Origin of the sequence: Halomonas lysinitropha (assembly GCF_902500215.1) — a bacterium.
Lineage (GTDB): Bacteria > Pseudomonadota > Gammaproteobacteria > Pseudomonadales > Halomonadaceae > Halomonas > Halomonas lysinitropha.
The window spans coordinates 230,687-288,092 of record NZ_CABVOU010000033.1 but is presented as its reverse complement, the minus strand read 5'-3'; the positions used below and the strand labels follow the sequence as shown (position 1 = coordinate 288,092).

At 65.5% G+C, this 57,406-nt stretch carries 50 protein-coding genes (1 of these 50 only partly in view); 26 read left to right on the top strand and 24 right to left on the bottom strand.

The window, feature by feature from the left end:
* Positions 1-871: the 5' portion of a PA4780 family RIO1-like protein kinase gene (locus HALO32_RS10335; RefSeq protein ID WP_151443780.1), read on the bottom strand. The gene continues 32 nt to the left of window position 1, outside the view; only the first 871 of its 903 coding nucleotides appear in the window; it begins with the start codon at positions 869-871; its stop codon lies off the left edge, out of view.
* 65 nt (positions 872-936) lie between these two features.
* Complete coding sequence (gene dbpA, locus HALO32_RS10330) at positions 937-2,331, bottom strand: ATP-dependent RNA helicase DbpA (RefSeq protein ID WP_151443779.1); 1,395 nt, start codon at positions 2,329-2,331, stop codon at positions 937-939.
* A 264-nt stretch (positions 2,332-2,595) separates the two neighbouring features.
* Here dbpA and HALO32_RS10325 point away from each other — a divergent pair, with 264 nt between their 5' ends.
* Genes HALO32_RS10325 through HALO32_RS10280 form a run of 10 tightly spaced genes read left to right on the top strand, consistent with a single transcriptional unit; the run spans position 2,596 to position 13,230 of the window.
* Complete coding sequence (locus HALO32_RS10325) at positions 2,596-2,883, top strand: HypC/HybG/HupF family hydrogenase formation chaperone (protein WP_225809912.1); 288 nt, start codon at positions 2,596-2,598, stop codon at positions 2,881-2,883.
* Positions 2,876-3,241, top strand: a complete 366-nt coding sequence (locus HALO32_RS10320; protein ID WP_151443778.1) for a hydrogenase maturation nickel metallochaperone HypA/HybF — start codon at positions 2,876-2,878, stop codon at positions 3,239-3,241. The genes HALO32_RS10325 and HALO32_RS10320 overlap by 8 nt, the downstream gene beginning before the upstream one ends.
* Before the next feature lie 13 nt (positions 3,242-3,254).
* Positions 3,255-4,043: a hydrogenase nickel incorporation protein HypB gene (gene hypB, locus HALO32_RS10315; protein WP_151443777.1), complete on the top strand. Its 789-nt coding sequence runs from the start codon at positions 3,255-3,257 to the stop codon at positions 4,041-4,043.
* Positions 4,044-4,046: 3 nt separating this feature from the next.
* On the top strand, positions 4,047-7,532 hold the full coding sequence (gene hypF, locus HALO32_RS10310; protein ID WP_225809910.1) for a carbamoyltransferase HypF: 3,486 nt from the start codon (positions 4,047-4,049) through the stop codon (positions 7,530-7,532).
* On the top strand, positions 7,533-8,561 hold the full coding sequence (hypE, locus tag HALO32_RS10305) for a hydrogenase expression/formation protein HypE (protein WP_225809908.1): 1,029 nt from the start codon (positions 7,533-7,535) through the stop codon (positions 8,559-8,561). It abuts the gene before it with no gap.
* A 48-nt stretch (positions 8,562-8,609) separates the two neighbouring features.
* Positions 8,610-9,752 carry a 4Fe-4S dicluster domain-containing protein gene (locus HALO32_RS10300; protein ID WP_151443776.1) on the top strand — a complete coding sequence of 381 codons (1,143 nt, stop codon included), beginning with the start codon at positions 8,610-8,612 and terminating at the stop codon, positions 9,750-9,752.
* Positions 9,749-10,582, top strand: a complete 834-nt coding sequence (locus HALO32_RS10295) for an FAD/NAD(P)-binding protein (protein ID WP_151443775.1) — start codon at positions 9,749-9,751, stop codon at positions 10,580-10,582. The genes HALO32_RS10300 and HALO32_RS10295 overlap by 4 nt, the downstream gene beginning before the upstream one ends.
* A 2-nt stretch (positions 10,583-10,584) precedes the next feature.
* A complete protein-coding gene (locus tag HALO32_RS10290) occupies positions 10,585-11,406 on the top strand; it encodes an NADH-quinone oxidoreductase subunit B family protein (protein WP_151443774.1) in 822 nt (273 codons plus the stop codon).
* Complete coding sequence (locus HALO32_RS10285) at positions 11,403-12,704, top strand: Ni/Fe hydrogenase subunit alpha (RefSeq protein WP_151443773.1); 1,302 nt, start codon at positions 11,403-11,405, stop codon at positions 12,702-12,704. The genes HALO32_RS10290 and HALO32_RS10285 overlap by 4 nt, the downstream gene beginning before the upstream one ends.
* Positions 12,688-13,230: a hydrogenase maturation protease gene (locus HALO32_RS10280; RefSeq protein WP_151443772.1), complete on the top strand. Its 543-nt coding sequence runs from the start codon at positions 12,688-12,690 to the stop codon at positions 13,228-13,230. Before HALO32_RS10285 ends, HALO32_RS10280 begins: the two co-directional genes overlap by 17 nt.
* 46 nt (positions 13,231-13,276) lie before the next feature.
* Here HALO32_RS10280 and HALO32_RS10275 read toward each other — a convergent pair whose 3' ends face one another.
* Positions 13,277-13,768 (bottom strand): Lrp/AsnC family transcriptional regulator, encoded by a 492-nt coding sequence (locus HALO32_RS10275; protein ID WP_151443771.1) that lies wholly within the window; start codon positions 13,766-13,768, stop codon positions 13,277-13,279.
* 143 nt (positions 13,769-13,911) lie between these two features.
* Here HALO32_RS10275 and HALO32_RS10270 point away from each other — a divergent pair, with 143 nt between their 5' ends.
* From HALO32_RS10270 to HALO32_RS10250, 5 genes are all read left to right on the top strand, one after another.
* Positions 13,912-14,529 carry a LysE family translocator gene (locus tag HALO32_RS10270; protein WP_151443770.1) on the top strand — a complete coding sequence of 206 codons (618 nt, stop codon included), beginning with the start codon at positions 13,912-13,914 and terminating at the stop codon, positions 14,527-14,529.
* A gap of 107 nt (positions 14,530-14,636) precedes the next feature.
* A complete protein-coding gene (locus tag HALO32_RS10265; RefSeq protein WP_151443769.1) occupies positions 14,637-16,103 on the top strand; it encodes a dihydrolipoyl dehydrogenase in 1,467 nt (488 codons plus the stop codon).
* A 2-nt stretch (positions 16,104-16,105) separates the two neighbouring features.
* Complete coding sequence (locus HALO32_RS10260; protein ID WP_151443768.1) at positions 16,106-17,047, top strand: patatin-like phospholipase family protein; 942 nt, start codon at positions 16,106-16,108, stop codon at positions 17,045-17,047.
* A 60-nt stretch (positions 17,048-17,107) separates the two neighbouring features.
* The gene (locus tag HALO32_RS10255; RefSeq protein WP_151443767.1) at positions 17,108-18,043 is read left to right on the top strand and encodes an aldo/keto reductase; all 936 of its coding nucleotides are present in this window, start codon (positions 17,108-17,110) and stop codon (positions 18,041-18,043) included.
* 3 nt (positions 18,044-18,046) lie between these two features.
* Positions 18,047-18,715: a DUF6064 family protein gene (locus HALO32_RS10250; RefSeq protein WP_151443766.1), complete on the top strand. Its 669-nt coding sequence runs from the start codon at positions 18,047-18,049 to the stop codon at positions 18,713-18,715.
* Positions 18,716-18,768: 53 nt separating this feature from the next.
* On the opposite strand, the gene HALO32_RS10245 is transcribed toward HALO32_RS10250, so the two are convergent.
* A complete protein-coding gene (locus HALO32_RS10245) occupies positions 18,769-20,118 on the bottom strand; it encodes a GGDEF domain-containing protein (RefSeq protein ID WP_225809905.1) in 1,350 nt (449 codons plus the stop codon).
* Positions 20,119-20,313: 195 nt separating this feature from the next.
* Between HALO32_RS10245 and mltF the strand changes: the two genes are divergently transcribed.
* Positions 20,314-21,711 (top strand): membrane-bound lytic murein transglycosylase MltF, encoded by a 1,398-nt coding sequence (mltF, locus tag HALO32_RS10240; RefSeq protein WP_151443765.1) that lies wholly within the window; start codon positions 20,314-20,316, stop codon positions 21,709-21,711.
* 46 nt (positions 21,712-21,757) lie between these two features.
* On the opposite strand, the gene HALO32_RS10235 is transcribed toward mltF, so the two are convergent.
* From HALO32_RS10235 to HALO32_RS10220, 4 genes are all read right to left on the bottom strand, one after another.
* Positions 21,758-24,124 carry a putative bifunctional diguanylate cyclase/phosphodiesterase gene (locus HALO32_RS10235; protein WP_225809903.1) on the bottom strand — a complete coding sequence of 789 codons (2,367 nt, stop codon included), beginning with the start codon at positions 24,122-24,124 and terminating at the stop codon, positions 21,758-21,760.
* Positions 24,117-24,551: a type 2 periplasmic-binding domain-containing protein gene (locus tag HALO32_RS10230; RefSeq protein ID WP_225809901.1), complete on the bottom strand. Its 435-nt coding sequence runs from the start codon at positions 24,549-24,551 to the stop codon at positions 24,117-24,119. Before HALO32_RS10230 ends, HALO32_RS10235 begins: the two co-directional genes overlap by 8 nt.
* 10 nt (positions 24,552-24,561) lie before the next feature.
* On the bottom strand, positions 24,562-25,770 hold the full coding sequence (locus tag HALO32_RS10225) for a porin (RefSeq protein ID WP_151443764.1): 1,209 nt from the start codon (positions 25,768-25,770) through the stop codon (positions 24,562-24,564).
* Positions 25,771-26,023: 253 nt separating this feature from the next.
* Complete coding sequence (locus HALO32_RS10220) at positions 26,024-26,638, bottom strand: LysE/ArgO family amino acid transporter (protein WP_151443763.1); 615 nt, start codon at positions 26,636-26,638, stop codon at positions 26,024-26,026.
* Positions 26,639-26,779: 141 nt separating this feature from the next.
* Here HALO32_RS10220 and HALO32_RS10215 point away from each other — a divergent pair, with 141 nt between their 5' ends.
* Entirely contained in the window at positions 26,780-27,649 is an 870-nt protein-coding gene (locus HALO32_RS10215; protein WP_151443762.1) for a LysR family transcriptional regulator ArgP, read from the top strand.
* A gap of 372 nt (positions 27,650-28,021) precedes the next feature.
* On the top strand, positions 28,022-28,333 hold the full coding sequence (locus tag HALO32_RS10210; protein ID WP_151443761.1) for a hypothetical protein: 312 nt from the start codon (positions 28,022-28,024) through the stop codon (positions 28,331-28,333).
* An 80-nt stretch (positions 28,334-28,413) separates the two neighbouring features.
* Here the strand turns inward: HALO32_RS10210 and HALO32_RS10205 are convergent, their stop codons facing one another.
* The 3 genes from HALO32_RS10205 to HALO32_RS10195 form a co-directional block, all read right to left on the bottom strand.
* A complete protein-coding gene (locus tag HALO32_RS10205) occupies positions 28,414-30,381 on the bottom strand; it encodes a hypothetical protein (RefSeq protein ID WP_151443760.1) in 1,968 nt (655 codons plus the stop codon).
* 233 nt (positions 30,382-30,614) lie between these two features.
* Entirely contained in the window at positions 30,615-31,472 is an 858-nt protein-coding gene (locus HALO32_RS10200) for an alpha/beta hydrolase (RefSeq protein ID WP_225809900.1), read from the bottom strand.
* An 85-nt stretch (positions 31,473-31,557) separates the two neighbouring features.
* Positions 31,558-32,112, bottom strand: coding sequence for a cytochrome b (locus HALO32_RS10195; RefSeq protein WP_151443758.1), 555 nt, complete (start codon positions 32,110-32,112; stop codon positions 31,558-31,560).
* 205 nt (positions 32,113-32,317) lie between these two features.
* On the opposite strand from HALO32_RS10195, the gene HALO32_RS10190 reads away from it, so the two are divergent.
* Positions 32,318-33,316, top strand: coding sequence for an NADP-dependent oxidoreductase (locus tag HALO32_RS10190; RefSeq protein WP_151443757.1), 999 nt, complete (start codon positions 32,318-32,320; stop codon positions 33,314-33,316).
* A 33-nt stretch (positions 33,317-33,349) separates the two neighbouring features.
* Here the strand turns inward: HALO32_RS10190 and HALO32_RS10185 are convergent, their stop codons facing one another.
* Positions 33,350-33,955 (bottom strand): hypothetical protein, encoded by a 606-nt coding sequence (locus HALO32_RS10185; RefSeq protein WP_225809898.1) that lies wholly within the window; start codon positions 33,953-33,955, stop codon positions 33,350-33,352.
* Positions 33,956-34,368: 413 nt separating this feature from the next.
* Here HALO32_RS10185 and HALO32_RS10180 point away from each other — a divergent pair, with 413 nt between their 5' ends.
* The gene (locus HALO32_RS10180; protein ID WP_151443756.1) at positions 34,369-34,704 is read left to right on the top strand and encodes a c-type cytochrome; all 336 of its coding nucleotides are present in this window, start codon (positions 34,369-34,371) and stop codon (positions 34,702-34,704) included.
* A 440-nt stretch (positions 34,705-35,144) separates the two neighbouring features.
* Here HALO32_RS10180 and HALO32_RS10175 read toward each other — a convergent pair whose 3' ends face one another.
* The 4 genes from HALO32_RS10175 to HALO32_RS10160 form a co-directional block, all read right to left on the bottom strand.
* Positions 35,145-35,741 (bottom strand): DUF6647 family protein, encoded by a 597-nt coding sequence (locus HALO32_RS10175; protein WP_151443755.1) that lies wholly within the window; start codon positions 35,739-35,741, stop codon positions 35,145-35,147.
* A complete protein-coding gene (locus HALO32_RS10170) occupies positions 35,738-36,055 on the bottom strand; it encodes a transposase (protein ID WP_151443754.1) in 318 nt (105 codons plus the stop codon). Before HALO32_RS10170 ends, HALO32_RS10175 begins: the two co-directional genes overlap by 4 nt.
* An 80-nt stretch (positions 36,056-36,135) precedes the next feature.
* Entirely contained in the window at positions 36,136-37,716 is a 1,581-nt protein-coding gene (locus HALO32_RS10165; RefSeq protein WP_151443753.1) for a glutamate synthase-related protein, read from the bottom strand.
* Between the two features lie 576 nt (positions 37,717-38,292).
* Positions 38,293-38,730, bottom strand: coding sequence for a hypothetical protein (locus tag HALO32_RS10160; RefSeq protein ID WP_151443752.1), 438 nt, complete (start codon positions 38,728-38,730; stop codon positions 38,293-38,295).
* Between the two features lie 180 nt (positions 38,731-38,910).
* Here HALO32_RS10160 and HALO32_RS10155 point away from each other — a divergent pair, with 180 nt between their 5' ends.
* The gene (locus HALO32_RS10155) at positions 38,911-40,578 is read left to right on the top strand and encodes a winged helix-turn-helix domain-containing tetratricopeptide repeat protein (protein ID WP_151443751.1); all 1,668 of its coding nucleotides are present in this window, start codon (positions 38,911-38,913) and stop codon (positions 40,576-40,578) included.
* A gap of 326 nt (positions 40,579-40,904) precedes the next feature.
* A complete protein-coding gene (locus HALO32_RS10150; RefSeq protein WP_151443750.1) occupies positions 40,905-42,521 on the top strand; it encodes a sensor domain-containing diguanylate cyclase in 1,617 nt (538 codons plus the stop codon).
* A gap of 42 nt (positions 42,522-42,563) precedes the next feature.
* Here HALO32_RS10150 and yghU read toward each other — a convergent pair whose 3' ends face one another.
* A complete protein-coding gene (gene yghU, locus HALO32_RS10145; protein WP_151443749.1) occupies positions 42,564-43,448 on the bottom strand; it encodes a glutathione-dependent disulfide-bond oxidoreductase in 885 nt (294 codons plus the stop codon).
* Positions 43,449-43,602: 154 nt separating this feature from the next.
* On the bottom strand, positions 43,603-44,064 hold the full coding sequence (locus tag HALO32_RS10140) for a YchJ family protein (RefSeq protein WP_151443748.1): 462 nt from the start codon (positions 44,062-44,064) through the stop codon (positions 43,603-43,605).
* 374 nt (positions 44,065-44,438) lie between these two features.
* Between HALO32_RS10140 and HALO32_RS10135 the strand changes: the two genes are divergently transcribed.
* Both HALO32_RS10135 and HALO32_RS10130 read left to right on the top strand, forming a co-directional pair.
* Complete coding sequence (locus tag HALO32_RS10135) at positions 44,439-44,708, top strand: helix-turn-helix transcriptional regulator (protein ID WP_151443747.1); 270 nt, start codon at positions 44,439-44,441, stop codon at positions 44,706-44,708.
* On the top strand, positions 44,698-45,963 hold the full coding sequence (locus tag HALO32_RS10130; RefSeq protein ID WP_151443746.1) for a type II toxin-antitoxin system HipA family toxin: 1,266 nt from the start codon (positions 44,698-44,700) through the stop codon (positions 45,961-45,963). Before HALO32_RS10135 ends, HALO32_RS10130 begins: the two co-directional genes overlap by 11 nt.
* A 23-nt stretch (positions 45,964-45,986) precedes the next feature.
* On the opposite strand, the gene guaA is transcribed toward HALO32_RS10130, so the two are convergent.
* Positions 45,987-47,564 carry a glutamine-hydrolyzing GMP synthase gene (gene guaA, locus HALO32_RS10125; protein WP_151443745.1) on the bottom strand — a complete coding sequence of 526 codons (1,578 nt, stop codon included), beginning with the start codon at positions 47,562-47,564 and terminating at the stop codon, positions 45,987-45,989.
* 95 nt (positions 47,565-47,659) lie between these two features.
* Complete coding sequence (guaB, locus tag HALO32_RS10120; protein WP_151443744.1) at positions 47,660-49,129, bottom strand: IMP dehydrogenase; 1,470 nt, start codon at positions 49,127-49,129, stop codon at positions 47,660-47,662.
* Between the two features lie 223 nt (positions 49,130-49,352).
* On the opposite strand from guaB, the gene xseA reads away from it, so the two are divergent.
* Both xseA and HALO32_RS10110 read left to right on the top strand, forming a co-directional pair.
* On the top strand, positions 49,353-50,696 hold the full coding sequence (gene xseA, locus HALO32_RS10115) for an exodeoxyribonuclease VII large subunit (RefSeq protein WP_151443743.1): 1,344 nt from the start codon (positions 49,353-49,355) through the stop codon (positions 50,694-50,696).
* Between the two features lie 225 nt (positions 50,697-50,921).
* Positions 50,922-51,575, top strand: coding sequence for a peroxiredoxin (locus tag HALO32_RS10110; protein WP_151443742.1), 654 nt, complete (start codon positions 50,922-50,924; stop codon positions 51,573-51,575).
* Positions 51,576-51,652: 77 nt separating this feature from the next.
* Here HALO32_RS10110 and glrR read toward each other — a convergent pair whose 3' ends face one another.
* The 4 genes from glrR to argA all read right to left on the bottom strand — a co-directional run bounded on the left by glrR (position 51,653) and on the right by argA (position 57,243).
* A complete protein-coding gene (gene glrR, locus HALO32_RS10105; protein WP_151443741.1) occupies positions 51,653-53,047 on the bottom strand; it encodes a two-component system response regulator GlrR in 1,395 nt (464 codons plus the stop codon).
* Positions 53,048-53,062: 15 nt separating this feature from the next.
* Positions 53,063-53,635 carry a hypothetical protein gene (locus HALO32_RS10100; RefSeq protein ID WP_151443740.1) on the bottom strand — a complete coding sequence of 191 codons (573 nt, stop codon included), beginning with the start codon at positions 53,633-53,635 and terminating at the stop codon, positions 53,063-53,065.
* Positions 53,632-55,149: an ATP-binding protein gene (locus HALO32_RS10095; RefSeq protein WP_151443739.1), complete on the bottom strand. Its 1,518-nt coding sequence runs from the start codon at positions 55,147-55,149 to the stop codon at positions 53,632-53,634. The genes HALO32_RS10100 and HALO32_RS10095 overlap by 4 nt, the downstream gene beginning before the upstream one ends.
* Positions 55,150-55,929: 780 nt before the next feature.
* On the bottom strand, positions 55,930-57,243 hold the full coding sequence (gene argA, locus HALO32_RS10090; RefSeq protein ID WP_151443738.1) for an amino-acid N-acetyltransferase: 1,314 nt from the start codon (positions 57,241-57,243) through the stop codon (positions 55,930-55,932).
* Positions 57,244-57,406 lie beyond the last annotated feature (163 nt).

The window sequence follows — 57,406 nt, the reverse complement described above, 5'->3', positions numbered from 1 at the left end:
CCGCGGCGTCCTCGACGCCCGGCTCATCGTCCCGAGACAGAGCGGCACGCCGCTCGGCTTCCTCCTCGCGCACGTCGTCGATCACCGTCATCAGTTCGTCCACATCCACGGTACTCAGATCGTGCTCGAAGCAGCCGGTCAGCTGGCTGTCCGGGTGCAGATCGCCGGCTTCAAAGAGCGCCCAGATCTCCTTGCCATAATCGGTGGCCAGCAGTTCCGGAGCGAAACGGCCGAAGTAGCGACGCATGTTGTCGACGTCACGCTCGAACATCATCTCGGCGCTGTTATTACCGGCGGCATCCACCGCCTGGGGAAGATCGATGATGACCGGGCCATCGGCGGCGAGCAGCACGTTGAACTCGGACAAGTCGCCATGGATCAAGCCGACACACAGCATGCGCACCACGTCACCGATCACCTTGGCGTAATGGGACCGAGCCTCGTCGGCCGTCAGTGTCACGTCGTCCAGACGCGGGGCGGTCAGGCCCTCGGCATCAATGATCATCTCCATCAGCAGCACACCATCAACGAAGCTATGCGGTTGGGGTACCCGCACATCCGCTGCCGCCAATCGATAGAGGGCATCGACTTCGGCATTGAGCCAGGCCTGCTCCTGCTCCTTCTGGCCGTAGCGCGTCTTCTTGGCCATCGCCCGCGAGCGGCGACTGTTGCGCTCCTTGCGTCCCTCCTGATACTGCACGGCCTGCTTGAAGCTGCGCTGCTTGGCCTCCTTGAAGACCTTGGCACAGCATCGTTCGCCGTGGGAACGCACCACGTAAACCTGGGCTTCCTTGCCGCTCATCAGCTGGCTCTCGACCGCCTCGATCAGACCGTCGTCGACCAGCGGTTGCAATCTCTTGGGTATCTTCATGTCACCACGTTGGCATAGAACCCGTCGGCTGGGTATACCGCGGGCGTATCACATTTTCCTTCCGGTCAGCGGCTGATGCGGCGGGCACGAAACGTGCGCCCCTTGAGCTTGCCGTTGCCCAGCTGGTCGAGGGCCGCGTCGGCGACGTCGCGCCGCACGGCCACATAGGCACTGTTAGCTAGCACCTTGATCTTGCCTACCTGCTCCCCGGCAATCCCGCCTTCACCCGTCAGGGCACCGAGGATGTCGCCGGGACGCAGCTTCTGCTTCTTGCCGCCGCCGAGCTGCAGCGTCGCCATGGCCGGGCGAAGAGGCTGGCGCTCCAGCACCGCGCGGGGAGGCAGCGGCTCGGTCTCCAGCGCTTCGCCCAGCAGATCGGCGAGCTTCGCCAGCCGATAGTCCTCCTGCTCGCTAAGCAGGGTACAGGCGATGCCGGAACCGCCCGCCCGACCGGTACGCCCGACACGGTGGACATGCACCTCGAGGTCCCGGGCGATGCGGTAGTTGAACACCGCGTCCAGAGCATCGATGTCCAGCCCGCGCGCGGCCACGTCGGTGGCCACCAGGATCGAGGCACTGCCGTTGGCGAACAGCACCAGCAGGCGATCGCGGTCGCGCTGCTCGAGATCACCATGCAGCGCCAGGGCGCTGAAGCCCGCGTCGTTCAGGGCCTCGGCGACCTCGTCGGTCTCGCGCTTGGTGTTGCAGAACACCACGCTGGACGCGGGCCGCAAGTGCAGCAGCAGGCGGCGCAGCGCCTCGAAGCGGGCCGACTCGTCCGCCACCCGGTAGAAGTGCTGGCGGATCGTGGTCGCATCATGGGACTCGGCCACCTCCACGCTGACCGGCTCGCGCATCAGCCGTTCGGCGATGGGCCGGATGCCCTCGGCATAGGTGGCACTGAACAGCAGCATCTGGCGACTCGCCGGGGTCTCGGCGATGATCGCCTCCAGGGCCGCCTGGAATCCCATGTCGAGCATGCGATCGGCCTCGTCCAGCACCAGGGTCTCAAGCGCGTTCAGGACCAGCGAGCCCTTGCGCAGGTGCTCCTCTACCCGCCCCGGCGTGCCGACGACGATATGTGCGCCATGCTCCAGCGAGGACAGTTGCGGCCCCAGTGGTGCCCCGCCGCACAGCGTCAGCACCTTGATGTTGGACAGGCTGCGCGCCAGGCGGCGAATCTCGCCGGCCACCTGGTCCGCCAGCTCGCGGGTCGGACAGAGTACCAGCCCCTGCACCCGGAAGTCCGCCACCGACAGCCGCGACAGCAGCGCCAGGCCGAAGGCCGCGGTCTTGCCCGAGCCGGTCTTCGCCCGGGCAATCACGTCACGGCCCGCCAGCATGGGCGGCAGGCTCTCGGCCTGAATCGGCGTCATGGCGTGATAACCCAGCGAGTCGAGGTTATCGAGCAGTTCCGGCGCCAGCGGCAGCGAGGCGAAATCGGGAGAGGAATCAGACACGTGGATAGACCTGCAAGGGAAAGCGAGCACCGGGACAGGGTGCGAGGAAGGCGGGCGCCGTCGGACCGGAGCCGTGGGATAGATAGTGGGGGCGCATATCATAGCAGATAGCCGACGGAAACGCTGCAGGTAACGAGCACTCGGCCTGGTGACGCCGCCATGACATTCGCTGCCCGCCTCGCCACGGACGGCGGCCCCGTTGGCTGGCGGGGCATGTCCGAAAGGCCCCCATCGCCTATAGTCAGTGTCAGGGGGGGGCGTTCCATGCTACCCCACGACCATCCTGCCACCTGCCGAGGAGGCCCGACGCGCATCATGTGCCTGGCGATTCCCATGCAGATCACCCGCATTGACGGCGACACGGCGCGCGCGGCCTCCCGTGGCATCGAGCGCGACATCGACCTCATGCTGGTCCAGGACCAAGACATCGCCTTGGGCGACTTCGTCATCGTGCATGTCGGCTATGCCCTCCAGCGACTGGATCCCGAGGAGGCCCTCGCAACCTGGCAACTGCTCGACGAGATGGACGAGGGAGCCCTCGGCCATGCATGAGTTGAGCCTGTGCCGCTCGCTGGTCCGCCAGGCCGGTCGGGTCGCCGCCGAGCACGGTGCGCTGCGCATCCGCCGCGTCTGCCTGCGCATCGGGCCGCTCTCCGGGGTCGAGGCCACACTGATGCGCGAGGCCTTTCCGCTGGCCAGCCGCCATACCGTCGCCGAGGGGGCACAACTGGAGATGGCCAGCTCTCCGGTCCGGGTGCACTGCCCCCGCTGCCGGCAAGAGGCCGAGGCCAGCGTCAACGATCTGAGCTGCCCGCGCTGCGGGCACTGGCAGACCCGGCTGACCGGCGGCGACGAGCTCCTGCTGGTCAGCGTCGACCTCGCCGACACCCCTCTTCCCCCGACCGGATAACAGGAGCCTCATCGTGTGCCAGACCTGTGGCTGCGCCCTTCCCGATCACCTGCAGCACGCCTCGAACGAGCACGACGTCCATACCGTGGAGGTCCTCGAGGGCCTGAAGGCCCACAATGACGAGGTCGCGCGTCATAATCGCGAGCACTTCGACCGCGCCGGGGTGCTGGTCGTCAACCTGATGTCCTCGCCCGGCGCCGGCAAGACCCGTCTGCTGGAGGCCACCATCGAGGCGCTGGGCGACGGCTACCGCCTGGCGGTGATCGAGGGCGATCTGGAAACCGAGAACGACGCCCGGCGCATCCGGGCCAGGGGTGTGCCCGCGGTCCAGATCACCACCGGCAGCGCCTGCCACCTGGATGCCGCCATGGTGCACCGCGCGGCCCGCGCGCTGCCGCTGGACGCCCTGGACCTCCTGTTCATCGAGAACGTCGGCAACCTGGTCTGCCCCGCGAGCTTCGACCTCGGCCAGCATGCCAACGTCACCCTGCTCTCGACTCCGGAGGGCGACGACAAGCCGCTCAAGTATCCGGTCATGTTCCGCGCCAGCGACCTGGTGCTGATCACCAAGACCGACCTGCTGCCGGTCCTCGACGACTTCGACGTCGACGCCGTGGCGGCGCACATGCACCGGCTCGCCTCTGCCGCCCCGGTGATGGCGCTGAGCAGCCGCTCGGGACCGCTCGACGCCTGGCTCGAATGGCTCGAGACGGGGCTGGCCGAGCGGCGCCGCCCGGCCTTCCACCCGGCGCCTCCCGCCGAGGGGGCGTGCCTGCTGTCGCGCCCCCGAGGCCTCGCCTGAGCCATGGCGCTCCCCACCCCCGGCGAGTGGCTGGAGCGGATACGCGCCCTGCCCCGACCGGCATCGGGTCGCTTGCGGATCCTGAACGTCTGCGGCGGCCACGAGCGCACCATCACCCATGCCGGCCTGCGCAAGGTGCTGCCCGACTACCTGGAGCTGATTCCCGGGCCGGGCTGCCCCGTCTGCGTCTGCCCCGAGGAGGACATCCATGCCGCGGTGGCCCTGAGCCTCGCGGACGACGTCATCGTCGCCACCTTCGGCGACATGGTGCGCGTGCCCTGCAATGCCCCCCGGCGGGAGCCGCGCTCCCTGCAGGCCGCCCGCGCCCTCGGCGGCCGGGTGGTCCCGGTCGCCTCACCCGGCGAGGTGCTGACGCTGGCCCGCCAGCATCCCGGAAAACGAGTGGTCTTCTTCGCCGCCGGCTTCGAGACGACCACGGCGCCGATCGCCGCCCTCTTCTCCCGCACGGACCTGCCGGACAACCTGCTGCTACTGCTCAGCGCCCGCCAGACCTGGCCGGCCATCGCCCACCTGCTCGCGGACGGCGCGCCGGGCTTCGATGCGCTGATCGCCCCGGGGCATGTAGCGACCATCATGGGCGCCGAGCAGTGGCGTTTCGTGGCCGAGGCGCATGGCCTGCCCACCGCCGTGGCCGGCTTCACCCCCGGCCTGATCCTGGCGGGCCTGCATGCGGTACTCCGGCAGGCGCTCGACCGGGCCCCGCGGCTCGACAACGCCTACCCGCAGTGCGTCACCGCCGCCGGCAACCGACGGGCCCAGGCGCTGATGGGCGCGCTGTTCGAGATCACCGACGCCGAGTGGCGCGGCATCGGCCCCCTGCCCGACTCCGGCTACGGCTGCGCGGCGACCCTGACCGAGCGCGATGCCCGTCGACACTTCCCCGGGGTGTTCGAGGCCGCCTACGCGCGACGCGGCGAGATGCCGCCCGGCTGCGACTGCGCCGAGGTCGTGCTGGGGCGCATCCGCCCCCCGCAGTGCCGGCTCTACGGCAGTGCCTGCCGGCCTGAGAGCCCGGTGGGGCCCTGCATGGTCTCCGAGGAGGGCGCCTGCCGGATCTGGTGGAGCCACGGTGTCCCGCCGACCCATGAAGCGTCCAGCGGTCGGATCGCCGCCACCCCGGTCGACGCTGCCCCTGGTGAGACAGCCCCGATCGAGAGAGCCCCCGACCAGGAAGCGCAACGCTGGGTGCTGGCCGGGGTGGTCCAGGGCGTGGGCTTCCGGCCCTTCGTCCAGCGGCTGGCCAGCCGGCTGGAACTCGCGGGCCAGGTTCGCAACAGCGGCGGCAAGGTGGTGATCGAGGCCCAGGGAAGCGCCGACCGCCTGGACGCCTTCGAGCGGGCCCTGCTCGCCGAGGCGCCGCGGCTGGCACGCCCGCGCCTCGCTCGCCGCGAGACGATCCCGGCGACGCTGGGCCCGCCAGACGCGGCTCGACCGAACGCGGCCCGACCGTTCGTGATCCAGCCCAGCGACGGCGACCCGGGCGGTGCGATCCAGCTGCCACTGGACAGCCCGGTGTGCCCGGCCTGCCTGGCGGAGATACACGATCCGCAGGACCGCCACCATGGCTACCCCTTCACCCACTGCGACCAGTGCGGCCCGCGCTACAGCGTGATCGAACGGCTGCCCTACGATCGGGCGCGCACCAGCCTCAAGGCCTTTCCGCTCTGCCCCGAGTGCCGGCGGGAATACGACGACCCGCACAGCCGACGCTTCCATGCCCAGTCGATCGGCTGTCCGCAGTGCGGACCACGGCTGGAATTCGTGCAAGGCAAGAGAACGCTGTCGGACCCGCGGGAGGCCCTCGAGGCCGCCATCGCCGCACTGGCCGATGGCCGGATCGTGGCCGTGAAGGGAGTCGGTGGCTACCACCTGATGGCCGATGCCGGCAACCCGGCAGCGCTGGCGACCCTGCGCGAGCGCAAGCATCGGCCACACAAGCCCTTCGCCGTGATGGTCCCGTGGCAGGGCGAGGACGGCCTGGGGGCCGTGCGCCGGCATGCCCGGCTGGACCCGGCGGCCGCCGAGGCCCTGCTCGCCGACGAGCGGCCGGTGGTGCTGCTCCCGCTGCGCGCCAACCACGGCCTCGAGGCGGGCCTCGCCCCCGGGCTCGACGAGGTCGGCATGCTGCTGCCCTATGCGCCCCTGCACCACCTGCTGCTGGAGGCCCTGGCGCGCCCGCTGGTCGCCACCTCGGCCAACCTCGGGGGCGAGCCGATCATCGCCGACCGGGCCATGGCGGCGCAGCGCCTGGGCCGGGTAGCCGATGCCTTCCTGCACCATGACCGCCCCATCCTGCGCCCCGTGGATGACGGCATCCGCCGGCCCATCGCCGGCAGGGCCCGCCCGCTGCGACTGGGGCGGGGCGCCGCTCCCCTGGAACTCGAGTTGCCCTGGCGCCTGCCCCGGACCCTGCTCGCCGTGGGCGCCCAGCAGAAGAGCACGGTCTGCCTCGCCTGGGAGGCGCGGCTGGTGCTGTCGCCGCACATCGGCGAGCTGTCGGCATTACGCACCCAGCAGGCCTTCGCGCGGCAGATCGAGACCCTGCCCGGGCTGTATGGCGTGCGCCCCGAGCTCGTCCTGCATGATGCCCACCCCGGCTACCACAGCACTCGCTGGGCCCGCGACAGCGGCCTGGCGTGCCGGGAGGTCGCCCACCACCACGCCCATGCCGCCGCCCTATGCGGGGAGCATGGCCGCTTCCGGGAGCCGACCCTGGTGTTCACCTGGGATGGCACCGGGCTGGGCCCCGACGGCAGCCTGTGGGGCGGCGAGGCGCTGCTCGGCCGACCCGGGCGCTGGCGGCGCCATGCCTCGTTCGCGCCCTTTGCCCTGCCCGGCGGGGAGGCGGCCATCCGGGAGCCCTGGCGCCTGGCCGCCACCCAGGGCTGGCAGAGCGGCCTCGAGGGGCCGGTCGCCGAAGGCACCGACGAGGCGCTGGCCCTGCTGCGAGCGGCCTGGGAGCGACGCCTCAACGCCCCCGCCTGTTCCGCCGTGGGCCGGCTGTTCGATGCCGCCGCGGCCCTGCTGGTCCCGATGCCCCGGGTCAGCCACGAGGCCCAGGCCGCCATGCGGCTCGAGGCCCTGGCCAAGGGCGACGGCCAGGGCCTCGAGCTTCCCCACCAACGCGACCCGGACGGGGTGCTACGCTGTGACTGGCGCCCGCTGATCCGTCACCTCCATGACGCGCGTCTCGGCCCGGAACGGCGCGCCGCGGACTTCCATGCCACCCTGGTCCGGGTGCTATGCCGGCAGGCGGGGGCGGCTCGGGATGCGACTGGGGTGGAGACCCTCGGCCTGACCGGCGGCGTGTTCCAGAACCGCCGGCTGACCGAGGCGGCCGTGGCAGCCCTGGAGGAGGATGGCTTCAGGGTGCTTCTGCACGAGCGGCTGCCCTGCAACGACGCCGCCATCAGCGTCGGCCAGGTCATGGAGTGCCTGGCCCGACTGTCACGGCACGAGGAGGAGTGAGTGACCCAACCCGGTCCCGATTCGTCCACCGTCACCCTGGCCCACGGCAACGGCGGGCGCCTCATGCGCCAGCTGATCGATGCGGTGTTTGTCCGCCAGCTGGGCAACCCCTGGCTGGCACCGCTGGCCGATGCCGCCATCCTGCCCCCCTTCCCGGACGGCGACCACGAGCTGGTCTTCACCAGCGACGGGGTCACCGTGCAGCCGCTGTTCTTCGCCGGGGGCGACATCGGCAGCCTGGCGGTGCACGGCACCGTCAATGACCTCGCCGTCTGCGGCGCGACCCCGCGCTACCTGAGCCTCAACGCCTTCCTCGAGGAGGGGCTGCCGCTCGACGAGCTCGAGCGAATCGTCGTCAGCCTGGCCAAGGCCGCTCGGGCCTGCGATGTCCAGGTGGTGGCCGGCGACACCAAGGTCCTGCCGCGCGGACTGTGTGGCGGGCTCTACTTCGGCGTGTCGGGGATCGGTACGCGGCCCCTCGGGCTGGCCCTCGGCACCCGCGACATTCGTGCGGGGGATGCGGTGCTGGTCAGCGGGCCGCTGGGCGACCACGGCATTGCCGTGATGCTGGCCCGCGAGGAGTTCGGCCTGAGCGGCAGCCTGGCCTCCGACAGCGCCAGCGTGCTGCCCCTGACCCAGGCCCTGTTGACGATGCCCGGCCTGCGCTTCATGCGCGATCCGACCCGCGGCGGCCTGGCGACGGTGCTGCACGAGGTGATCCAGGCCACGGGGCTCGGCGTGACGCTCGAGGAGCCACGTCTGCCGATCCGCGGCAGCGTGCGCAGCGTCTGCGACATGCTGGGCTATGACCCCCTCTATCTCGCCTGCGAGGGGCGGGTGGTCGCCATCGTGGCCGAGGAGCAGGCCGACGAGGCCCTGCGCCGCTGGCAGGCGCTCCCGCAGGGCGGAGGGGCACAGCGGGTCGGCACGCTCGACCCGCACCACGACCGGTTGCTGCTGGTCAACGAGTGGGGCGGCGAGCGCCTCCTGCAGGAGCTCGAGGACGACCCGCTGCCGCGCATCTGCTGAGCCCCGGCGGCACCGGCCACCTGACGATCGTTCAAGGGGAACGCCACCATGAAGGTACGCCACTTTCTCGCCCGCGAGCGCCTCCAGTCACTCATCGACCGGCTGGTGGAGGCGGGCTATGAGGTCATCGGGCCCCGGGTGCGCGACCATGCCATCCTCTTCGAGCCCCTCGCGACGGTGGAGCAGCTGCCTGTCGGGATCATCGATGACCAGGCCCCCGGCCACTACCGACTCGAGCGCACCGACTCCGGCCGCGTCTTCGACTGGGCCATGGGCCCCCAGGCAATCAAGCCGCTGACCTTTGCCCCTCGCGAGACCCTGTGGCGAAGCGAGCGCCAGCCCGATGGCCGCCTGGTGTTCCGCGAGCAGCCCCCCGAGGCCCAGCCGACAGCGGTCATCGGCGTACGCGCCTGCGACCTCGCGGCGCTGGCGGTCCATGACCGCCACTTCCTGCATGACCCCCATCCGGACCCGCACTACCGCGAGCGACGCCAGAACCTCTTCCTGGTCGCCGTCAACTGCATGCGCTCTGCCGCCACCTGCTTCTGCACCGCCACCGGGGATGGTCCGCGGGCACAGCACGGCTTCGACCTGGCGCTCTCGGAACTCGACGACGGCTTCGTGGTGGAGGCTCACACCCAGGAGGGCCAGGCCATCCTCGACACCCTGGAGACGACCCTGGCCAGCCATGACCAGCTCGAGCAGGTGGAGGCCGGGGTCGAGCGTGCCACCCGCCAGCAGACGCGCGGCCTGCCCGACGCCTCGCTGCCGGAGATGCTGCAGGCGGCAGTGGCCCACCCCCACTGGCAGAGCCTCAACGACCGCTGCCTGACCTGCGGCAACTGCACCGCGGTCTGCCCCACCTGCTTCTGCCAGACCCACGTCGACGAACTCTCCCTGGACGGCCAGACGGCTAGCCACGGCCGGCAGTGGGGCAGCTGCTTCGACCCCGACCACAGCTACATCCACGGCACCGTCATCCGGGCCGAGCGGCCCCAGCGCTATCGCCAGTGGCTGACCCACAAGTTCGGCACCTGGGTGGAGCAGTACGGCCGCAGCGGCTGCGTGGGCTGCGGCCGCTGCATCGCCTGGTGCCCGGTGGGCATCGACGTGACCGAGGAGCTGGCCGCGCTTTCCATAGCGCCCGAGGACGTGGCTCCCAAGGCACCCGACGGGGAGGACCCGGCATGATGAGCCCACTGGTACCTTCCGAGGCCGAAGTGGTCGGCCGCAGGGACGAGTCCCCGGACATGTTCAGCCTGCAGCTTCGCTTCACCGACCCCGAGGTGCAGGCCGCCTACCGCTTCGCGATGGGCCAGTTCAACATGCTCTGCCTGCCGGGCATGGGCGAGGTCCCGATCTCCATCGTCTCCGACCCCGACGAGCGGGAGATGATCGACCACACCATCCGCAAGGTCGGCTCTGTCACCCGCAACCTGGGGCGGCTCGAGGTCGGCGACCGGCTCGGCCTGCGCGGCCCCTACGGTCGCGGCTGGCCCACGGAGGAGGCCGAGGGTACCGACCTGGTGATCGTCACCGGTGGCCTGGGCTGCGCCCCCTCGGTGTCGCTGATCGAGTACGTGCTGCACCGGCGTGGACGCTACGGCCGCCTGCATATCATCCAGGGAGTCAAGCACTCCAACGACCTGATCTGGCGCGATCGCTACGACGCCTGGCGCCGGCACCCGGACGTCGAGGTCTACTTGACCGCCGACACCGGCGATACCTTCTGGCCCTGGCATACCGGCCCGGTGACCCAGTTCTTCGAGCGCATCGACTTCGACCCGGCGCGCTGTTCGATCTTCATCTGCGGACCGGAGGGCATGATGCGGGCGGTGATCAGGGCGATGCGCGAGCGCGAGGTGCCAGAAGCGCGGATCTGGCTCAGCATGGAGCGCAACATGCACTGCGCCATCGGCTCCTGCGGCCGCTGCCAGCTGGGGCCCAAGTTCGTGTGCCGTGACGGCCCGGTCTTCACCTGCCGGGAGCTGGCGCCCTACCTGTCGCACAGGGGAGTCTGACCATGACCACCGCGACCCGCCGCCCACGCATCGCCGTGCACAAGTTCAGCTCCTGCGACGGCTGCCAGCTGGCCTTCCTCAACCTGGGCGAGCCCCTGCTGGCCCTGGCCGAGACCGTCGACATCCTGCACTTCGCCGAGGCCGGGCCGATCGACGAGGAAGCCGAGGTCGACATCGCCTTCGTCGAGGGCAGCGTGGCCACCTCCCAGGACGCCGCGCGCCTGCACGGCATCCGCCAGCGCAGTCGCTACCTGGTCACCATCGGCGCCTGCGCCACCGCCGGCGGCATCCAGGCGCTGCGCAACCTCCACGACGCCGACGAGTGGGTGTCCGGGGTCTATGCCCAGCCCGAGCATATCGACCTGCTCGCCGACTCGACCCCGATTGCCGAGAGCGTCAAGGTCGACCTGGAGCTCTGGGGCTGCCCGGTCAGCGGCGAACAGGTGCTCGGCGCCACCAAGTCGCTGCTGGCCGGCCACCTGCCCCGGGTCGACCACAGTGCGGTCTGCATGGAGTGCAAGCGCCAGCAGGCGGTGTGCGTGATGGTCGCCAAGGGCCAGCCCTGCATGGGGCCGGTCACCAGCACCGGCTGCGGCGCGATCTGCCCCCGCTGGCAGCGCGACTGCTACGCCTGCTACGGGCCGGCCGTGCAGGCCAACGTCTCGGCACTGGCCACCCACCTGGCCGATACCGGCATGCCGGCTGACGAGGTCGCCCGACGCCTGCTGTTCATCAATGGCCATGCCGAACCGTTCCGGCGTGAGGGCCTGGACTGGCAGGCCCGGGTCATCACGCGTCAGGGCAGCGAGGAGGAGCAGGGATGAATCACGACACGCGAACCGGCGAGATCCATGTGCCCATCCTGGCACGGGTCGAGGGCGAGGGCGCCCTGGACATCCGCATCGAGGCCGGCCGGATCGAGGCGCTGACGCTGCGCATCTTCGAGCCGCCCCGGCTGTTCGAGAAGCTGCTCGAAGGCCGCAGCAGCCAGGACGTGATCGACAGTGTGGCCCGCATCTGCGGCATCTGCCCCGTGGCCTACCAGATGAGTGCGGTGGCGGCGATCGAGTCGATCCTCGGCGTCGCGCCCAGTCCCTGGGTGGAGGCGATGCGCCGGGTGATGTACTGCGGCGAGTGGCTGCAGAGCCACAGTCTGCACATCCACTTGCTGGCCGCCCCCGACTTTCTCGGCTACGACAGCGCCCCGGCGATGGCCCGGGACTACCCGGACGAGGTTCGCCGTGGCCTGCGGCTCCAGGGGCTCGGCAACGCGATCATCCGTACCTTCGGCGGCCGTTCGGTACACCCGGTCGGCATCTGTCCGGGCGGCTTCTTCCATGCCCCCGACTCGGCGGCCATGCAGGCCCTGCGACAGCAGCTGGTGACGGGCCTCGAGGAGGCCCGCGAGCTGATCGCCTGGACGGCCGGACTCCCCATCCCCGAGGACGACCAGGACTTCGTCTCGGTGTCGCTGCGTCATCCCAGTGACTACCCCATCACCGCGGGCCGGATTGTCTCCGACCGAGGGCTCGACATCGCCCCGGCCGACTTCGAGGAGCGCTTCCGGGAGTTCCAGGTGCCCCACTCGACGGCCCTGCACGCCCAACTCGACGGCCATCCCTACCTGGTCGGGCCGCTGGCCCGGCTCAACAACAACCTCGACCGGCTGCCCGAGGCGCTGCGACAGCGGCTCGACGACCTCGGCATCCACTTCCCCAGCCGCAACATGTTCCACAGCATCGTGGCCCGGGCGGTGGAAATGCATGTGGCCCTCGCCGAGGCGCTGCGCCTCACCGAGGACTACGCCCCCGCCGGCGAGCCCCATGCCGAGACACCCGTCCGGGGCGGGGTCGGCGTCGGCTGCACCGAGGCCCCCCGAGGCATCCTCTGGCATCGCTATGCGCTTGACGGCGATGCCCGGGTCGCCGAGGCCCGGATCGTCCCCCCCACCAGCCAGAACCAGGCGCGGATGGAGGAGGACCTCGCGGCGAGCCTCACCCGCTTCGGCCTGGAGCGCGACGACGACGCCCTGCGGCTGCACGGCGAAATGGTGATCCGCAACTACGACCCCTGCATCTCCTGCGCCACCCACTTCCTGGATTTCCATGCCGTTCGGAAATAAGCCACGCGAGACCGGGCCGAGCATGGCCAGGCAGGACGGGGCCGCCGACCGGCCCGGCGGTCATGCCTATCTCTTCGGGCTCGGCTCGCCCCATGGCGGGGACCGGCTGGGCTGGCTCGCCGCCGAGTGGCTGGGTGATACGCTGTCCGGGCGCCATGACCTCACGGTCGCGCGACTCGACCAGCCCGTCGACCTCTTCCTGTACGCGGTGACGCCACGCGACCGCCTGCTGCTGATCGATGCCATGCGGGGCCAGGGGCCGCCCGGCACCCTCAAGGTCTTTGCGCCGGCGGAGCTCCCCGCGGCCATTGCGCGCCTGTCATCACACGGCCTCGACCTGGCGAGCACCCTGGCGCTGGTCGAAGCCCTGGGGCTCTTCCGCGCGGGGATCCGGATCATCGGCATCGAGATGCCGGCCGAAGCAGGCCCCGACATGCCGGGCCAAGCGATGACGGCACCAGGGCTCGACGAGGCGCAGGCCCGGCAACTGCACGCGGTGGTCCTTGGCTGGCTCGATGCCGGTTAGGGCCCCGGCCAGGGCGGGCCTCAAGGGCGTCGGCCGACGGGCCACGCTACCGGCCCTCGCTTTCGGGCCGCGTGAGCGGCAGTGGCCCGTGCTCCTTGACGGTCTGGATGGCGAAGTTGCTGCGGATGTCGCTGACGCCCGGCAGGCGCAGCAGGGTCCCGGTCAGGAAACGCTCGTAGGCCGCCAGGTCCGCCACCACCACCTGCAGCAGGAAGTCCGACTCCCCCGACACCAGGTGGGCAGAGACCACCTCGGGCAGCGCCACGACCGCCTCGCGGAAGGCGTTGGCCTCGGCCTCGTGGTGGCGCTCCACCTTGACGCCGACGAAGACGGTGAGGCCGAGACCGACGCCCCCACGGTCCAGTTCGGCATGGTAGCCGCGGATCAGCCCCGCCGCCTCCAGCTGGCGGACCCGTCGCAGGCAGGGCGAGGGCGAGAGGTTCACCTCCTCGGCCAGCTGCACGTTGCTCAGCCGGGCGTCACGCTGTAGTGCCGCCAGGATGCGACGGTCGATGGCGTCCAGCCGGCAAGTTGGCATCAAACTTTTCCTTATCACTCTTTATTGGCATCTTCTGCCAACTATAGCCGTTTTCCTGGTCGACTTCGCAAGGACCTGCCGGCACCCGCGGGGCTAGACTGGCATCGATCAATAGATAAGGTGTCACGACGAGAGGAGACCCCATGGAGCTGTGGCTGTTCATCGGCGCCCTGGCAGCGATCTACCTGCTGCCCGGCCCCGACATGATCCTGGTGCTGCACACCGGCAGCCAGCAGGGGCACGCCCCGGCGCTGGCCACCGCGGCGGGCCTTGCGGTGGCGCGCGGCCTGCACGTGGCCCTGGCGGCCCTGGGGCTGGCCACGCTCTTCGCCACCGCGCCCTGGACCTTCGATGCGGTGCGCTATGCGGGAGGCGCCTACCTGGCCTGGATCGGCCTGCAGCTGCTCCGTTCGCCCGGGGCCACGGCGGACATAGAGGCGGACCGAGTGGGCATATACGCTGCCGGTCTCCGCCGCGCCTGGCGCCGTGGCCTGCTGACCAACCTGCTCAACCCCAAGTCGCTGCTGTTCTGCTCGGTGCTGCTGCCCCAGTTCGTCTCTCCCGGGGAAGGGCCCGTGCTGCTGCAGTTCGCCCTGCTGGGCAGCCTGCTGGTGGGCATCGGCCTGCTGTTCGATGCCGGCTATGCCACCCTGGGGGCCGCGCTGCAGCGCTGGTTCGCCGACAGCCCGCTGCGGGCGCGACTGCAGCGCTGGACCTTCGGCTCGCTGATGATCGCCTTCGCCCTGCGCCTGGCCGCCTGAGGGGCCGGCGACCTTGTCCTGCGTCAAGACGCCACCGTTGCATCCCGGCGGCCCATCCCCACCCTGTGCCATAGTGGATGAACGGCCACAGACGAGAGGAGAGCCCGATGCAGGAACGTGAGGTCGATATCGCCATCATCGGCGCCGGCAGCGCCGGCCTGAGCGCCTGGCATGCCGCCCGCAAGCACAGCGACAGAGTGCTGCTGATCGAGGGCGGGGCCTATGGCACGACCTGTGCCCGGGTCGGCTGCATGCCCTCGAAGCTGCTGATCGCCGCCGCCGACTCCGCCCACCACGCCCGGGATGCCGGCGGCTTCGGCGTGCGTACCGGCCCCGTGGAGGTGGACGGGCGCGCCGTCATGGAGCGCGTCCAGCGCGAACGTGACGGCTTCGTGGGGCGCGTGATGAAGACGGTGGAGCGCCTGGGCGAGGACAACCGGCTCGAGGGCCATGCGCGCTTCGAGGACCCGCACACCCTGGTCGTCGGCGACTACACCCGCGTGACGGCGCGTACCATCGTCATCGCCACCGGCTCGCGCGGCACCTGGCCGGGCTTCTTCGAGGCGGCCGGTGACCGGCTGGTGGTCAACGACGCCGTCTTCGAGTGGGACGACCTGCCCGAGTCGGTCGCGGTGTTCGGCCCCGGCGTGATCGGCCTGGAGCTCGGCCAGGCGCTGCACCGGCTGGGCGTGCGCCTGCGGGTCTTCGGCGTGGGCGGCGCCCTGGGCCCCTTTCAGGATGAGGCCGTGCGGGACTATGCCGACCGCACCTTCAACGAGGAGTTCTACGTCGACCCCGACGCCAAGGTGGAAAGCATCGAGCGCGACGGCGACGCTGTGGTCATCACCTTCCTCGAGCGCGATACCGGCAGGCGCCTCACCGAGCGTTTCGACTACCTGCTCGCGGCCACCGGCCGGCACCCCAACGTCGACCGGCTCGACCTGGAGAGGGCCGGCCTGGCCATCGACGACAAGGGCGTGCCCCACTACAACCGCTTCACCCTGCAGTGCCGCAACGCCGACGACAGCCCCAGCCATATCTTCATCGCCGGCGATGCCAACCAGGAGCTGCCGTTGCTGCACGTGGCCAATACCGAGGGCCGGATCGCCGGCGACAACGCCGGGCGCTTTCCGGAACTGCGTGCCGGCACCCGCAACGTGCCCCTGGCGGTGGTCTTCACCGACCCGCAGATGGCCACCATCGGCGCGAGCCGTGCCGAGCTGGAAAAGCAGTACGGCGGCTGCGACTGCATCGCCACCGGCGAGGCCTCCTTCGAGGACCAGGGGCGCGCCGTGGTGATGCGCCAGAACCGTGGCCTGATGCGCCTCTACGCCGAGCACGGCTCGGGTCAGTTCCTGGGCGCCGAGCTGTTCGGCCCCCGGGTGGAGCACATGGCGCACCTGCTGGCCTGGATGCTGGAAGAGAAGCCCAGCGTGAGCCGCATCCTCGAGATGCCCTTCTACCACCCGGTGCTCGAGGAGGGGCTGCGCAGCGCCCTGCGCGACCTCAATGCCAACCTCCAGCAGGGTCCGGCCATCACCGAGCGTTGCATGGAGTGCGGACCCGGAGACTGAGCATGAGGCCAAGCCGCATCGCTGCCCTTCTCGCTTCGGCCCTGCTCATCCTTGCCCTGCTGGCGGCTCCGGTCGCGGCGGAACCCACCGACACCCCGGCGCCCCGTCCGACCATCGGCCTGGCGCTGGGCTCGGGCGGGGCCAACGGCCTGGCGCACATCGCCATCCTGCAGGTCTTCGACGACCTCGGGATCCTGCCCGACCGCATCGTCGGCACCAGCATCGGCGCGGTGATCGGCGGGCTCTATGCCGCGGGACTCCCGGCCGAGGCGATCCACGACATCTTCGACGACGTGGCCGGCTCGCCGCTGGATGCCCTCTCGGGGCTGGCCGAATCGGAGGTGGAGCTGTCGGCGCTGGTGCCGTTCGGGCGCGACGATGCCGGGCTGATCGACTCGGCCGGCTTCCTCGAATTCCTGGCCGGCCATACCGAGGTTCGCACCTTCGACGAGCTGCGCATCCCGCTCGAGGTGGTGGCCACCGACTACTGGACGGGGGAGAGCGTGACCCTCGACGAGGGCCTCCTCTTTCCGGCCATCGAGGCCAGCATGGCAGTGCCGGGGCTCTTCCTGCCCGTCCACCATGGCGAGCAGCTGCTGATCGATGGCGGCATCTCCAAGCCCCTGCCCTTCGACCTGCTCTTCGGCGAGGTCGACATGGTCATCGCGGTGGACGTCTCGGGCAGCCGCCGGCAGGAGGATGGCGAGGAGCTCGGCGTGACCGACATGCTGTTCAACAGCTTCAAGATCATGCAGCAGGCGATCATCCGACAGGCGCTGCACCACCGGCCACCCGACATCTACCTGCGTCCGGAGACCCGGGGCGTGCGCCTGCTGCACTTCAACCGCATCGACGAGATCCTGCGCCAGACCGAACCCACCGCCGAGGAGCTCCGTGACCTGCTCGAGGGCTGGCTGGCCCTGCAGGCCACGCCCTCTTCATGACGGCACCCGGCCCACCTCACCCGGCAACTACACTATGCTCAGCATGTCCAGGAGCGCATCATGCCCCCACCCCTTCATTCCCTGTCGCGCCGTCGGCTGCTGGGCGGCCTGCTCGCCGCGGCCGCCGTTTCGGCGTTGCCCTCCCGCCTTGCCTTGGCACAGACCGCCGAGCCACTGACCCGCGAGTTGCCCGGCACCGGCGTGGCACTGCCCCGGGTCGGCCTGGGCAGCTGGATCACCTTCAACGTCGGCGATGATCCGGTGCTGCTCGAGGCATGCACCGCCGTCATGGCGGCCTTCTTCGCTGAGGGCGGCCGCCTGATCGACTCCTCGCCGATGTACGGCTCGTCACAGGCGACGATCGGTCATGCCCTGAAGCAGCTCGAGGCGGTCGAGCGCGTCTATGCCGCCGACAAGGTCTGGACCTCGAATCCGGCCGAGGGGCCAGCCCAGATCGCGGCCTCCCGCCAGGAATGGGGCATACCACGCTTCGACATGCTGCAGGTCCACAACCTGCTGGGCTGGGAGGGCCACCTCGAGACCCTGATGGCGATGAAGGCGTCCGGCGACGTTCGCCATCTGGGCATCACCACCTCCCACGGACGACGCCATGACGAGGTCGAGCACATCATGCGACAAGTCCCGCTGGATAGCGTCCAGCTCACCTACAACATCGTCGATCGTGAGGCCGAGCAGCGGCTGCTGCCCCTTGCCCGGGAGCGCGGCATCGGCGTGATTGCCAACCGCCCCTTCCAGCGCAAGCGCCTGATCCGTCACCTGGAAGGCAAGCCGCTGCCGCCCTGGGCCGCCGAGATCCATGCCGACACCTGGGCACAGTTCATTCTCAAGTTCATCATCTCCCACCCGGCAGTCACCTGCGTCATCCCCGCCACCACCCAGGTCGAGCACGTCCGCGAGAACCTTGCCGCCGCTCGCGAGCCCCTGCCCGACGAGACCATGCGCCGCCGCATGGCCGACTACGTGCGGGGACTGTAAGGCATGGGCAGCGCATGGTGGACCTATCGTCCCGATGACCTGCTGATGTTCTCGCCGCGGGTCTATGCGCGACTCTTCGAGTTGCACAACCAGGCACTATGGCCGGCCCAGCTGATCGCCCTGGCGCTGGGCGGCATGGCGCTGGTCGTCCTGCTCCGCCCCGATCCGCGGGCCACGCGCCTGTTGGTTCTGCTGCTGGCCGTGGCCTGGGTCTTCGTGGCCTGGGCCTTCCTGTGGCAGCGCTTTGCCCCGATCCACTGGGGCATCGACTATATTATTCCACTTTTCGGCCTCCAGGCGCTGCTGCTGGTCGCCCTGGGCTGCCTGCGCGGCGGACTGCGCCTGCCGGGTCACTGGAGCATGCGGCGAGGTATCGGCATCGGGCTGTTTGTCTATGCCCTGGCCTTGCATCCGCTCGTTGCGGTGGTGACAGGCCGCGGTCTGTCGGGTGCCGAGGTCATCGGCCTCACCCCCGACCCACTCGCCATGGCCACCCTGGGCGTGGCAGCCATGACCGAGCCGGCCCGTCGTGCCTGGTCGCTGCTGGTCATACCCGCGCTCTGGTGCCTGCTGAGCTGGATCACCCTCGAGACCCTTGGCGAACGGGGTGCCTGGCTGCCCCTGCTGGCCGTTGTCGCGGCCCTGACGGCGCGGCTATGGCCGGCGCGTTGACGAGTCACTCGGAGGCGTGGGCAGCCTGAAATGCTGCTTCGCGCAGTGCCAAATCAGCGGAGCTGAGGCCCCGTCAACTTGGTGCGTTTTGCCGCGTACATGCCGGCATCGGCATGGCGTACCAGCTCGTCCCGGCTCGTTCCATGGCCGGGGTATCGCGCGGCACCCATACTGGTGGAGAGGTTGACTGACCCTGACGGCAACGCGATAGGTTGAGCGAAGGCCGCGCGGATCTTGTCCATCACGATGCCGACGGCATTCTCGCCGCGGATATTTGTCAACAGCACCGTAAATTCGTCGCCTCCCATCCGGCCGACCATGTCGGAATCACGCACGCCCTGGACCAGGCGCCGCGCCACCTCACAGAGCACCTGGTCGCCCGCTTCATGGCCCAGGATATCGTTGACCTCCTTGAACTCGTCCAGATCCAGGTACAACAGCGCAAGTTGTTCACCCAGGCGCTGGGCGACCTGAAGCGCCATATCGACGTGTTCGTTGAACAGAGCCCGATTGGGCAAGCCGGTCAGCGGGTCGTGACCTGCCATGTGGCGCAAGCAAATTTCGGCCTGCTTGCGCTCGATGGCCATGGCGATCTGGGTGGAGACGAACTGCAGTAGCTCCTTGTCGTGCTCCTGATAACGGGCGCTACCGACGTAACTCTGCACGACCACCGCCCCCAGGATGCCGGCCTGAGAGATCAGCGGCACGCCGAGCCAGTCCTGCGTCTCGTCAGGCAGCACTACAACCGGCACCGCAGCATCATCGGTGACGTCGTAACGGTACAGGACAGCACGGCCTTCACGAATGACACTTGTGATCGGGTTTCGGGTATCCAGCTGTCCGCGCATGGCGCCTACGGCCTGGTCGTCGGCCACGTAGGGAAAGGAGAGCGCTTCGCACGTATCGTCATACAACGCGACCAGGAAATTATCGGCCGGAAGCAGATCGCAGATAATGCGATGAATATGTTGATAGAGTTCGAAGAGTCCCTCGGCGAGGTGGGCCGCCTCGGAAATTTGATAGATCGCATTCTGGATGCGTTCGGCTTGCTTCAGAAGCGTGATATCGCGTGCAACGGCAAGACGCATGCCTTCCTGCTCGGACCAGCGCGCCGACCACATGATATCGACGATTCGCCCATCCTTGCGCACATAGCGATTCTCGAAATGCATCTGCACTTGGCCGCGCATGATATTACTGGCCGCCTCCAGGGTTTGCTGGCGGTCGTCGGGATGCACCAGCTTGATCATCGACATGCCGATCATTTCGTCCGGGGTATAGCCAAAGATGCGCTCACAGGCGGCACTCACGAACACGAACCGACCCTCGGCGTCCACCACGCAGACCGCATCGATAAGCAGGTCCATGATGCGAGTGCCAATAAATTCGGAATCCAACGCCATGCCCATACACTCGCGAGTCAGTTTGCTGGAACGTTTCTATCACTCGCTGTCGCAACATGCCAACGCGGGAAATCGCAGCGGGTTCGTGGATAACCGCGATCAGTGCAGGACCACTGCTCGAGGGTGGCGCTGGCGTTGACCGACACTTCCGCGAGGCTGCTAGAGTTCACGCTGGCCCCTGTGGAGCGAGCACCCATGAATGCGCCTGTAAATTCGCGAATACTGACCGCCCTGCTGCTGGCTAGCGTTTTCCTCATGCTTGCCGGCTGTGGCCCGTCCGAGGATCCAGAGCCCGCCACGCGTCTGGCTCCCCCCGAAGAGACCGGCGTCCTCAAGGTCGCCACCCGCAACGCGGCCACCACCTACTACCTGGACCGGGAAGAGACACCGGCCGGGCCCGAACACGACCTGGTCGAGCGCTTCGCCGAGGCCAATGGCTGGGAAGTGGAATGGACGCTGCAGGACTCCATCGCCGGGGTACTGCAAGCCCTGGAGGCTGGCGAGGTCCACCTGGCCGCCGCCGGGCTGACCCACCTGCCCTCCAGGGACGAGCGCTTCCGTCGCGGCCCCGGCCATACCGACATCGTCGAGCAGCTGGTCTGTCATCGCGACATGCGGCCCTTGCCCCGGAAGATCGAGGAGATTGCCGGCGTCTCGATCCGGGTCACCGCAGGTTCCAGCTATTCGGAGAGACTCCTGTCCCTGGTCAACGACCATACCGGCATCCGCTTCGAGGAGGATCCGCGCACCACCGAGATCCTGCTCGCCAGGGTGGCCGAAAAGACACTGGAATGCACCGTGGCCGACTCCAATATCGTCCAGGTGGTGCGCCGGCACTTTCCCCACCTGGAAGTTGCCATGAACCTGACCAGCGGCGCCAGGCTGGGCTGGTATCTGGCCAAGGGGCAGGACGATCTCGCGGCGCACGCGCATGACTGGATGGAAGGCCCCCAGGGCGAGGAGACCCTCGATACAGTGGAGCATCGCTACTACGACTACATCGACGACTTCGACTTCGTCGACCTGCGGGCCCTCAATGCGCGGATCGACGAGCGCCTGCCCAATTACCTCGACCTCTTTCTCCTGGCAGAGGAGCAGACCGGCATGCCGGCCGACCTGCTCGCGGCCCTGGCCTACCAGGAGTCGCACTGGGACCCCCGGGCCGTTTCGCCCACCGGGGTGCGCGGCATCATGATGCTCACCCAGAACACCGCCCAGTCCCTCGGCGTCGCCAATCGCCTGGACCCGGCCGCCGCCATCGACGGTGGCGCCCGGTATCTGGCCGACCGTCATGAGCGGCTGCCCAAGGAGATTCCCGAGCCGGATCGCACCTACCTGGCCCTGGCCAGCTACAACATCGGGCGCGGTCACGTGCTCGATGCTCGCGAACTCGCCCGGGAGCTGGGCAAGAATCCCGACTCCTGGGCAGACATGGAGGAGGTGCTCCCGCTCAAGGCCGACAAGCGCTACTACCCGCAGACCCGTTACGGCTATGCACGGGGCTACGAGCCGGTGCACTACGTCCAGCGGATACGTAACTATCAGGACGTCATCGGTGCCGCAGTGGAAATATCGTCTTCCGATGAAGAGTAAGTGGAATCACCCTTGCGCTGCTGGGCCATCGGTTATCTGGCTGTCCTTAATGGCTGTCAGGCTGGCCAGGCGATGAGCCGGAATTCGCCTCGCCTCGCCGCTGTTTGCGTACTGCGGCCGCAAACTCCGCGGCCGGCATCGGCTTGTTGATATAGAAGCCCTGGAACTGGTCACACGAATGGGCACGGAGATAGTCGACCTGTTCCTCCGACTCCACGCCTTCGGCGACGACGATGAGGCTCAGGCTCTTGCCCAGTTCGATGATGGCCTCTGTCAAGCTCCTGTCTTCGGCACAGCGGGCGATATCGCCAATGAACGAACTGTCGATCTTGATGGTGTCGAGGGGAAACTCCTTCAGCTTGGATAGCGATGAATAGCCGGTACCGAAATCATCGATCGCTATCCGTACCCCCATCTTCTTCAGCTCATGGAGAATCCCGATCGTCCGCTGCATGTCGTGCATGATCATGCTTTCGGTGATTTCCAGCTCTAGCAGCTCGGGGGCCATGCCGGTTTCCTGCAAGGCGTCCTTGATGTCCTTTATCAGGTGCTCATCGAGAAACTGACGCATGGAAAGATTCACCGCCATGCTCAAGGCAGGAAAACCTTCCTTCTGCCAGGCGACATTCTGACGACAAGCGGTGTGGAGCACCCAGCGCCCGATGGGAACAATGAGGCTGTTTTCCTCGGCCAGGGGAATGAACTGCATGGGCGGGATCAGCCCCAGGTCGGGGTGCTGCCAACGCAGCAATGCCTCCATACCGGTGATCCGGCCTGTGATCATGTCCTGTTTCGACTGATAGAAAAGGCGAAATTCCTGATTCACCAGCGCCCTGCGCATGCTCGACTCCAGGGTGAGGCGCTCCAGCGAGTCGGTGTTCAGTTTCTCGGAATAGAACTGGAAGTTGTTCTTTCCCTCCTCTTTTGCGTGATACATCGCGATGTCGGCGTTCTTCGTCAGTGTCTGCTCGTCCTCGCCATCCTCCGGAAACAGGGCGATGCCGATACTCACCGTGACACGAAACTCCTGTCCGGCGAGCATGAAGGGCCTGCCGACGGCGGCCAGGACCTTCTCGGCAACCGGCGCGACCTGAGTGCCCTCGATGATCTCCGGCAGAATGATCACGAACTCGTCGCCCCCCAGGCGCGCCACCACGTCACTTTCCCGAGTGGCTTCGCACAGTCGCCGGCCCATCTCCTGCAGCAACTCGTCGCCGGCATCGTGACCGAGCGAATCGTTGATGACCTTGAAGCGATCTAAGTCGAGAAAGAGCAGCGCCATCCGCTTTTCGTAACGCCGCGCGTACTGCATGCCCTGGGAAAGGAGTCGACTGAAGAGTGCACGGTTCGGCAGGCCCGTCAGATTGTCATGATAGGCAAGATATTCGACCTCCCGGGCATGGGCGACGCGTTCCTCCAGGACGCGCGCACGCGCCTTGTGGAGTTGCCAGCTCAACCGGCCGAGCAGGGCCATGACGGCAATCAACAAGGCACTGGCGGTGCCTGCACGCCAGAAGTAGGTGCGCTCTTTCCTGGCCACGGGGGCGAGTCGCTCCGCTTCGGAAAGGCCGACGACAATGGCCAACGGGAAGTCGTACAGCTTCCTGGCGATGGTATAGCGGCGGATACCGTCCCAAGTGTTATGTCTTACGGTGGCCGGTGCGTTGTCGATGTCATTGCTCGCGACCAGGGAGTCGTAGTCGATGATGCCACCCGTGGACACTTCATCGCCGGTGCGACGAATCCGGAACACCCCGTCGGTCCCCACGAGCCCGAGCACACCTTGATCGCCCAGTACGCCGGAATCGTAGCCGCTGACGAAATAGCCTGCGTCGACTGAGACCACCACGATGCCTTCAACCTGCCCCGCCGCCGACTCGATGCGTCGTCCGAAGGATAGCTGCCTCTCGGCCCCACCCTCGCTGCGTTGCGTCTGGCCGACCACCATGTCGTCCTCCTTTCGCGCCAGCGGGAAGTAGTTCTGGTTCGCTTCACTGGCAGGATGAGTGCTGGCGATGACGTCGCCGCGCGCGTCGGTAACGCTCGCCGTGAAGAGCAGTTCGGGGGGGAGAAGCTCCTGATGGCGTAACTCGTCCAGGACCTCCTGTGCCGGGGCATCGCCCAGGTTATAGCGAATCATCTTGAGGGTCGTATCGATCTCACGCAGTGCGCGCACGACCTGGGCTTCGTAGGTGTTGGCGACATCCGCCGCCAGTGCCGCGGCGGTGCGTTCGGCCGAGGCATGCTCCCGTGCAACAAGATTGAGGGTGGTCCCCCAGATCACCGCCAGGAAAAGCAAGGCGATACCGGTGAACAGGACGGGAGGTGCCACCAGCCGGTGCAGCCAGTGTCCAATGACCGTCCCGCCATCGCCCAACGAGTGGTAGTCGGCCTGATGTCCGGAACTACTCAACGGTCACCACGCGCAAACGATCATCCACGAGGCCGGGACCTGGATCGAGATAGCCGATGGCGTTTGGCGCTTCGGCCACGACATCCGCCACGGCATCATCACCGGGCACGGAACGCGGCGGCTGGCCGCGGCCGGTGAAGATGAGTCTCGACCAGTGTGCCTTGACCTGTGCCGGCGTGATGCCCAGATATTTCTTGTAGAACTCTCCGCGCGTGGACGTCCCTTCCCGCTGGTCGATCGGGACGACCGAGGCGCCGTTAGGCAAGCGATTCAACCGCCCCAGGTAGATGTCACTGAGCTCCGCGCGGGAGAGGGTTTCCACCGGATTCTGTACCGAGACGACGACGACTACCTCGGCCCAGGCAGAGCCGATCATCAAGCAGAAAAGCAGCGCGCCCCATCCCGTCGCGGTGAATCGCGTTGGCAAATCGATCTCCTCAGTACACGAAGTCGAGCGCGAGGCTGAACAGGTTGACAGTACCTCCGGGGTCGAAACCCGGCTGGGTGTTGACCAGGGTTCCCGGCGAACCGCTGTCCAGGTCGATATGGTCATATTGAGCCTTGAGGGCCAGATTCCGGGCGAAATCCCAGCGTGCGCCCAGTGACAAGCTCTTCTGCTGCGCCACGTTGCCCAGCAGTCCGTTTAGGGCGGCATTGAGGCCATCGGCCTGGGCAGCGAGTGGCGGCGGCAATCCCACCATCGAGATTCCCGGATGCGAGGTCTCACCGTCGACCCGAACACGCGCCAGGGTTACATAGGGGGTGACGTCTCCGAGCCGATAGCCGCCTGTGACATACCAGCCGCGACTGTCGCCGATGAAGGTACGGCTGTCCGACCGCGCCCATTCACCCATCACGAACCATTCGCCCGGGTCATAGCGCACCCCCACATTGATGATCTCGAAGCGCTTGTCATCGACATCGTAGCGGTCGGCGATGGCTTCGCCTTCCGGCCCGAACTGCTGGAAGGCATCGAACAGCGGATTGAGATCCTCGATCGTCAGGCGGTAGCGACCATAGCTCGCGAACAGGGTGGCAGCACCTCGCTCGAGGGTATTGGTCAGCAACATGGTATCCCGGGATTTAACCTCCCCGCCACCGGCTACCTTGGCGTCCTTACGACCATAGGAGCCCCGCAAGGTATGGGTGTAGTCCCCGAAGCGTGAACGGTAGTTGACATCGATACCGTCAAAATTGGTGACCGGTACCATTCGATACACTTCCTCCGGGGGCCGGATCCAGGGAATGGCATAACCGACCTTGCGGTACTCGCTGGTCATGAAGGAGGGCTGCATCATACGACCGAGACGCACGCTTAACGCCGGCGTGACCTCGAACATGACGTTGGCCCATTCGATACTCGGCTCATAGCTACCGTCGTAACGCTGTTCAGAGACGGCCTGCACGACACTGGTAAGACGGGGACTGAGGTTGGCGGTGAGCTGCAAGCCAAGCCGGCTATCGACATGAGCGCTCCAATCATCGCTGTGGCCGGCGCCCTTAGGGGCGAACAGATTCGAGACAAAATCCGCCTGATCCTCGTCGGAGTGCACCACGCCAAACGTGCCGAAGCCCTGAATGGACAGCGTCGGGGAATCCTCGACTTGTGCCTCTACCACGGCCGCCGGCACCAGCAGCGCAGACAAGAAAACGATTTCCCACCTTGTCACAACCAGATCTCCCAGATGTCGTGCTGCGTTCCCGGCAAGAGATCAGCGAAACGAGGAGGTGCCGTGGAGAGACGAGATCTCACACTTGCGTACTTAGCGGCTGATGATCCCATGCCCATGCATCGCTCCCTGAATGCTTGTCCTCATCCAATATCCTCGGCATTGGCCCGATGGCCTTGAGGAACAGTTAATCGAATACCCTGAGGGATTGCAAAAGCCAGACGAACGCTCAAGCGGCGAGGCCGGCCCCGCCGGCCAGGTGCAGAGCAATGGCCGCCATCATCACGCCGATGGTGCCGTCGATCGCCCGCCAGGCCAAGGGCCGTGAGAGCCAGGGCGAGAGCGACGAGCCGCCCCAGGCCAGCAGGCTGAACCAGAGGATCGAGGCAGTGACGGCGCCCGCCACGAAGGTGGCCGCGCTCTGCTGCTGGGCACCGATGGCCGGGATCAGCAGCAGGGTATCAAGGTACACCTGAGGGTTGAGCAGCGTGACCGCGAGGGTGGCGAGCACTACCTTCCTGCGGCTACCCACGCTCGCGGCGCCACTCGCCAGCGCCTGCCGGCCGAAGGCGGCACGATACAGGGCCTGGGCCGCCAGCCAGGCGAGGAACACGACTCCCAGCCAGCGCAACACTTCCATGGCGCTCGGCATGCTCAACAGCACCGCACTGACGCCGAACATCCCGGCGGCCAGCAGCAGCACATCGGTACTCATGCACAGCCCGGCCGACCACCAGTGGTGCTCCCGCCGCACGGCCACCCCCAGCACATAGGCATTCTGCGCGCCGATGGCGACGATGATCCCGCCGCACACCAGCAGCCCGGTCAGATAGCTCTCCAGCATCGCGCGTCTCCTGTCATGGCACCCGTCGAGAGCGGCCAGCATAGCGACGCCCGAGCATGTGAAAAAATCATCCTGCTAATACCACATCAGTTTTGCTTATAATAAATCGCCCACCAACCACCCGCACGGCAAGGAGGTTCCATGCTGGACTACAAGCTCCTCCAGGCCCTGGCCACGGTGATCGAGTGCAGCGGCTTCGAGCGCGCCGGCGAGCAGCTGGGCCTCTCGCAGTCGGCGGTCTCCCAGCGCATCAAGGCGCTAGAGGTCCGCCTGGGGCAGCCGGTGCTGATCCGCCACCCTCGGCTTGCGCCCACTCCGGCCGGCCAGCGGCTGCTCAACCATGTCCAGCAGGTCCAGCTGCTCGAGCGCGACCTGCGCACGGCCCTGCCCACCCTGGAGGAGGCCTCGCCCCGGCTGCGCATCGCCATCAACGCCGATAGCCTGGCGACCTGGTGGGCCGGGGCGGTCGGCGACTTCTGCCAGGCAGAGGGCCTGCTGCTGGATATGGTGATCGAGGACCAGGATGTGGGCCTGAAGCGGCTGCGCGACGGCGAGGTGGCCGCCTGCCTTTGCGCCAGCGACCAGCCTATTGCCGGCGCCCGCTGCGTGCCGCTGGGCATCATGGTCTACCACCCCTTCGCCACCCCGGCCTACATCGCTCGCCATTTTCCGGACGGGCCGACACCCGAGGCCTTCCGCCGGGCCCCGGCCATCGTCTACGGCCCTCATGACCAGCTGCAGCACCGCTTTCTCGCCAGCTGCGGCTACCACGGCAGCTTTCCCTACCATCTCTGCCCCTCGTCGGAAGGCTTCGTGTGCCTGACCACCGCTGGCGTGGGTTACGGCATGATGCCGCGGATGCAGGTGGCGACCCAGGTGGCAGAGGGCCGGTTGGTCAGCATCACGCCGACGCAATCGCTCGCCGTTCCTCTCTACTGGCACTTCTGGCGGCACAGCGGCGAGCTGCTGGAAAGGCTGACCAAGGTGTTGAGCGAGGTCAGGATGAGCTAACCCACTGATTTTATTTGGTGGATAGCGATCGAGAAAGGCTCAGCGCACGTCTCGCAAAAATTTCTTGCTGCGCTGCAACAAAAGCATCTATGGTGGTAGGGCAATCCCCCTGAGGAGGGCAATCGCAATGACTACCCCACAAGTGCAAGTCCAAGCGTTCGATTCCTACGTGCTGCAGTGCTGGGCACACCAGGCTCAGTTGCAGCGAGCCGCCTTCGACGCCTTCGCCGCCTACCTGGGCTGAAGAATCTCACTGACGTGCCGGATGCACTGGCCCGATGGTCTAAAGCCTGTATGATGATTGTGCAACATCTTCAGATACGGAGCAGAAAAGACGATCGATCATTCTTTCAAGCCAGCACGGAGGTTCTCATGAAGGTCTATAAACCGGAATGGCAGTGCACGTTTAGCGTAAACGAAGGCGTGGAAGAATCGGCCAGCTGGAAGGCGCGAATCGCCTGGTACTTACGGGAATTCGCCGACAAGCTGGACGGTGGAGGAAGAACGATCAAGATTGACTGCAACGTCACCCCCGAAGTGAGCCGTGAGGACGTCGATTCCTGCCTGGAGAAGGGCTTTGCCCTGACCCAGAGCCTGCTCACCCAGCTCGCCCATCAGGCCGCCTGCGAAGACGTCATGCGTGATGCCAAGGCAGAGCTGTTCGAGGAAGCGCCTCAGCGTTGAGGCCGTGACCGTACCTGCAAGTGCAGTCACCACACCCCATTCGGCCCCAGGCCGAATGGGGTGTTTTCGTTTCTACCGCTTCATAGATCTGTGGCCCAGCTGGTGCGCGCGAGCTCGATGACCCGCGCCACCTCCCCGTCCGGAATCACCTGGGTGTCGCCGAGCTCCAGCGGATCGTAGTGGAAGACATAGGCTCGCGAGGCGAATTCGGCGAAAGGCAGGGAGGCCTCTCCATGGCGTTCGCCATTGCCCTGGGTCGCGCAGTGAATCCCCTGCCCCCAGTCCTGGCCGCTGTCGTTGTTGGGATTGAAGAAATAGACGCGCATCTCGCCGTCCGAATCCAGCGCCACCCGCAGGATGGTGATCGCATGCCTCCCCACCAGGCGTGCGGCACTGTCCGTAACGGCGATCCCCGCGGGCTGCGGGTGGATCACCGGCAGGTTGCCGTTGTAGTAGGGGTGATAGCAGGCGTAGAAATCGCGAAGAAAGCCCGCGTGATCCTCGATCTTGCCCGTCTGCGTATCGACCACCACACGAAATTCGTGACCCACCCACCAGCCATAGAATTCGGGATTGATCCAGCGGTGCAGGTCGTCGTCGCGCTCGCCGCACAGGCGCCCCATCTCCATGTAGATGCGGTCGAGATGCGGCACCAGCAGCAGTGACACGGGATCCACGTCCAGCGGCGGCTCCTTGGCGAGCCCCGCCTCCAGCCCTCGGGACGAGACACTCTCGCCCTCGAATCGCTGCAGGATCTCGTCGTCGCGAGCGGCCCAGGCAACGAGTTGCAGGAGGTAATCGGCGTCATTGTCGGCCCACATGGAAATCCCGATCACCGACTGGCAGGTGGGGTTGTTGCCCTGCCCCACGCCCAGCGGCTGTCCCAGCAGGCTCAGTACCCCCGCAAGCAGGAAGACCCGGGGAGGCTGGGCATCGCCGAACACGGCGGCCAGCTTGGTCGAGGTCTCGACGGAGAGCTTCAGCGTGATCTGGCGCCACAGCCCCGAGGCGACAGGCAATGAGAAGAGAGCCCCGCGTTCGAGCAGCATGGCCAGGCCATAGACCGCCTGACTGGTTTCCGGAAACACCGCCTCGTCGATCAGGGCATGCACCAGCTGGCTGTAGCACTGCAGCACATCGATACCGGTCATGCTCAGCCCCAGGGCGGCGGGGATGAGGTCATCGCGCCGGCGGCGCAGATGGCGCAGGAAGAGGGGATGATAGGGCGACACCAGGCCGGTCTCGTGCATCGCCCGGGCGAAATCCGCCGCCTCCTCGGCCAGGGTGGCGTCGTCCATGCTTCCCAGGCGCCGGTCATAGACCGCCAGCCCGGGATCCTCGCGACACCCCTTGGTGGGGCCGAACAGGGCAGTGACCAGGCGCGCCGCGCTATGCATGCCGTCGGTGTCGATCTCGGGGTCGAACAGGCAGCGGGCGATCTGGCTGATCATCTCCTTGATGCTGTCCGTCTGGACCGGACGCTGGGCCAGCAGGCGCTGGACCTCGCCCACCAGGCTCTCGAGAATGCTCTCGTAGCCCATTCGATCCAGCAGGTACTGGTAGAGGGCATGGACGATGGCACCCAGGTCATCGGGCCGTTCGCGGTCGGCTTCGGTCATCTGGTCGGAGAGCAAGTCCAGATTCAACGCCATCACCTGGGTGAGGAAATTCATCGCCTGCTCGGCGGCGATACCGGGGTGGAAGTAATCACCCGTCGCGACGGCAAGCAGGCGAATCTCGCTCAAGGCCTCGATGACGGTATAGCCCGGATCGCCCTGCCGCAGGGTCCGGACGGCGAGGGCGGGCTGAAGGATGGCAGGTTGTCCCCAGTCGCTGTTGAGGAAGATGCCGGCATTCTCGATCGCGACCACGCGGGTATAGAGGGCGTCCAGCCCCCCCGGGGTGGCCATCAGCTTCCTGGCCGCTTCCAGCACCTCGGCCCTGGATGGCCGGGCCTCCTGCTGACGGGCCAGCACGAACCGCGCCAGGGCCGCATCGAACTGCTCGGCCAGAGGACGGATATCCTCGGCGGGATTATGGATATTCATGACGCCATGGTTCCTTGACTCTCGACTCATCGGTTCGGCCCGTTGCCGGGCCTCTTGCCTGCCAGTCACACCCTGCCATTCGATGGAGAGGGCGTGGTCAAGCGTTCGGATAGCGCCATGATACCTGGCGAGGCCCGACAGCGCGGAACAGATGGAGAGGATCGAACTTTCCGCTGCCGAGCCGCAGCGAAGGCCTCAGCAAGGTATACAAACCTGGATGGGCGTGCACCCTTTCACTCTCGGGGCAGCCCCGCCTCCTCGGTCAGGAAGTCATCGATACCCGCCAGGTAGGCTGCCTCGCTCTCCAGGAAACCGGTATTGTGACTGCCGCCAATCACCAGCAGCCGCTTGGGTTCGGGTGCCGCCTCATGGACCGCCTCGCCCTCGGCGAAAGGAATGATGTCGTCCTCCCGGCTGTGGATGACCAGGACCGGTGCCTCGCTCTGTGCCACGTAGGCGGCGGTGTCGTAGTCGAAGCGCGACAGCCAGCGGGCCGGCAGGATGGGGTAGAGCTGCTGGGCCAGCTCGGGAACCGAGCGGAACGGCGACTCCAGGATCAGCGCCGCGGGGCGTGCCTCGCCCTTGAGCTCCCGCGCCAGATTCGCCGCCACGGCGGCTCCCAGCGAACGACCGAACACCACGATCTCGTCGGGCGCGAGGCCAGCCGTCTCGCGCAACCAGCGCCAGCCGGACCGGGCATCGAGTGCCGTGCCAGCCTCGGAGGGACTGCCCTCGCTTTTCCCATAGCCTCGATAGTCGAGGATCAGCACCGAGAGCCCCAGGCGGTGGAACTGTTCGATGGAGTCCAGGCGGTGGGAGATGTTGCCGGCATTGCCATGCAGGAACAGCAAGCTGCCCCGTGTCGCCTGAGCCGGCACCCACCAGGCATCCAGGCGCAGGTCATCGCCGGTTCGCAGGGTAACCGACTCGTATTCCAGGCCGCGATCCCGGGGAGTGACAAGATACGCATCCCCGCCGGCATGCGGCTGATAGAGCAACTGGCCCTGGAAGGCGCAGGCCACCATCACCAGCAAGGGGTAGGCCAGCAGCAGCCAGAGGAGGAGTCGCAACAGGGGGTGGGGATCACTCATCGACATCCTCGCGATCCGAGGCTCATCCACTAGCCTGGCCCAACCACGGCCACCGTGAGAGTCGAAGGAACCTCAACTGATTGGTTCAAAAAAGGCTCATGCGTTTCATCACGCCGTCGCGCTTGATCAGCCAGTGAAAGAGTGCACCGGCGATATGCAGCAGCACCAGGCCCAGGATCGTCCATCCCAGCCGGCCATGCCACCGGAACAGCTGCTCCGAGAGCGCCTCGTTCTCGCCGATCAGCCCCGGCAGATTCCAGTGAAGGAACTGCACTGGAAAGTCGCCGCTCGCCGTGGCCGTCCAGCCGAGCACCGGCATGGCCAGCAGTGCAAGATAGAGCAGGTGGTGGACGCTGGTGCTCAGTATCCGCTGGAAGGGATGCAGCGGTGGCTCATGGAGCGGCACCACGAAGAGTAGCCGCGTGATCACCCGCGCGATCATCAGGCCGAGGATCAGCACCCCGAAGGTCTTGTGCGCGGTATAGAGCAGATTGGTCCAGCTGTCACCGAGCCTCTCAACGGCGCCCTCGAAGCCGAGAAAGCCCAGGGTGAGACCGCTGGCCAGCGAAAACAGCAGCACCAAGGCGACCAGCCAGTGCAGCACGCGGTGGGGATAGGCATAACGATCAGGATCATCCATGGCACTCTCACCTCCGGGAATGACGAGTCATGGGTTCATCCTAGATGATCCCGGCGTTGACGGGGTATCGATACGCTCACTGCCGGACTCTTCGCCTCATCAGGTCGATACACTTGTCTCGAAAACTGTCTATTCCACGACGACCGGTCAAGCCCGGCAGGCTGTTAGACTGGGCGGATTTCCCGTCATCTGAAGGAACGACCGCATGCAATCACGCTACTTCATCATCAACGACTTCCCCCAGGGCACGCCCGAACGCGAGCTGTTCGAGCTGCAAGAAGCCGAGCTCTCTGACCTCGCCGAAGGCGAAGTGCGAATCCGCAACACCTGGCTGTCGGTGGATCCCTACATGCGCGGGCGGATGAGCGGCGTAAAGACCTACATCGATCCCTTCGTCATCGGCGAGCCGCTGGAAGGCGCCGCGGTGGGCGAGGTGATCGAATCGCGGGACTCCCGCCTGGCCGTTGGCGACAAGGTCCGGCACATGGCCGGCTGGCGGGACATCGCCCAGCTGGCGGGCGACCAGGCCGAACCGCTGCCGAGCATCGACGTACCGGAACAGGCCTACCTGGGCGTGCTCGGCATGCCGGGCATGACCGCCTGGACCGGCCTGAACCGGATCGCCGAGATGCGTGACGGCGACAACGTGCTGGTCAGCGCCGCCAGCGGCGCGGTAGGTTCACTGGCCGTGCAGCTGGCCAAGGCCAAGGGCGGCACCGTGGTGGGCATCGCCGGGGCATCCGAGAAACTCGAGTGGCTCGAATCCCACGGCATCAAGGCGGTGAGCTACCGCGACAGGGACACCCAGCAGTTGACCGAAGCGCTCAAGGCGGCTTGCCCGGAGGGCTTTGACGTCTACTACGAGAACGTCGGCGGCGTCTGCCTGGAAGCGGCCCTCAACACCCTGCGTACCGGCGGGCGCATCGCTGTGTGCGGCATGATCGCCCACTACAACGCCGAACAGCCGGCACCGGGGCCGAGCAACCTGGCCATGCTACTGATCCAGCGCCTGCGCATGCAGGGCTTTATCATCTTCGATCACTGGGCCGACTATGGGCGCTTCCTGGAAGAGGTCGGCCCGCGGGTGGCCAAGGGCGAGATCGATTACGCGGAGACCGTCGAGGAAGGCCTCGAGCGCACGCCGGATGCCTTCCTGGCCCTCTTCGAGGGCGCCAACACCGGCAAGATGCTGGTCCGGCTCTGAACGACATCTGGCTGACGGGTCAGCCATGACCCGTCAGCGCTCTGCCGAATCATCCCGCTTGTCCCTCTCGGATACCCCGGACACCTCGGATACCGACGAGGTGACCGTGCTGATCAGCTGAGGCACGAAGCGTTCCGAGAAGCCCGCCACGAACGACCAGAACAGCAGCTTGGCCAGATCCGGCCCTGTTGTCGGGTAGGTTTCCTGGAAGATGTGCAGCATGAAATCCTCGCCCTCCTCGACATCGTCCTGAGTCGGGAACGAGAACGCGGGAAAGAGATCACCCGAGACGATGCCGGAGAGGAACACCAGGTAGAGCACCAGGGCGAATACCCCGCCAAAGATGGGCACCAGCAGGATCTGGAACCAGGAAGCATTCAGCAAGGCAAGCTCTTCGTCGGCGACCTTGTTCAGGCGTTGCTGAATACTGACGAAGCCCCCGATGATGCCGCACAGGGGCACCGCCCAGGTGACCAGGAACCGCTGGTCGAAGAAGAACGTCAGCGCGAATATCCCTCCCAGCACGGCAACCGCGACCGTCGTCATGACGATCAGGCGCTTGGTGATGGCATGGAGATACTGGATGCGCTGCATGACGCGGACTCCGCCCCCTTCCCCTCCCTTTACGATAGTTGACATACCCAAGCTCCACCATACAGAGAGCTACCCACCGGCCACCGCACGAACTGCTCGAGGCGGATGACAGAGCCTCCGTGATGCAAGGGGGCCCGGACGAGAAATCGCCCGGTCTACCCGACTCAAGGTGCTGCCGTTCCCCAAGGCAAGGATTGTGCACCAATGTTGATCCTTCAGCGAAACTGATGGTTGAAGAGTTGGAAGCGTTAATTTCGCATGTCCGGAACTGGGGGGCCGGGTCGAACAATCGCCCGGTCAACCCGACCATCTTTTTTTCTGCTCCAGCCGCAATTTTTGGTGGCCTTTCTATGGACTGGGTCATAGGGCTGGTCTAAGTTTAAATAGGTGGAAATGCAATTCAGTTTATCTCTACCGAACAATCACCGCTGATCACATTATCAAGGGGAGGATAATACATGAAAACAGCATTGATCGCATTAGCACTTAGTGGACTTTTCTTGGGCTCTTTTTCGGCATCGGCAGACATGCAGCAACTCGCGGAGGAGAAGCAGTGCCTGAGCTGCCACGTTAGTGAGGACGATACACCCAGGGCGCCGGGCTTTAGCAGCATTGCGGCAAAATACTCAGGAAGTGAGATGAAGAACTATCTGGTCGACGTAATTATGACTGGAGGCGAAGATCATTGGGGATCCGCTACCATGCCGGAACCCGGTGAACGTGCTGAAGTGAGCGAGGAAGAAGCCGAGGAACTGGCCGACTGGATTATGAACATGCACAAAGGCGACGGGTAACCATTCGGCCCGACAGGCCTGTTCAGAAAAACAGCCGTATAAACGCTCTAGCTCACACTCAAGAGACCAGGGGCTCACCGATCACGGTCAGCAAAGTCGACGGAGCCCCTTTTTTATTAGGTTGCTGGTGCTCAGCTTAAATGTGTACCCAAGACGCCTCCTAACCGTGCACACCAACGATGCGAACTTTAACTAATCTCAACATCATTTCGGCACATTCATAGCGTCGCGTCGCAACTACTCAGCCATGCGGTCTAAGGGCAGGTGGTGATATGAATGAAACACCAAAAAATGGCGCAGGTCGGGGCATGGGCTGCTGAAAGGACCTGCCGTTTCTAGCCAAGTATGGGAAGTTTCGCCGGAGCGGGTAGCGAATACAGAATGATGGAATGCCAGTTAAACTATTCTCTACCGTGGTGTAATTATTTTAAGTTCAGCTCTCAGCGCTGACACGAGCCGATAATACGCAAGGTGCGCTCGTCGATGCCGAGCGATTCCAGTGGATCGGAAACACCTTTTTCTTTTAACCAAAGGGACTGAAGCTTCACCGCCTCCCCTTCTAACTGTTCACGACACCTCACTAATAGGTGAGCATCGTTAGCGAGCTGAAAGTGGTGAACCACCTCATGCAGTAGATAACTGGCGGAAGTAGGCTCATTGAGATTACAGTCTACATCTAAATAAATAGTTTTGTTTTTCGGATCATAAACACCACCTACCTGGGGTACGAGATTCAGGTCAAAGCCAGGATAGCAGCGTTGCCGTAGATCTATCTGATCAAGAAATTCAACGGGTGGAGGATTAGGTGCCGTGTAGTTAGTATGTGCAGCTACCCAAGCGGTCATATTCGTTGAGAGAATCATAGCCCGCTCAGCTCGATTATCACCTGCCTGCGCTGCACTGAGTGATAGCAATAGCGGGACGCACAACAATAGACTGCGAAGCTCCCGCTCCAGCGAGTGGAGCCGCTTCTGCTCTTCCTTGCGGGCCTGGCGCTGTTGCTTTGCCTGCTGTGCTGTATCCGCGTCGGCATTCATGCAGGCATCCCGCCAGGCCTCCACCTGCTAGGGTAGAGCCCTCGCTCAAGGCAGTAGGCGCTGAGCTCGGCCTCGTTCATCGGGGCCGTCTCCAGGACGATCTGGAACTTCTCCTGGCCCGTCCACTGGTCGGACTTGGTGGAATGTGATGGCAAAACCTGTCCTCGTGCTCTGGCCTGTTTCCTCCAATTGTAGAGGGTTGACGCCGTAATGCCTTCCTGCTCGGCCAGCTTCGGGATGGTAAGGCTCATGGGCGGTGCCATCTTCTTGAGGATGGCTTCCTTACGTTCTGCGGGGTAACGCACGTTGATCACCTCTTAATCCGTTTAGGTGACAACTACGTTGACAGATAGGGACCCCGATGAATGAGGCAGGTGTAACGGAATGCCTCTCCTCAGCTCCGCGGGTCCAGCACGCCCGCATACCGAACGCCGCTCAGCAGGGCCATCTCGCGGTGCCAGGTGGCCAGGTCCTCGCGGTTGAACTTGGCCAGGCGGTCGTGACCACAGGCCCGTGCCATGACCTGCATCAGCGAGACGGAGGCCTCGAGGAATGTCTGCAACTGGCGGGCGGACGTGTCGACGTTCAGCCGCTGACGGAGGTCCTTGCGCTGGGTGGCGACGCCGGCGGGACAGTTGTTGGTGTTGCAGATCCTCGCGGCCACGCAGCCGATCGACTGGATGGCGCTGTTGGCGATGGCGATACCATCCGCCCCCAGGGCCATGGCCTTGACGAAGTCGCTCGGCACCCGCAGCCCGCCGGTGACGATCAGGGTGACCCGACCACTGGCACCCTGCTCATCCAGATGGCGACGGGCGCGAGCCAGGGCCGGAATGGTAGGCACGCTGATATGGTCGCGGAAGAGTTCCGGGGCCGCCCCGGTGGCCCCGCCGCGGCCGTCGAGAATGAGATAGTCGGCACCGGCGTCGAGGGCGAACTGGATGTCCCGCTCGAGGTGGTTGGCACTGAGCTTGAAGCCGACCGGAATGCCGCCGCTCACCTCGCGCACCCGATCGGCAAAGTGCCGGAAGTCCTCTACCGAGTGCAGATCCTCGAAGGTGGGCGGCGAGGTCGCGGGCTCACCCTCCGGGATGCCACGCACCTGGGAGATCTTGCCGGTGTTCTTGTTGCCCGGCAGATGGCCGCCGGTGCCGGTCTTGGCGCCCTGTCCGCCCTTGAAGTGGAAGGCCTGTACCTTTTCCAGCAGCTCCTCCCGATAGCCGAAACGGGCGCTGGCCAGTTCATAGAAGTAGCGGGAATTTTCCTGCTGCTCTTCCGGCAGCATGCCCCCTTCGCCGGAACAGATCCCGGTGCCGGCCAGCTCGGCGCCACGGGCCAGGGCGATCTTGGCCTCCTCGGAAAGCGCACCGAAGCTCATGTCCGAGACGAACAGCGGCATGCTCAGGGTCAGTGGTTTTCTGGCCTCGGGGCCGATGACCAGCTCGGTGGCAACCTCGGCATCCTCCATCAGCGGCTGGGTCGCCAGCTGGGCGGCCATGATCTGCAGATCGTCCCAGTGCGGCAAGGTGTGGCGCGGCACCCCCATGGCGGTGGTCGGCCCATGGGGTCCCATGTTCTTCAACCCTTCCCGGGCCAGCTGATGGATAAAGGCTACCGTGGGTTCCTCCCGGGTGGCTTCGGCCTCCGGAGCCTTGCCAGAGGCATCTTGGGTTTCCTGGCCCTTGTCAGTGGCGTCTTTCGCCTCTCCAGGCGCTTCCTTGCCCACCTGGTCGTCGTCGAACCTGTTGTGCGTGCCGTCGCAGTAGGGCGCATCAGCGGTGTGCTTGCACTGGCAGAGCACGGCCTCGCCATCCTGTTCGGCCACGAAGCTCTTGGGCGTAATGCCGGTGCCGGCGTGGGAACCATCGCAGAACGGCTGGTCGGCGGAGCGCCCGCACATGCAGAAGGCGTATTCCTTGCCCTTGGTCAGGGTCACCTTGGTGGGCTTGTTGTCGGCGATAACGGGCTGGCTCATGGTCACGGGCTCCTGATCGGATCAATACCGGGTAGGATACGAATCGGTCTCGGCGCCGCACCGTCAAGTGGTCGAGGCGTGACGCACCCGGGCGGCAGTGGTAACTGCCAAGATACCCGGCCGCTTCATACAGGGAAACGCAGGCCGTCAACGCGGGGCACCCCACCGCTGCTCGCCATGACGACGACTTTCCGACCAACCCGTATCTGATATCAAGCGACCACACGACGCGATCTCGAGTGGTATCGAGCCGCCTTGACGCTATAGCGCTCCAGGGTCGCCTACGCAAGCCGCGAGAAGTTTGATTAAGCTTGGAGTAGAAGCGCCGATATCCGCGCCATGCGCCTTGCAGTTGCCAGTCGGGACAGAGGCAGCGGCCCGGGACGCCGGCACTGCATATGGCGATCCCCACCCCATGGCGGTAGCATGATTGTGAGCTTATGCCAGCCATCCGTCATAAGGATATTTAGAACTGCAATCACGAAGCCAACTATCGCGCGCACGGCATCGGACAGGCTCTGAATAGCAGGCTGTTTCGTGACAGCCTGCTAAGGAGAAGCCGGTGCAGGCGATTAATCAGAGCGTATTGCCGTCCTCAAATTTCTCGTAGAATCCGTTCAGGCTGCCGTCCGCGGCATTGAATTTCGTGACGACGCCGTCAATCACAAGAACGTCAAGGCAACGCAGTCGGCCTTTGTCGCCCGGAGACCAGGAAACACAGATACTGTCGACGTTGGTGACACCATAGTACCCCGTGCCGGACCAGTCTCCGCCGAGCAATTCACCCGTCAGGACGTTATCCTCACTGTAGTGAATTGCGATCTTCTTGTCCCCGGATGAGGAGACCCAAGTTCCCGTCTTGCCGACAAAATGCTCCGCAATTTCGTCTGCAGTAAGTTGTTTAGCCCCGTTGTTAAGCGCCTCTTCCATCTCGGTTTCTGCCGCTGCGCTCAACGAAGTGCTTGCCAGGATGACCACAGCAAATATTCCGCTAAGAGCTATCTTTATATTCATGAGCACATCTCCTTCTGGTTCATTGCATGTAGTCTGAAGCCAAGGAGTGGAAAAACACTTCAGGGTTCCCTCACTTCATGACTACAATCAAGTGTATGCCGGAGCAGGACATGCCGATTGAAGAGCGTATAAAGTTTTCTGTTTTTTTCATGAATTTTCCGGTGAAGCCAGGTATGACGCATGATCTATCGCTTCGAGAGCTTTGTGTTCGATCCGAATGCGGCCAGACTGCTCGATGCCGGCCAACCTGTCACCCTTGAGCCGCAGGTCTCGAGACTGCTGATCTATCTTCTCGAAAATCGAGACCGCATCGTCTCTAAGGAGGAGCTGATCGATGAAATCTGGCAGGGGCGCATCGTCTCCGACGCCGCACTTAACACTCGCATCCGAGCGGTTCGCAGAGCGCTAGGCGACGACCGGTCACAGCAACGTTTCCTGCGAACCTACCCCAAACGGGGCTTCCAGTTCGTGGCCAAGACCGAATGCCTCGAAGCCGACGACGATGCGACCCTTGACACGACACCCCATGAATCGGCCCTTCGTCGTCTCAGATTTTGGATGGGCCCGGCTCTTCTGGTCCTTGTCCTGGGTATTCTGGGTGCTGTGTGGTGGTCGGATGAAAGCGAGACTACCGCGACTTGGCTTCCGCTTCCGGCCAAGCCCTCAATTGTCGTCCTGCCGTTCGATAATCTATCCGGTGACCCCGAGCAGGAATATTTTGCCGACGCCTTCACGGAGGACCTGATCACGGATCTGTCCCGTATCCGGGGCGCTTTCGTTATCGCGCGTCGCACCTCATTCACCTTCAAGGACAAGGTGGTAGATGTGAAGAACCTGGTGGACGAACTGGGGGTTCGCTATGTCCTCGAAGGGAGCGTCCGTCGCTCCGGTGATCAGGTCCGCATCAATGCCCAGCTCATCGATGGTCAGACCCGTCGTCATGTCTGGTCGGATCGTTACGACCGCGCGTTGACGGATGTTTTCTCGGTGCAGATCAACGTGACGGGGCAGATCGCCGCAGCGCTGAAGGCTGAGCTTCGAGAGGCGGAGAGCCTGAGACAACGGCCGAAAGCGAGCCTCAAAGCCTGGGACTATGCATTGCGGGGCAATGTGCTGCTGTTCAATCCCAAGAGTGCCGAAGATTTTCAGGAGGCGAAGGCACTATTGGACAAGGCCGTTGAACTCGACCCCGAAATCGCCTCGGCATGGAGCGGGCTGGCGTTCGTCCATTTCGCGGCAAGCACGAGCCGCATCCCCGGCATCTCGGTGCCTAACTCGAAAGACCTGTCCCTGGAAGCCGCGCAGCGGGCAATTTCGCTCGATCCCAAGGATGCTGAAGGGTACTGGATGACGGGCGTGGGGTATGCCCGGAACGGGAAGCCGGAACGGGGCCTGGCTTCGTGCAATACCGCAATGGTAATCAATCCCAACAATGATTGTGCTTATGTATGTGCCGGATTGGCGAACATGGCATTGGGGAAACCAGCCGAGGCCTTGGCGCATTTCCAACAAGCGCTTCGCCTGAACCCAAGGTTTCGGCCATCCACGAAATATAAATATATGGGACTCGCCTATGTTCACAACAGCCAGGATGACGAGGCGATCTCTGCACTGAACCGCGCCATAGCCGGCTCGCCCGACGATCCAATGGCAAACCTTGCCCTGACTTCCGCCCTGGCCTTGACGGGTCGCATGGAAGAGGCGCATGTCGCACTCGAGGAATCCATGGCCTTGGCTTATAGCGATCGAACCACGATCAAGACGCTAAGCGCCAGCCACTCCTGGTTGGGTCCGGGATTTGAACGCGTACTTGATGGCCTTCGTCTCGCCGGCATGCCTGAACAGTAATCCGGTGGCTGTGCATTTCCTTCGCAGCCTCGATGCTCATCAACAAGGCCTTCAGTGCATTTTTGCGGTGTTATCCGCACCTTTGTGCAGAGCTGTCCTCTATCGCAAGGGTATGCTCGGCATATCTGCTGTGCGGCGCCTCGCAGAAACCGCACATGACGCCCCGATGAAGATGACGACCAACGTCGGGCTACCAAAGTCTGCACCAAGAGGTGGCTGAAGTGCTGGCCGCTAGATGGTAAGATTGGAACCTTGTAACAAAGTTAATCCGCGCTGGACTGACCAGAGACGGCGGATACCGCAGTATTCTCCAAGATCCTGCCCCCATGACCTCCTTGCATAGCATTCCCCAGCCGGCTGCCCACGGCCACGAGCCTCTTCTCGACAGGCTCCAGACCCCGGTCTGGATCTTCGATATCGAGCAGGAGCGGATGCGCTATGCCAATACCGCCGCCTTGAGACTCTGGGGGGCCGAAACGTCGCAGGAGCTCGTTGCCCGAGATTTGTCATCGACGATGAGTGAGGCGACGAGACAGCGCCTTGCGGATTACCTCCCGCGCCTGGCAAAGGGAGAGGTCATCGACGAACACTGGAGCTTCTATCCCGGCGGCCAGGCCATCTCGTTGCACTGTCGCTGCAGTCATTACGTCATGAATGATGGACGCACCGGCATGCTGGTGGAGGGGCTGGAAAGCGAGATCTCCCTGGATGCCTCCAGCTTGCGTGCCCTGGAAGCCCTCAGGCACACGCCCATGATGGTCTCGGTGTTCGATGGTCAGGGGCGCCAGCTGGTGCGTAATCCGGCCGCCCTCGCGGCCCGCCGGGGCCAGAGCTCCTTCGAGGCCTGCTTCTCGGACCGCGACGTTGCCGAGGGGCTCCTGCAGCGGTTGGAAGGCGAGCCGAGGATCTCCCTGGAGGCCATCATGCAGGTCGACGGCGTCGAGCGCTGGCATCATGTGGACTTGTGCCGCGCCAACGACCCCAAGACGGGCCGACCCATGATCGTGATGGGCGAATTCGACATCACCCCGCGCAAGACACTGGAGATCGCGCAACTCGTTTCCAAGCGTCAGCTGGAGGTCGTCATCGAGGGTCTCGACGCTGGCCTGCTTCTCGAGGACGAGAGTCGTCGGATCATCATGGTCAATCAGGCCTTCTGCGACCTCTTCGCCATCGAGGCGCCGCCAGAAGCCCTGGTGGGCATGGACTGCCGGGAGGCCGCCCAATCCTCGAAGGATTTCTTCATTGAACCGGAAGGCTTCGTGGCACGCATCGAGGAACTCCTCGTGGAACAGCGCAAGCAGGCGTGCGATCTGCTGGCCATGACGGATGGCCGCTTCCTGGAGCGCTCCTATACGCCCCTGTTCGTCGCCGAGGAATACCATGGCCACCTCTGGATATACCGCGACATCACCCGGCAGAGACGGCAGGAGGCCGACTGGGTCCGCAAGGCCAGCACCGACCCCTTGACCGGACTGGCCAATCGGCGCTCCTTCGAGGATTCCGCCAAGAGGGTCGCCACCGCGGTCAAGGAAGGGGGACTTCAAGCCGCCCTGCTGATGATCGATATCGACCGCTTCAAGGCCATCAACGATACCCTGGGTCACGCCGAGGGCGACAAGGGCCTGCGACTGCTGGCGGACACACTGCGCTATAACTTGCGCGACAGCGACCTGCCCTGTCGCACTGGCGGGGAGGAATTCATGGTGATCATGCCCGGCATGACTCACGAGGAAGCCCAGGCCATCGCCTGGCGCCTGCTTCGACAGATCGCCGAGGCCACCATCGAGGCCGAGGAGTTGCCCTTTCACTTCACGGTGAGCATCGGCGTCACCGGCGTCACGCCGAGCGATGCGAGCATCGAGGCCGTCACCCAGCGGGCCGATGCCGCCATGTACCAGGCCAAGCACGAGGGCAGAAACCGCGTGGCGGTGCGCTGGTGACGCGGCATCGGCCGGGCATGAGGACGCCGGTGCCTCGCGCTTTCAGGCGTGGCCCTTCTCACCCGCCAGCTTGTCCTCGGTACGCAGTTCGAAGTCACTGGCGTCATGGCGCTCGTGGAGCTGCATCTCCGGCTCGCCGAAGGTGCGGTTGACCATGCGCCCGCGCTGCACGGCGTCGCGACCGTCGATATCGCGTGCCCAGCGCTGCACGTTCCGGTACTCCTGCACCTGCAGGAATTCACCGGCGTCGTAGAGCCGGTCCAGCGCCAGCTGGCCGTACCAGGGCCAGCTGGCGATGTCAGCGATGGTGTAGGTGTCGCCCGCCAGGTAGCGCGTCTCGGCCAGGCGGCGATCAAGCACGTCGAGCTGCCGCTTGGTCTCCATGGCGTAGCGGTCGATGGGGTATTCCAGCTTCTCCGGCGCGTAGGCGTAGAAGTGGCCGAAGCCGCCACCCAGGAAGGGCGCGCTGCCCATCTGCCAGAACAGCCAGTTCAGCGTCTCGGTGCGTCCCGCCGGATCATCCGGCAGGAACTCGCCGAATTTTTCCGCCAGGTAGAGCAGGATCGCGCCCGACTCGAACACCCGGATCGCCTCGGGCGTGCTGCGATCGACCATCGCCGGAATCTTGGAGTTAGGGTTGATCCCGACGAAGCCACTTCCGAACTGGTCACCCTCGCCGATGCGGATCAGCCAGGCATCGTACTCGGCGCCCTCGTGGCCCCGCGCCAGCAGCTCCTCGAACATCACCGTGGCCTTTACGCCGTTGGGCGTGCCCATGGAGTAGAGCTGGAAGGGATGATGGCCCACCGGCAATTCCTTTTCGTGGGTGGGCCCGGCAATCGGGCGGTTGATGCTGGAGAAGGTGCCGCCGCTGGCCTTCTCCCAGGTCCACACTCGCGGCGGAACGTACTCGTTACCCTGGCTCATGAAATCTCCTGAATGGCGGGTGAGGGACGATCGCCCGGCGCCGGGCACAGCGGGCGAAAAACGATGCCTCCGACGATAACCTCTCAATCCTTCATCCGCGAGTTCGCCGGCCGTTGCGGCTCACCCGCACCATAAACAAACGCAACCTACTCCGTTAGAACGGGCCACAGCAGGACTTGAACTTGCGCCCGCTGCCGCAGGGGCAGGGCGCATTGCGGCCGGGCTTGAGCCGATGGACAGCAGGGTTGCCATCGAGATAGAACCAGCGCCCCGCCTCGCGCACGAAGCGTGAGGACTCTTCCAGCACCGACCAGCGTTTGCCCTCGCGGAAGGTGGCGCGGAAATGCACCCATCCCCTCTCGCCCTCCTCGCCGCTCTCGAGCACCTCGAGACACTTCCAGACGGTCACGGCGTCTGGCCCAAGGCTCGACGGCCGGGTGCTCGGGTGCCAGGTCGCCAGCAGGTAGTCGGGAAGGTCGAGCACGAAGGCGCTGTAGCGCGAGCGCATCAACGCCTCGGGAGTCGGCGGCCACTCGCCGGCATGATAGCGCCCGCAGCAGTCGGTGAGTGGACGACCGCTGCCGCAGGGGCAAGCTGTGCGGACCGGCTGTTTCATCCAAGCAAGAACCTCGTGTGGTGGGCCCCCAGGGCGTTCCGCCCAACAGCGTCAACGGTGAAGCCGCAAAGCTGACGGCCTCGTTGACTTCGGCGTTGCGGAGCGCTTCAGAGCGGATAGTTGGGAGAGTGCTGTCATCGGCTTATTCCTTGAAAGCCAAATTCGTAGCATAACTGCAGCATGGGCATGGGAGTTTTTGACGTGAATCGAACAATAGCGCAAGGGAGCATACGTGAAAAAAAATTACCGAACGGTAACTGTTTTAACGACTCAGGGCTTGATCCGCGATAAGATTACCGTTCGGTAATTATTCCATTGCGGATCGCCATACTCGCGTCTAGAATTACCGCACGGTAATCACTCGCGAGTCTGCCATGCCAACACACGACGTCCCTGCGCCGGCCCCCTTGGCCGTTCCCATTCGCCACAGCGAAGACCTCGGCAAGCTGGTGCGTCAACTACGCGCCGAGCAGGGGCTGCTGCAGACCGACCTGGCCGGGCTGGCCGGCACCGGAAATCGCTTCATCGTCGACCTGGAGCGGGGCAAGCCGACCCTGCAACTCCAAAAGGTGTTGGACGTGCTGGACCTGATGGGACTCGAAGTGATCGTGCGGCGCAAGGGTGGCAACCACCATGGCGAGTGAGGGCAGCCTGGAGGTTTACCACGGCGACCGCTATGTGGGTCGGCTGTATGACGCTGAACCGCTGCACTTCGAGTATGCCCCCGCATGGCAGGCGCATCCGGAGGCGGTGAGTCTATCGCCTTCGCTGCTGCTTACGCGGCGCCTTCACGTTGGTCATGAGGTGCTGGCCTACTTCGAGAACCTGCTGCCGGAAGGCGACCTGCGCCACCACCTGGAGCTTCGTCACCACACCAACACCGTCTTCGGTCTGCTGAAGGCCATCGGCGGGGACACGGCCAGCGGCTTCACCCTGCTACCACCGGGCGAATCACCGGCTCCACCGACCTATCGCCCCATCAGCTGGGAAGCGCTAGCGGAACACCTACAGCACCGGGAACGCGGCCCCTTGCTCTCCCAGCAGGACGAGGAAGCCCGCATCTCGCTGGCCGGGGCTCAGGACAAGCTCCTGCTGATGGTGCTTGAAGACGGGAGCCCCGCCATACCGGAAGGATCGGCGCCGTCCAGCCATATCCTCAAGCCGGACATCCAGGGCCTGAGAGGCGTATGGGGCTCCGCCATCAACGAGACCTTCTGTATGCAACTGGCCACCGAGCTTGGGCTCGGGGTCGCCGAGGCCAGCTACCAGCCCGAGACCCGGGCCTGCCTGGTACGCCGATATGACCGCGTACCCGATGAGCAGGGCGGGCTGCGACGCCTGCACCAGCTCGACGTCTGCCAGCTCGCCGGAACACCGTCACTGATCAAATACGAAAGTGACGGCGGTCCAGGCCTGGCGCGCTGTCGCGAACTCCTGCAGCAGGTCGGCACGCCGGCCAAGGACCTGCAGCGCCTGATCGGCTGGTTCTTCTTCAATCTGCTGATCGGCAATAACGACAGCCACGCCAAGAACCTCGCCATCCTCTACACCGACGAGGGGCCAAGGTTGGCGCCGTTCTACGACCTGATGAGCACGACGCTCTACAGCGCGCTGTCACGCCGCTTCGCGTTTCGCGTTGCCGGAGAGGATCGCCCCGGCCATATCGAGCGTTCACACCTTGAAACGCTAGCCCGCGCGATGCGGTTCCAGCCACGCTACTTCCTTCGCCAGGGACTCAAACTCGCCGAACGCATGCCGGCGGCCATCGATAGCACCATAGCGACCCTGAGTGCAGAGGCCCCTCAAGGCACCGAACAGAAGCTGCTGGAGAGATTGCAGCAGCGCTTGAGGGGCAACTGCCGGAAGCTTCCGGAGCGGTGGGCGGCGAGTCATGGATAACGCTTATACCAGAGACGCCTGCCTCACTCCCACTCGATCGTCGCCGGCGGCTTGCTGCTGACGTCGTAGGTCACGCGGGAGACGCCGGTGATCTCGTTGATGATGCGGTTGGAGACGGTCTCCAGCAGTTCGTAGGGCAGGTGCGCCCAGCGGGCGGTCATGAAGTCGATGGTCTCCACGGCGCGCAAGGCGATCACCCACTCGTAGCGGCGGGCGTCGCCGACCACGCCGACCGAGCGCACCGGCAGGAAGACGGCGAAGGCCTGGCTGGTCTTGTGGTACCAGTCGGCGCGGTGCAGCTCCTCGATGAAGATGGCATCGGCCTCGCGCAGGATGTCGGCGTACTCCTTCTTCACCTCACCGAGGATGCGCACCCCCAGGCCCGGCCCCGGGAAGGGGTGGCGGTAGACCATGTCGTAGGGCAGGCCGAGCTCGACGCCGAGCTTGCGCACCTCGTCCTTGAACAGCTCGCGCAGCGGCTCGACCAGCGTGAGCTTCATGGTCTCGGGCAGGCCGCCCACGTTGTGGTGCGACTTGATCACGTGGGCCTTGCCGGTCTTGCTGGCGGCGGATTCGATCACGTCCGGGTAGATGGTGCCCTGGGCCAGGAAGTCGACGCCCTCGATCTTGGCGGCTTCCTCGTCGAACACCTCGATGAAGGTGTTGCCGATGATCTTGCGCTTGGCCTCGGGGTCGACCTCGCCCTCGAGCTTGGAGAGGAACAGCGGCTCGGCGTTGACGCGGATCACCTTCACGCCCATGTGACGGCCGAAGGTCTCCATCACCTGCTCGCCCTCGGCCTTGCGCAGCAGGCCGTTGTCGACGAACACGCAGGTCAGCTGGTCGCCGATCGCCTTGTGCAGGAGTGCTGCCACCACCGAGGAGTCGACGCCGCCGGAGAGGCCGAGCAGCACGTGGCGATCGCCGACCTGCTCGCGCACGCGCTCGATCTGGTCCTCGATGATCTGCGCCGGGGTCCAGAGGCGCTCGGCACCGCAGATTTCCAGCACGAAATGCTCGAGGATGCGCAGGCCCTGGAGGGTGTGGGTCACCTCGGGGTGGAACTGCACGCCATAGAAGCGCTTCTCCTCCCAGGCCATGGCGGCGATGGGGCAACTCGGGGTGGAGGCGGTGACGGTGAACTCGCTCGGCACCCGGGAGACCTTGTCGCCGTGGCTCATCCACACATCCAGCAGGTTGCGCCCGGTCTCATGGTCGATGTGGTCGGAGATGTTGCGGAAGAGTGCGGTCTCTTCATCGATGCGGATCTGGGCGTAACCGAACTCGTGAACCTTCGAGCCCTCCACCGCGCCACCGAGCTGCTCGGCCATGGTCTGCATGCCGTAGCAGATACCCAGCACCGGCAGATCCATCTCGAACACGCACTGGGGGGCGCGGGGCGAATCCAGTTCGGTGACGGATTCCGGGCCGCCGGCGAGGATGATCCCGTTGGGCGCGTACTCGCGGATCTCGGCCTCGGTAATATCGAAGGCGCGCACCTCGGAATAGACGCCGATCTCGCGCACCCGGCGGGCGATCAACTGGGTGTACTGGGAGCCGAAGTCGAGGATCAGGATCTTGTGGGCATGGATATCGGTCATGAGGCCTTTCCTTTGAGAGGCGAACGGCCCGGAAACACGAAAGCTGGAAGCGGCGCGGCCACTTCCAGCTTCAAGCTTCCGGCGTCAAGCTTGGTTCAACCCGCGCGGTAGTTGGGGGCTTCCTTGGTGATCTGCACGTCATGCACGTGTGACTCGGCGAAACCGGCACCGGTGATCTGCATGAACTGCGGCTTGGTGCGCATCTCCTGGATGTCGCGGCAGCCGGTGTAGCCCATGGAGGCGCGCAGGCCGCCCATCAACTGGTGGACGATGCCACTCATCATGCCCTTGTAGGGCACGCGACCTTCGATACCTTCCGGCACCAGCTTCTCGGCGCCCTCGCTCTTGTCCTGGAAGTAGCGGTCGGCACTGCCCTGCTTCTGGGACATGGCCCCCATCGACCCCATGCCGCGGTAGGCCTTGTAGGTGCGGCCCTGATAGAGTTCGATCTCGCCCGGGGCTTCCTCGGTGCCGGCCAGCAGGCCACCGACCATCACGGTGCTGGCGCCGGCGGCCACGGCCTTGGCCAGGTCCCCGGAGAAGCGCACGCCGCCGTCGGCGATCAGCGGGATATCGTAGGGCACTAGTGCCGCGGCCACGTTGGAGACGGCGGTGATCTGCGGCACGCCCACGCCGGCGACGATGCGGGTGGTGCAGATGGAGCCGGGGCCAATCCCCACCTTGACGGCATCGGCGCCGGCCTCGGCCAGCGCCTGGGCGGCCTCCGCGGTGGCGATATTGCCGCCCACCACCTGGATCTGCGGAAAGTGCTCCTTCACCCAGCGCACCCGCTCGATCACGCCACTGGAATGACCGTGGGCGGTGTCGACGACCACGACATCGACACCGGCCTCGGCCAGCGCGGCGACGCGGTCGGGGGTCTCGGGGCCGGTGCCCACGGCGGCACCGACCAGCAGGCGACCGTCGGCATCCTTGGCGGCGTAGGGAAAGGTGCGGGCCTTCTCGATGTCCTGGAAAGTGACCAGGCCACGCAGGCGGAAGTCGTCGTCCACCACCAGCATCTTCTCGATGCGGTGCTCCTGCATCTTACCCTTGATGATATCGAGCCCGGTGCCCACCGGCACGGTGACGAGCTTCTCACCGGGGGTCATGATGTCGGCCACGCTGTCGCCCTGATTGGGCTGGAAGCGCATGTCGCGCTGGGTCACCAGACCCACCAGGGTCTCGCCCTCCACGACCGGGAAACCCGAAAAGCCATGCTCGTCGGCCATGGCCAGCAGGTCCGCCAGCTTGGCCTTGGGCCCCACGGTAATGGGATCCTTGACGATCACGCTCTCGTGCTTCTTGACCTTGCGCACTTCGGCGGCCTGGTGGGCGATGGTCATGCTCTTGTGGATGATGCCGATGCCGCCTTCCTGGGCCATGGCGATGGCCAGGCGGGCCTCGGTGACGGTATCCATGGCCGCGGAAAGCAGGGGGATATTCAGGAAGAGGTCGCGGGTCAGGCGGGTCCTGAGGCTGACGTCGTTGGGCAGGACATCAGAATACCCGGGCACGAGTAATACGTCATCGAACGTAAGAGCTTCTTGGGCCATACGTAACATAGGCGGCAACACCCAGTGAACTGGTGGGAGGGAGTGAAGTTAATCCCCCATTATAGCGACCCCGGCCGGGGGGCGGCAATGCGAGTCACGGGTACCGAGGAGTATCACTGATCGTACTACCGCTCGTGACGGCTCCGGCGACAGGCCGACGGGAGGGGCGCTGCACCCGGAACCGCGGCACATGCTAGGGTATTGGCCTCCACTCGCCAGGGATGATCACGCCATGCCTCGCCTCGAGAACGCCGCCCTCTCCGTCAGCGAGCTCAATCGCCGCGCCCGCCAGGCGCTGGAGCAGGATCTCGGCGAGGTGTGGGTGGAGGGCGAGCTCTCCGGAGTGTCGCGGCCGGGCTCGGGGCACATCTACTTCACCCTCAAGGATGATCGGGCCCAGCTGCGTTGCGCCCTGTTCCGCCCCCGGGTGCGCTTCGTGGCCGCCCCACTGCGCGACGGCGACCGGGTCAAGGTCCGCGGCCAGGTGTCGCTGTTCGAGCCACGCGGCGACTATCAGCTGATCGTCGAGGCGGTACAGGCGGCGGGCGAAGGCGAGCTGCTGGCGGCCTTCGAGCGGCTCAAGGCCCGACTCGCCGTCGAGGGCGTATTCGCCAACGCACGTCCCCTGCCCTATCCGCCGCGCCACCTGCTGGTGCTCACTTCGCCCACCGGCGCGGCGATCCGCGATGTGCTGGCGGTGCTGGCGGCACGCTGGCCGCTTACGCAGGTGACGCTGATCCCGGTGCCGGTGCAGGGGCGCGAGGCCGCCCCGGCGCTGATCTCGGCTCTGGGGCTGCTCAACCGCCAGCCGGCGCTGGACCCGGCCCACGACGCCATCCTGATCACCCGCGGTGGCGGCAGCCTGGAGGATCTGTGGGCCTTCAATGACGAGCACCTGGCGCGCGCAATCTTCCATTCGCGGTTGCCGGTGATGTCGGCGGTGGGCCACGAGGTGGATGTCACCCTGGCCGACTTCGCCGCCGACATGCGCGCCCCAACGCCTTCCGCCGCCGCCGAGCAGCTGGTGCCCGACCGCCACGAACGGCGCCACCGCCTCGAGCGGCTGGCCGAGCGGCTCATCAGGGCCCAGCGCGCCCGCCTGGAGACCGAAGCCCAGCGGCTGGATCACCTGCGGGCCCGGCTGCGCCACCCCGGCGAGGTGCTGGCCGCGCGCCGCCGGCAACTGGCCGAGCTGGAAGGACGCCTGCGGCGGGCCATGCAGGCCCGGCTCGACGGCGAACAGCGCCGAGAGCAACACCTGCGCCAGCGCCTTGTGCTGCGCTCGCCGGGCCGGCTGGTGGAGCAGGCCGAACAGCGGCTCACGCGAGCCCGCGGACGGCTCCATCAGGCCATGCCGCGAGAGCTGGCCCACCATCGCGAGCGGCTGGGCGGACTGGTGCGCGAGCTTCAGGCCGTCAGCCCGCTGGCGGTGCTGGGGCGGGGCTACGCCATCCTCGAGGACGAACAAGGACAGGTCATCCGGCGGGCAAGCGAGGTTGTGCCCGGTCAGGCGCTCGAGGCGCGTCTGGGCGAAGGGCGCCTCGCCCTGCGGGTACGCGAAAGCGATGGCGAATGAGACCGGCATGGGTGCGACACTCCGCCCCTTGGCGACCTTTGCCGCTGGTTGATATAGTTTTATCGTATAAAGTTAGTCTTTGAAAAAATAAGAAGGCGCTGCCGGGCCGTTGTCCAGAGCGCCGCCAGGCCCGACAATGTCGGAACGCTCAACACGGCTTTCACTGCCAGCATGGCAGCAAGCGTGCCGGCAGCTTCAACCACCAGAACGATAGGGAGTTGCACCATGTCACTTCGCATCAATGACGTCGTCCCCGATTTCGAGGCCGATACCAGCCAGGGCCCGATCCGCTTCCACGAGTGGATCGGCGACAACTGGGCGATCCTCTTCTCCCACCCCAAGGACTTCACTCCCGTCTGCACCACCGAGTTCGGCGCCGTGGCCAAGCTCAACGATGAGTGGAACAAGCGCGGCACCAAGGTGATCGGCGTCTCGGTGGACGGCGTGGAAGACCACAAGAAGTGGATCAATGACATCTCCAGCTTCGCCAGCTGCGATGTCGGTTTCCCGATCATCGCCGACGAGGACCTCAAGGTCGCCAAGCAGTTCGACATGCTGCCGGCCGATGCCTACCTGCCGGACGGCCGCACCCCGGCAGACAGCGCTACCGTGCGCTCGGTGTTCATCATCGGGCCGGACAAGCAGCTCAAGCTCTCCATGACCTACCCGATGAACGTGGGCCGTAACTTCGCCGAGGTGCTGCGCGCCCTGGACGCCCTGCAGACCGCCAACGGCAAGGGCGTGGCGACACCCGCCGACTGGAACGTCGGTGAAGACGTGATCATCCCGCCGACGGTCTCCGACGAGGATGCCAAGGCGAAGTTCGGTGAATACGAGACCATCTTCCCCTATCTGCGCTGGACCAAGCTGCCCAAGTAAGGCTGGCGGTTTAGCTCGCGCTACCAAGACCCCCTGCCCCGGCAGGGGGTCTTGCGTTGTGTCCCGCTGCGGAGAGTTTAGTGGTGCTCTGCCCGACGAGCGGTCGGCTTGAAGGTGCCGGGCTCGAGCTCGTGGCGGGCCAGCAGCTTGTAGAAATCGGTGCGGTTGCGCCCGGCGATGCGCGCCGCCTGGGTGACGTTGCCGTCGGTGATCTTGAGCACCTTGACCAGGTAGCGGCGCTCGAAGCCGGCCCTTGCGTCATTGAAGGTCGGCAGGACACTCTCCTCGGCGGCCAGCGCCTGGGCCACCAGCCCCTCCGGAATCATCGGCGAGGTGGTCAGGGCCACACACTGCTCCACCACGTTGACCAACTGGCGCACGTTGCCGGGCCAGGCCGAGGCGGCCAGCAGGTTGAGTGCCTCCGGCGAGAAGCCCTTGACGAAGGGCTTGTGCCGGGCGGCGGCCTGGGCCACCAGGTGCTTGGCCAGCAGCGGTACGTCCTCGGCACGCTCGTTGAGCGGCGGCAACCGAAGATTCACCACGTTGAGGCGGTAGTAGAGGTCCTCACGAAACTCGCCCTCTTGCATGGCGCGGTCCAGGTCGCGATGCGTCGCCGAGATGATACGCACGTCGATGGGGACCGAGGTGGTGGAGCCGAGCGGGCGGATCTGTCGCTCCTGCAGGGCACGCAGCAGCTTGACCTGCAGTGTCAGCGGCATGTCGCCGATCTCGTCGAGGAACAGGGTGCCACCGTCGGCCGCCAGGAAAAGACCGCGGTGCTCGCTCACCGCCCCGGTGAAGGCGCCCCGGGCGTGGCCGAAGAGTTCGCTCTCCAGCAGCTGCTCGGGCAGCGCACCGCAGTTGATCGCCACGAAGGGCTTGTCCGCCCGAGGGCTGGCCTTGTGGATGGCGCCGGCCAGCAGCTCCTTGCCGGAGCCCGAGGCGCCGGTAATCAGGACGCTGACATCCGCGGCGGCCACCATGCGGGCCTGCTCGAGGATCCGCTCCATCTCCGGGCTGCGGGTAATGATCGCCTCGCGCCAGTGGTCGTCCCCCTCGGTGGCGGAAGTGGAGGTCTGGGCCAGGGCATCGTCGATGGCGGCGAAGAGCTCGTCGCGATCCACCGGCTTGGTGAGGAAGCCGAACACCCCCTGGCGGGTGGCGCTGACGGCATCGGGAATCGATCCGTGGGCCGTGAGGATGATCACCGGCAGGCCCGGCACTCGGCGCTGGAGCTCCTGGAACAGTGCCAGGCCGTCCATCTCGTCCATGCGCAGGTCGGACAGCACCAGGTCGGGACGAGCGACTTCCAGCCGCTTGAGAGCCTCGCGGCCACTTTCCGCCGTGGTGACACGGTAGCCCCGGCTCTCGAGCCGCATGCCCAGCAGTTTCAACAGGCTGACGTCATCATCCACCAGCAGGATGTGGGCGGCATGTCCGCCGGCATTGGCCAGGCGTCCGGTCTGCTTCATGTCATCTCTCCCGATTCATTCATTCTGCTGTCGCAGGTTGATGCTCTGTTCAATGGCGGTGAGCTGATCGAGCTTCTCGGCCAGGGCCTCGAGTTCCTCGGTGAGGGCCGCGTTCTCCTCCAGGGTGGCCTCCTGCTCGCTCCGGCTCTCGGCCAGCTGTCCGGCCAGGCGGCGGCGGCCCTCCAGCTCGTTGAGCCAGTAACGCAGCAGCGGCTGCAGGTCTGACGGTGCAGCGTGCAGATCGGCCTTGTAGAGCGCCGAGGCTCGGTTCCACTGGCGCCGATCACCCCAGGCAAGCAGCACGGCCCGCGCCAGGCGCCGCTCGGCACTCTCGCCACCGAGGCGCGTTAGGGTGGCCTCACGCCAGACTCGGTCGCCGCGCTGAGAGGCCAGGCCGAAGGCCACCCAGTCGTGAAGCAGGCAGGGGGCGTTGTCGAAATCCGGTAACTCGGCATGGCACAGCGCCGAGCCATTGGAGGGGCTCTGTTGGGAAGAGGGGCCAGCGGGCAACTGCAGCTGCTCGGGCAGATACTGACAGCCGGCCAGCAGGGCCATGGCCAGGCACAGGAGCCAGGAGCGCGTGGTCATGAGGTGTCATTCCTCGAGTGGTCGCCCGCCAGGGCGGGCGTCGGGGGTTCGTGCTCGTGATCGAGGTCTTGCACGGGCGCCGGGGCTCGACGCGGCAGGGTCAGGCGAAAGCACACCGCCAGCCGGGCATCGTCGACGAGTTCCAGGCTGCCGTGCTGGAGCCGAGCGCAGTCGGCGGCCACCGAGAGGCCGATGCCGGAGCCCTTGAGCGGACCCTTGCGGCGTCCCTGGCCCTGGAAGAAGGCTTCGAAGAGCCGGGTGCTATCCTCCTCGGCAATCCGCTCGCCGCTGTTGGCCACCTCGATCACCAGCCGGTCGCGCAGCGCACGGGCACGAATCTCCATCACGCCGCCGTCCTCGCCATAGGCGACGGCATTGGAGATCAGATTGTCGAGGATCCGAACCGTGGCGGTGCGATCGAGCGCCCACACCAGGGGACCATCGAAGCAGCTGACCCGCATCCGCTTGCTGTCGAGGGCCAGGCGATGCTTGGCCAGCACTTCCTTGACCATGGGGGCGACATCCTGCTGCTCGATATCCAGCTGGCGATCTTGCTGGAGCAGGTTGTAGTCGAGCAGCTGCTCGATCAGACGTTGCAGGTCGCGGCCGCTGGCATCGATCAGGTCGAGGATCTCGCGCTGGCGCGGCGTGACCTCGCCGGCCACGCCGTCGGCAAGCAGCGACGAGCCCTCGCGCACGCTGGCCAGCGGCGTCTTGAGCTCGTGAGACATGTGGCGCAGGAACTGCTGTTTCTGGGCCTCCAGTTCATCGAGCCGCGAGGCCAGCCAGTCCAGCCGCTCATCCAGGACAACCAGTTCCGCCGGGCCCTTAAGGGGCTTCGGCGTCTGTCCCCTGTCGCCATGCACGCTGCCGATCCCCAGGATACGACGCTCCAGTTGGCGAATCGGATGGATGATCAGGCGTGTGAACAGCAGCATCAATACCAGACTCGCCGAGACCAGGGCCGCGGTCTGCCACCAGAGGCGCACCTGCACGGCCTCGGCGCGGGCGCGGATACCCTCGATGCGTGCGTCGATGTGCTGGTTGGTGGCGCGGCGTATCGCCTCGGTATGCTGGGCAAAGGTCAGGAAATCGGCGAGCCGGGCGGTGAAGGCCTCGAGCGGCAGATCGGGCATCTCGGCGAGGCGGTCGAGCTGCTCCTCCAGCACCGCCACATCGGGATCGTCAGGAAGCAGCTGGCGCTGCTGAGCCAGTAACTCGCGGAACTCTTCGAGACGGTCGTCGAAAATCTCCAGCAGGCTCTCCTGCTCGACCACGGCATACTGGCGGGCAGCGCGCTCCATCTCCAGCGCCAGAGCCCCCAGCGAACGGGCACGCCGCGTCTCTTCCACTGCCTGGCGGGCACTGACATCAGCCAGGCGTGACAGCTCGGAGATGGCCTGGCCGGCCTGGATCATCAGCACGGCCAGCGGCAACATCACCACCAGGAAGGCCAGCAGCACCAGCTGCAACAGCGAGCGCGGCCGCCAGCGACGCGTAACGGCTGAGGTCATGAACAGCGTTCTTTGCTGAAGAGTAACGGGAAACACCATCGTCCATTGACAAGGATACCAGAGTTCTGCCGAGCGCCCCGTGGCCAATCGCCGTCATCCCGCTGGAAAGATTCCGCCAGGAAAGCCTGACAACAGGCCGCTAGAAAAAAAGGGCCGGCAGAGCCGGCCCAATACGCAGGGAACTGAAGGGTCTGGACATTCGATCAATCGACGGCCTGATCCGTCCATTGCACGAAGGTCCATGGGCCGGTAAGACCCCGAAGCCATGAGGTGCCATCTGCCACCAGGGGCTGGTCATCCTCATGCGAGTGGCAAACCATCGTGTGGCACGCCGCCCTGCTCCGCTCCTGACACCACCGCCTCGGCCGCAGGCCAACGCGATGCTGCGCAATTCGATCCCCCTGCCGGGGGAGAGGCATCCCTGCCGGGGCATCCTTGCCCTTTCGATACCGCTCCTTGCCTGACGGCGGTATCGTCTCATCGCAACCTGACATTGCACATCGCTTGGAGCAGACAGTTGCTCTCCCTGGCAGTTGCCAATGGCGTGCCAGAAATCGCATAAAACAATATAAATCAGAGGATTATAGAAAAGATAAAGCGGCATGGGCCGAACAAAGCCCGCTAACGGGTGGCGAGAAAGCGCCTGGGGGCAAGCTTTCGTCGCCAACTTGCGACGTCATTCAAATATTTCTGACGAACTCATTGATTTTCAGAGAGTTAAATCGTCTCCATTCGGAGACGCCGCTAACCTCGGCGACGCCTCCCGGTGACAGTGCGCCCTCAGGCCATGGCCTTGACCAGGATCTTGGACTTGCGGGCGTGGCTGTAGGTGTCGCGACGCAGCGGCGGTAAGGTCTCGATATCGGCCAGGCGAAAGCCGTGTTCGAAGAACCAGTGGGTCGTGTGGGTGGTCAGCGCGAACAGCGCCGAGAGCTCCAGGCGGCGGGCCCGGCGCTCGATCTCGGCAAGCAGCAACTCCCCGCGTGCGCCTCCACGATAGTCGTCGTGGACTGCGACGCAAGCCAGCTCTCCCATCGTGGCGTCGCCGAAGGTATGCAGGGCGGCACAGCCGATGATCATGCCGTCGCGCTCGATCACCAGGTAGTCGTCGATCTCGTACTCCAGCCGTTCCCGGGAGCGCGGCACCAGCATGCCTTGCTGCTCCAGCGGCTCGAGCAGTTCGAGAAGGCCGCCGATATCGCCAAGCTCCGCCGCTCGCAGCTGCTCATAGCGATGCTCGGTGATCATGGTGCCCACGCCGTCACGGGTGAAGAGTTCACCGAGCAGGGCGTCGTGGTCGTGCCAGGAGAGCAGGTGGGTGCGGGCCACGCCATACCGTGCGGCGATACAGGCCGCGCCAAGGTGCCGGGCGAGTTCGCTGGAGGGATCGGCCTGTTGAAACAGCGGCTCGGCCTCAGCCGGGGTCAGCTGTCGCTGGAGCTGGCCGCTGCGGTCGAACAGGCCGCTGGCCTCGCCAAGCAGGATCAGCTTGTCGGCGCCGAGCGCCGTGGCGGCGTGGCGAGCCACCTCGGCGGCGTCCAGGTCGAAGACCTCGCCGGTGCTGGAGAAGCCCAGCGGCGGCAGCACCACCAGCGAACCGCGTTCGAGCAGCCCCTCGATGGCTTCCGACCGTACCCGACGCACCTCGCCGCTGTGGTCGAAATCGACACCTTCACGCACGCCCAGCGGCTTGGCCATCACCAGGTTGCCGGAAACCACGGTCATCTCGATGCCGTGCAGCGGCGTATTGGGCAACCCCGGCGAAAGTCGCGCCTCCAACCATAGCCGCTGCTCGGCGGCGATACGCTCGACCCGGGTCATGATGGCCTCGTCGGCCACCCAGCGCCCCTGGTGACGACTGGGCACGATGCTCGCCTCGTTCAGCGCCTTCTGCACCTGCGGCCGGATACCGAACACCACCACCAGGCGCACGCCCAGGGTGTGCAGTAGCGCCAGGTCCTGAATCAGCTGCTCGCCTCGCCCACTGGCCATGGCTTCGCCCTCGATCAGGATGACGAAGGTGCGGCCACGGTGGGCGTTGATATAGGGCGAAGAATTGCGGAACCAGTCCACGAAGGGGAAACGAGTATCCAAGGCCGCACTCCGGCAGCAGGTGAACGAAGAGGGAGCCGAGCATCACTATATCAGAGTGACAAAAACGGCGGCACTGGTCAGCTGCAAGCAGCCAAGCAGCATGAATCAGCCGTCGCAAAGGAAAACCCGAAGGCCTCAGCCTCCGGGTTTTCTTGTAGCTCGG

Bases quoted from the DNA above. Each gene is read 5' to 3' on its own strand.
- HALO32_RS10155 (WP_151443751.1), top strand. From the start codon at position 38,911: ATGATCTATCGCTTCGAGAGCTTTGTGTTCGATCCGAATGCGGCCAGA.
- xseA (WP_151443743.1), top strand. From the start codon at position 49,353: ATGCCTCGCCTCGAGAACGCCGCCCTCTCCGTCAGCGAGCTCAATCGC.
- HALO32_RS10185 (WP_225809898.1), bottom strand. From the start codon at position 33,955: ATGTCAACTATCGTAAAGGGAGGGGAAGGGGGCGGAGTCCGCGTCATG.
- HALO32_RS10100 (WP_151443740.1), bottom strand. From the start codon at position 53,635: ATGACCACGCGCTCCTGGCTCCTGTGCCTGGCCATGGCCCTGCTGGCC.
- HALO32_RS10275 (WP_151443771.1), bottom strand. From the start codon at position 13,768: ATGCCAACTTGCCGGCTGGACGCCATCGACCGTCGCATCCTGGCGGCA.
- HALO32_RS10300 (WP_151443776.1), top strand. From the start codon at position 8,610: ATGAAGGTACGCCACTTTCTCGCCCGCGAGCGCCTCCAGTCACTCATC.
- HALO32_RS10195 (WP_151443758.1), bottom strand. From the start codon at position 32,112: ATGGATGATCCTGATCGTTATGCCTATCCCCACCGCGTGCTGCACTGG.
- HALO32_RS10280 (WP_151443772.1), top strand. From the start codon at position 12,688: ATGCCGTTCGGAAATAAGCCACGCGAGACCGGGCCGAGCATGGCCAGG.
- HALO32_RS10135 (WP_151443747.1), top strand. From the start codon at position 44,439: ATGCCAACACACGACGTCCCTGCGCCGGCCCCCTTGGCCGTTCCCATT.
- HALO32_RS10325 (WP_225809912.1), top strand. From the start codon at position 2,596: ATGCTACCCCACGACCATCCTGCCACCTGCCGAGGAGGCCCGACGCGC.
- HALO32_RS10175 (WP_151443755.1), bottom strand. From the start codon at position 35,741: ATGAATGCCGACGCGGATACAGCACAGCAGGCAAAGCAACAGCGCCAG.
- HALO32_RS10260 (WP_151443768.1), top strand. From the start codon at position 16,106: ATGAGGCCAAGCCGCATCGCTGCCCTTCTCGCTTCGGCCCTGCTCATC.
- HALO32_RS10270 (WP_151443770.1), top strand. From the start codon at position 13,912: ATGGAGCTGTGGCTGTTCATCGGCGCCCTGGCAGCGATCTACCTGCTG.
- HALO32_RS10265 (WP_151443769.1), top strand. From the start codon at position 14,637: ATGCAGGAACGTGAGGTCGATATCGCCATCATCGGCGCCGGCAGCGCC.
- HALO32_RS10320 (WP_151443778.1), top strand. From the start codon at position 2,876: ATGCATGAGTTGAGCCTGTGCCGCTCGCTGGTCCGCCAGGCCGGTCGG.
- HALO32_RS10095 (WP_151443739.1), bottom strand. From the start codon at position 55,149: ATGACCTCAGCCGTTACGCGTCGCTGGCGGCCGCGCTCGCTGTTGCAG.
- HALO32_RS10215 (WP_151443762.1), top strand. From the start codon at position 26,780: ATGCTGGACTACAAGCTCCTCCAGGCCCTGGCCACGGTGATCGAGTGC.
- guaB (WP_151443744.1), bottom strand. From the start codon at position 49,129: ATGTTACGTATGGCCCAAGAAGCTCTTACGTTCGATGACGTATTACTC.
- HALO32_RS10255 (WP_151443767.1), top strand. From the start codon at position 17,108: ATGCCCCCACCCCTTCATTCCCTGTCGCGCCGTCGGCTGCTGGGCGGC.
- HALO32_RS10290 (WP_151443774.1), top strand. From the start codon at position 10,585: ATGACCACCGCGACCCGCCGCCCACGCATCGCCGTGCACAAGTTCAGC.
- HALO32_RS10110 (WP_151443742.1), top strand. From the start codon at position 50,922: ATGTCACTTCGCATCAATGACGTCGTCCCCGATTTCGAGGCCGATACC.
- HALO32_RS10160 (WP_151443752.1), bottom strand. From the start codon at position 38,730: ATGAATATAAAGATAGCTCTTAGCGGAATATTTGCTGTGGTCATCCTG.
- HALO32_RS10200 (WP_225809900.1), bottom strand. From the start codon at position 31,472: ATGAGTGATCCCCACCCCCTGTTGCGACTCCTCCTCTGGCTGCTGCTG.
- HALO32_RS10250 (WP_151443766.1), top strand. From the start codon at position 18,047: ATGGGCAGCGCATGGTGGACCTATCGTCCCGATGACCTGCTGATGTTC.
- HALO32_RS10180 (WP_151443756.1), top strand. From the start codon at position 34,369: ATGAAAACAGCATTGATCGCATTAGCACTTAGTGGACTTTTCTTGGGC.
- HALO32_RS10220 (WP_151443763.1), bottom strand. From the start codon at position 26,638: ATGCTGGAGAGCTATCTGACCGGGCTGCTGGTGTGCGGCGGGATCATC.
- guaA (WP_151443745.1), bottom strand. From the start codon at position 47,564: ATGACCGATATCCATGCCCACAAGATCCTGATCCTCGACTTCGGCTCC.
- glrR (WP_151443741.1), bottom strand. From the start codon at position 53,047: ATGAAGCAGACCGGACGCCTGGCCAATGCCGGCGGACATGCCGCCCAC.
- hypF (WP_225809910.1), top strand. From the start codon at position 4,047: ATGGCGCTCCCCACCCCCGGCGAGTGGCTGGAGCGGATACGCGCCCTG.
- yghU (WP_151443749.1), bottom strand. From the start codon at position 43,448: ATGAGCCAGGGTAACGAGTACGTTCCGCCGCGAGTGTGGACCTGGGAG.
- mltF (WP_151443765.1), top strand. From the start codon at position 20,314: ATGAATGCGCCTGTAAATTCGCGAATACTGACCGCCCTGCTGCTGGCT.
- HALO32_RS10130 (WP_151443746.1), top strand. From the start codon at position 44,698: ATGGCGAGTGAGGGCAGCCTGGAGGTTTACCACGGCGACCGCTATGTG.
- HALO32_RS10205 (WP_151443760.1), bottom strand. From the start codon at position 30,381: ATGAATATCCATAATCCCGCCGAGGATATCCGTCCTCTGGCCGAGCAG.
- HALO32_RS10165 (WP_151443753.1), bottom strand. From the start codon at position 37,716: ATGAGCCAGCCCGTTATCGCCGACAACAAGCCCACCAAGGTGACCCTG.
- HALO32_RS10245 (WP_225809905.1), bottom strand. From the start codon at position 20,118: ATGGCGTTGGATTCCGAATTTATTGGCACTCGCATCATGGACCTGCTT.
- HALO32_RS10285 (WP_151443773.1), top strand. From the start codon at position 11,403: ATGAATCACGACACGCGAACCGGCGAGATCCATGTGCCCATCCTGGCA.
- HALO32_RS10295 (WP_151443775.1), top strand. From the start codon at position 9,749: ATGATGAGCCCACTGGTACCTTCCGAGGCCGAAGTGGTCGGCCGCAGG.
- HALO32_RS10210 (WP_151443761.1), top strand. From the start codon at position 28,022: ATGAAGGTCTATAAACCGGAATGGCAGTGCACGTTTAGCGTAAACGAA.
- HALO32_RS10150 (WP_151443750.1), top strand. From the start codon at position 40,905: ATGACCTCCTTGCATAGCATTCCCCAGCCGGCTGCCCACGGCCACGAG.
- HALO32_RS10140 (WP_151443748.1), bottom strand. From the start codon at position 44,064: ATGAAACAGCCGGTCCGCACAGCTTGCCCCTGCGGCAGCGGTCGTCCA.
- HALO32_RS10190 (WP_151443757.1), top strand. From the start codon at position 32,318: ATGCAATCACGCTACTTCATCATCAACGACTTCCCCCAGGGCACGCCC.